Consider the following 56,392-nt stretch of genomic DNA (forward strand, 5'->3'; position numbering starts at 1 on the left):
GTTTTACAACTGTGTTCTCAACCGGTGCTGCGCTTGTTTTCTTCGTGGTCAAAAGCTGTGGATTAAATCGCCGCTTATCCACAGCGGAGTTATCAACAGACCTGGCCTCAGGGTTGTGCATAGCGCTCATGGCTGCTTATCCACAGGGCTTATTCACAGTGTGAGGAAGCCGTTTTGGTCGATAAATGGCTGTTTTGTCATGGTTCCTAACGTGTCCACATGTGGATAACTGGACGCTCGACCGGTACAATGGCGGTTTGTTTTTGCCTCATCCGGCTTTCAAACTCAGGGGATATCCGTGTCAGTGGAACTTTGGCAGCAGTGCGTGGAGCTTCTGCGCGATGAACTGCCTGCCCAGCAATTCAACACCTGGATCCGTCCGCTACAGGTCGAAGCCGAAGGCGACGAGTTGCGCGTCTATGCGCCTAACCGTTTCGTTCTCGATTGGGTCAATGAAAAGTACCTGGGTCGTTTGCTCGAGCTGTTGGGCGAAAACGGCAGCGGCATTGCGCCTGCCCTTTCCTTGTTGATCGGCAGCCGTCGCAGCTCCGCGCCACGTGCCGCACCCAACGCGCCAGTAAGTGCTGCGGTGGCCGCCTCGCTGGCCCAGAGCCAGACACAGAAGGCAGTGCCGGCAGCGGTCGAACCCGTCGCCGTCGCGGCGGCCGAGCCAGTGCTGGTCGATGAACTGGCCGAGCCATCCTCGCGTGACAGCTTCGATGCCATGGCCGAACCGGCTTCTGCGTCGTCTGGCAGTGCCCGGACCGAAAAGCGTACCGTGCAGGTTGAAGGTGCGCTCAAACACACCAGTTACCTGAACCGCACCTTCACCTTCGACACCTTCGTCGAAGGTAAGTCGAACCAGCTGGCGCGCGCGGCTGCCTGGCAGGTGGCAGACAACCCCAAGCATGGTTACAACCCGCTCTTCCTTTATGGTGGTGTGGGCCTGGGTAAAACCCACCTCATGCATGCTGTGGGTAACCACCTGCTGAAGAAGAACCCGAACGCCAAGGTCGTGTACCTGCATTCGGAGCGCTTCGTCGCGGACATGGTCAAGGCGCTGCAGCTCAACGCCATCAACGAATTCAAGCGTTTCTACCGCTCGGTGGATGCGTTGCTGATCGACGATATCCAGTTCTTTGCCCGTAAAGAGCGCTCGCAGGAAGAGTTTTTCCACACCTTCAACGCCCTGCTCGAGGGTGGCCAGCAGGTAATCCTTACCTCTGACCGCTACCCCAAGGAGATCGAAGGCCTGGAAGAGCGTCTGAAGTCGCGCTTTGGTTGGGGCCTGACGGTGGCCGTCGAGCCACCAGAGCTGGAAACCCGCGTGGCGATCCTGATGAAGAAGGCCGACCAGGCCAAGGTCGAACTGCCGCATGACGCGGCCTTCTTCATTGCTCAGCGCATCCGTTCCAACGTCCGTGAACTGGAAGGCGCATTGAAGCGGGTGATCGCTCACTCGCACTTCATGGGCCGCGACATCACCATCGAACTGATTCGTGAGTCGCTCAAGGACCTGCTGGCGCTCCAGGACAAGCTGGTCAGTGTGGATAACATTCAGCGTACCGTCGCCGAGTACTACAAGATCAAGATCTCCGATCTGTTGTCCAAGCGTCGTTCGCGTTCCGTGGCGCGTCCACGCCAGGTGGCCATGGCCCTGTCCAAGGAACTGACCAACCACAGTCTGCCGGAAATCGGCGACATGTTCGGTGGTCGCGACCATACGACCGTGCTGCACGCCTGCCGCAAGATCAACGAACTGAAGGAATCCGACGCGGACATCCGCGAGGACTACAAGAACCTGCTGCGGACGCTGACGACCTGATGGCCGTCTGCGCAGCTAATTGAAGGCAAGGGACTAGACCATGCATTTCACCATTCAACGCGAAGCCCTGTTGAAACCCCTGCAACTGGTCGCCGGTGTCGTCGAGCGCCGCCAGACCTTGCCGGTCCTGTCCAACGTATTGCTGGTCGTGCAAGGCCAGCAACTGTCGTTGACTGGTACCGACCTGGAAGTCGAACTGGTAGGCCGCGTGCAACTGGAAGAGCCGGCCGAGCCTGGCGAAATCACTGTCCCGGCACGCAAGCTGATGGACATTTGCAAAAGCCTGCCGAACGACGTCCTGATCGATATCAAGGTCGACGAGCAGAAACTGTTGGTCAAGGCCGGCCGCAGCCGCTTTACCCTGTCGACCCTGCCAGCCAATGACTTCCCGACCGTGGAAGAAGGCCCGGGCTCGCTGACCTGCAACCTGGAACAGAGCAAGCTGCGCCGCCTGATCGAGCGCACCAGTTTCGCCATGGCCCAGCAGGATGTGCGCTACTACCTCAACGGTATGCTGCTGGAGGTTTCCCGCAACACCCTGCGAGCTGTGTCCACTGACGGTCATCGCCTGGCGCTGTGCTCCATGAGCGCACCGATCGAGCAGGATGATCGCCACCAGGTCATCGTGCCACGCAAAGGTATCCTCGAACTGGCACGCCTGCTGACCGACCCGGAAGGCATGGTCAGCATCGTCCTGGGCCAGCACCACATTCGCGCCACCACCGGTGAATTCACCTTCACTTCCAAGCTGGTGGACGGCAAGTTCCCGGACTACGAGCGCGTACTGCCCAAAGGCGGTGACAAGCTGGTGGTCGGCGACCGTCAGGCGCTGCGTGAAGCCTTCAGCCGTACTGCGATTCTTTCCAACGAAAAGTACCGCGGTATCCGCCTGCAACTGGCTGCTGGCCAACTGAAGATCCAGGCCAACAACCCCGAGCAGGAAGAAGCTGAAGAAGAAATCAGCGTGGACTACGAAGGTAGCTCGCTGGAAATCGGCTTCAACGTCAGCTACCTGCTGGACGTGCTGGGCGTAATGACTACCGAGCAAGTTCGTCTGATCCTGTCCGATTCCAACAGCAGCGCCCTGCTGCAGGAAGCTGGCAATGACGATTCTTCCTACGTTGTCATGCCAATGCGTCTGTAACCCGTAGCAGGCGAAATGTCTCTTCGACGTATCATGGTCACCGCGGTGCGCAACTTGCACCCGGTGACACTCTCACCGTCCCCCCGCATCAACATCCTTTACGGCGCCAACGGCAGCGGCAAAACCAGCGTGCTTGAGGCCGTGCACCTGCTCGGGCTGGCGCGCTCGTTCCGCAGCACCCGCCTGAATCCGGTTATCCAGTACGAGCAGCCTGCCTGTACCGTGTTCGGCGAAGTGCAGTTGGCCGAGGGTGGCAGCAGCAACTTGGGTGTATCCCGGGAGCGGCAAGGGGAGTTCACTATTCGCATCGATGGGCAGAATGCGCGGAGTGCAGCGCAGCTCGCTGAATTGCTACCGCTTCAGCTCATCAATCCGGACAGTTTCCGCTTGTTGGAAGGCGCTCCGAAAATACGCCGCCAGTTCCTGGATTGGGGGGTGTTCCACGTGGAACCTCGTTTTCTGCCAGCCTGGCAACGGCTGCAGAAGGCACTGCGGCAGCGGAACTCATGGTTACGGCATGGTACACTTGACCCAGCTTCGCAAGCCGCCTGGGACCGGGAATTGTGCCTGGCCAGTGCGGAAATAGATGAATACCGTCGCAACTACATCAAGGCCTTGAAGCCCGTCTTCGAGCGAACCCTGAGCGAACTGGTCGAGCTGGACGGGTTGACCCTTAGCTACTACCGAGGCTGGGACAAGGACCGGGAACTGCAAGAAGTACTCGCTTCCTCTCTCCTTCGCGATCAGCAGATGGGCCACACCCAGGCCGGTCCGCAGCGTGCTGATCTGCGTCTTCGTCTGGCTGCCAACAATGCAGCCGACATCCTGTCGCGTGGTCAGCAAAAGCTGGTGGTGTGCGCATTGCGCATTGCCCAAGGCCACCTCGTTAGTCAGGCTCGCCGCGGTCACTGTATTTATCTCGTGGATGACTTGCCGTCCGAACTGGACGACCAGCATCGCCGCGCGCTGTGTCGCTTGCTTGAAGAATTACGCTGCCAGGTGTTCATCACCTGTGTAGATCACGAATTACTGAGGGAAGGCTGGCAGACGGAAACGCCAGTTGCTTTGTTCCACGTGGAACAAGGCCGTATCACCCAGACCCACGACCATCGGGAGTGAATGCATGAGCGAAAATCAAACGTACGACTCCTCCAGCATCAAGGTGCTGAAAGGTTTGGATGCCGTGCGCAAGCGCCCCGGCATGTACATTGGCGACACCGATGATGGTAGCGGCCTGCACCACATGGTCTTCGAGGTGGTCGACAACTCGATCGACGAAGCCCTCGCCGGTCACTGCGATGACATCACCGTCATCATCCACCCGGACGAATCCATCAGTGTGCGCGACAACGGTCGCGGCATTCCGGTCGACGTGCATAAAGAAGAAGGCGTTTCCGCAGCCGAGGTCATCATGACCGTGCTGCACGCTGGCGGTAAGTTCGACGACAACTCCTACAAGGTATCCGGCGGTCTGCACGGCGTAGGTGTTTCTGTAGTGAACGCCCTGTCTGAGAAACTGGTACTGACCGTTCGCCGTAGCGGCAAGATCTGGGAACAGACCTACGTTCACGGTGTTCCACAGGCACCGATGGCGGTTGTCGGTGACAGCGAAACCACCGGTACCCACATCCACTTCAAGCCTTCGGCTGAAACCTTCAAGAACATTCACTTCAGCTGGGACATCCTGGCCAAGCGTATCCGCGAGCTGTCGTTCCTCAACTCGGGCGTTGGCATCCTGCTGAAGGATGAACGTAGCGGTAAGGAAGAGTTCTTCAAGTACGAAGGTGGCCTGCGTGCGTTCGTTGAATATCTGAACACCAACAAGACCCCGGTCAACTCCCAGGTGTTCCACTTCAACGTCCAGCGTGACGATGGCGTGGGTGTTGAAGTCGCCCTGCAGTGGAACGACAGCTTCAACGAAAACCTGTTGTGCTTCACCAACAACATTCCGCAGCGTGATGGCGGTACTCACCTGGTGGGCTTCCGTTCCTCGCTGACCCGTAGCCTGAACAGCTATATCGAACAGGAAGGCCTGGCCAAGAAGAACAAGGTGGCAACCACTGGCGACGACGCCCGTGAAGGCCTGACCGCGATCATCTCGGTGAAGGTGCCGGACCCTAAGTTCAGCTCGCAGACCAAGGACAAGCTGGTCTCTTCGGAGGTGAAAACCGCCGTGGAACAGGAGATGAACAAGTACTTCGCCGACTTCCTGTTGGAAAACCCGAGCGAGGCCAAGGCCGTCGTTGGCAAGATGATCGATGCTGCCCGTGCCCGTGAAGCGGCACGTAAAGCCCGTGAAATGACTCGCCGTAAAGGCGCGCTGGATATTGCCGGCCTGCCAGGCAAACTGGCGGACTGCCAGGAAAAGGACCCTGCCCTTTCCGAACTGTACCTGGTGGAGGGTGACTCCGCGGGTGGCTCGGCCAAGCAAGGCCGCAACCGTCGTACCCAGGCTATCCTGCCGTTGAAGGGTAAAATCCTCAACGTCGAGAAAGCGCGTTTCGACAAGATGATCTCGTCCCAGGAAGTGGGCACGCTGATCACTGCACTGGGCTGCGGTATCGGCCGCGAAGAGTACAACATCGACAAGCTGCGTTATCACAACATCATCATCATGACCGATGCTGACGTTGACGGTTCGCACATCCGTACCCTGCTGCTGACCTTCTTCTTCCGTCAGCTGCCGGAGCTGGTCGAGCGCGGCTACATCTACATTGCCCAGCCACCGCTGTACAAGGTGAAGAAAGGCAAGCAGGAGCAATACATCAAGGATGACGAGGCCATGGAAGAGTACATGACCCAGTCGGCCCTGGAAGATGCCAGCCTGCACCTGGACGAGTCGGCACCAGCGGTTTCCGGTGTGCAGTTGGAAGCACTGGTGAATGAATTCCGTAGTGTCATGAAGACACTCAAGCGTCTGTCGCGCTTGTACCCGGAAGAGCTGACCGAGCACTTCATCTACCTGCCGGAAGTCAGCCTGGAACAGCTGGGTGACCATGCTGTGATGCAAGCCTGGCTGGCCAAGTTCCAGGAACGTCTGAACAACAGCCAGAAGTCCGGCCTGGTTTACAAAGCCAGCCTGCGCGAAGACAAAGAGCGCAACGTATGGTTGCCAGAAGTGGAAGTTACCTCCCACGGCCTGGCCAGCTACGTCACCTTCAACCGGGACTTCTTCGGCAGTAATGACTACCGTACCGTAGTCAACATTGGTGCCAAGCTGTCCAGCTTGTTGGGCGAAGGTGCTTATGTGCAGCGCGGTGAGCGCCGCAAGGCAATTGTCGAGTTCAAGGAAGGCCTGGATTGGCTGATGAACGAAACCACCAAGCGCCACACCATCCAGCGATACAAAGGGCTGGGCGAGATGAACCCTGAGCAGCTGTGGGAAACCACCATGGACCCAACCGTCCGCCGTATGCTCAAGGTCACCATCGAGGATGCGATCGCTGCCGACCAGATCTTCAACACCCTGATGGGTGATGCGGTCGAGCCGCGTCGTGACTTCATCGAAAGCAACGCGCTGTCGGTATCGAACCTGGACTTCTGATTCGGTGTAGGTTCACAGAAAAGCTGCACGCTTTCACAAATAGATGACCGGCCGGGCTTCAACCATGGCCCCTGTCGGTCACCATCAAGCCCGCCTTCGCGGGCTTTTTTTTGCCTGGAATTCCTGCCGGGGCGCCCTACTCCGCTCATTGGAAAATGATGCAGATGGGGGGATTTGAGGAAGTGATTTGATGGGGCGCTGGAAGTGCTGAGAGGGTCGGCGGGCGGATCTGAGCAGCAGAGAGATTGAGAGGACTTTAAAACTAATATTTGAACACCTTAATAGTTAATTAAGCGTACGTGTTAAGTATTAATTTGAACAATTTAGTATGGAAATGGAATTTGGTGGAAGTTGCCATTTTGGATTTTTTGTAGATTTCGAAGGGATGTTGGAATAAGATCTATGACCAACTTTTCCGCTTTGCACTGAAGATTTTCAGCCAAATCAGCTGTTTGAAGCGAGAGCTTCAGACCTGATCCAAATTGCTCCAGCGATCACGAAGTGGCCGTTTAGAAATAAAGAGAGCAAGCCGATTGCTTTAGATTCTGATCAGTCATGAGAGTCATGACCAATGAGAGAAAAGGAGACCTGAAAATGTAGAAAAACGCGATCAATCCCGAGAGGACTGACCGCGCTTAGCGAAGCAGACTTGCGTCCTCAGAACCCGCAATGTCTGCTTTTTCGAAGCGACTGTCAATCCTCTCCCATTTTTTCGACCTTAGCGAGGTTACTCGACGGCACAGTGTTGCCTGTCGAAAGGCCTCACTTCGCCCGCCCTGCGCCTTGATTTTTTGGCGCAGCGTCGGCGCTCGTTTCGAGATTTTCGGAGGTGTTTCATGACAGTACGAAAGGTGGTCACGCGGCGGTCCAACCATTACCGCGGCTACTTCCCATCGCTCAAAAATAAAAAGCCTGTGCCCTGGGAGTCCCAGCTCGAAGGCGCTCTTTTTCGGCTTCTTGAGCTGTCTCCTGCGGTCATCGGCTACGTCCCGCAGCCCAGTGAGGAACGTGTTCCATCGCTCCAGGGCTACTTCAAATATTACCCAGACGTACAGGTTTTCCTCGCGGATGGGCGCGAGTGGTGGTTTGAAGTGAAGCCTCACGACCGACTGAAGATTGCCAGCGTCAGGCAGCGACTGGATGCCGCTGAGCGCTACTTCAACGCCACTGCCCGTAACTTTTCGGTGATCACTGAAAAGTTAATTGAAGCTGAACCCCTGGCTACCAATCTTAGAAGGCTGATGTATCACCGGCGCGGTCCAGAGCTTTCGCATCAGGCGTTGGAGGAGGTAATGGCGACCTTCAACGAATGGCCGCCTATGACCGTTGCAGATCTGCTCTACGTGGTTGGTGAGGGGAAAGCCTGGCGCTTGTTAGGCCTTGGGGTGGTGGGCATTGACCTTGATAGGTCAATTGACACTGACTCCCCGGTCTTCCTGCAAGGGGGGCACCGTCATGCAAACCTTTTCCCTTAGGGTGAAATTGGTCGTCATCGTTCGTGGCGTACTGATGGTGCTTGAGAAGAGGCTTATTGACCGGAAGCTGCTCTTTTTCGATGAGCTTGGTGAGCCCACGAAGCTATCCGAGAAGGAGTTCTATGAGGCCTACGAGAAGCGCGAGATCGAGATCTCCGCTGATCAGCCATACCTTGGGAGGGTTCCGTATGTGCGGAACGTCCCTCCAGATATTTCATGCTTCCCCAAAAAACATGGAGATGAGGCATTGCGTCGACGCAAGTATCTGGACGACCTAACTAAGCGCGGTAAATACAAGCTACCGGGTGACGAAGACATGATCAAGAAGCTTAGAGATATCGCCAAAAAGATTGGGGATGCGTGCGCACCCTCGGTTTCCACTATTCGACGTTGGGCAGCCAAATACATTGGCCAGAACGTAGTAAAGCTTATCCCTCAGCATGCCAAAAAGGGTCGGGCTGCCGCGATACAGGGAGAGCTCGAAGTTATTCTTGAAGGGGTGATTAATAAAACCTACCTGCAGGATACGATTCCAGCGGTCAGCGTGGTCGTTTCAGAATTCGAGGATCAGATAAAAGAGAGGAACAAAAGTCGTTTGCCTTCGGATCAGCTCAAGATCCCAAGCGGAATGACTGTCCGAAGGTACATCGCCAAGCTGGATCCGTACCTTGTGGATAAGGAGAGGCTCGGAAAACACGCAGCAGACAAGAAGCACCGTGTTGCGGCGGGTGTCCTACGTGTCCATGAGATTTTGGAACGTTGGGAAATTGATCACACCTTGTTGGACGTCCAGCTTGTGGATGAAACCTCGGGGCTGTGCATTGGGCGCCCCTATCTGACGATCGTCCTCGACCGCTTCTCTCGAATGGTGATGGGATATTTGCTCCACCTGTCGGCGCCAAATACGGAAACCGTGCTTCGTGTGATCGAACGCTCAATCCGTCCAAAAGCCGAATTGCTGAAGCGCTTTCCGAAAGTGAGAAATGAATGGTGGGCACGTGGGCTGCCGGCTCGAATAGTCCCAGACAACGCAGCGGAATTTCACGCGGGCGATCTCATCATGGGATTCAACGAGTTGGGTATCGAGATCATGTATCCCGCTTCAAGGGCCCCTCAAAGGAAAGGTGCCGTCGAACGCTTTTTCAGCACACAGAACCTGGGGCTTATCCACAACCTCCCGGGTACCACCTTCTCGAATATCCAGCAGCGTGGCGATTACGACTCGGAGAAGAATGCATGTTTCACGCTCCCTCAATTGGAGGCGGTGGTAGTGAAATGGATCGTCGATGGTTACCACCAGACTCCTCATCGGGGGCTGGACAACAGAACACCGGCTCAAGTCTGGGGGACTAGCGAGGCGAACCATGTCATCAGCCTTCCCGTCGACCTGGACTCGTTGGAGTGCATTCTGGCCAAGCGGGCCTCGGTGAAGGTTCACCATTACGGCATCGAGGTTGCCAAAGTGGGCTACCACTCTACGGAACTTGCTGAGCTCCGTATGCGTTTGGCAGACGGAGAAAAGGTAAACGTCCGCTATCGAGACGAAGCCGGGCACGTTTGGGTTCACGACCGCTTCAGAAACTTGTTCTTCAAAGTGCCCGCCAAAGATGAGCGAATGGCCGGTAAGAGCAGGGAGGTGTGGAAGGCTGCCGAGAAAGCGCTGCGAGAAAAATATAATGAGCAGCCTAGCTTCGAGGCTACGCACAGGTGCTACCAGGAAATTATGGAAGATGCAGACGAGGCCCGCCGTTCGCAGACGCTCAGAAAACGACGCGCAGCTGCCATAGCGAAAATCGACAAGGAGGGTCGAGTGACCGAAAGCACGCCTCCACCCAAGGTACTCGCTGAAGTGGAATGGACCGGTGACTCTATTCCTAACATTCCGCCAGCAGCCTTCAAGGTCTCGGTTCGTCGCCCTGCTGGGAGTTCTAAGCCATGAACGCCATCAATCTGTACGAATGCTACGAGCATGGTGAATACAGCTTTACGCTCCGCGATCGTTTTATTCACAGCCCTCAAGTCGAGCGAGCGTTGACGCGACTAGGCGATATCCACGGCGATAGTCGGCGTACCAGAGCAAGTAAAGGGTTGCTGATCCAAGGTCCAAGCGGAGTGGGCAAGAGCACATTGGTCAAGGAGTACATTCGGTCATTGGAGGAATTGGAGAGCCATGACCCACAGAAGCGGACAGTTCTGTTCGTCGAGATGCCTTCGTCTCCAACCAAAAAGAACCTGGCAGCAGCCATTTTGGCAGAGCTGAAGGATCCCTTCGCAGAGGCACGAGGACATTCGGCAGAGGTTAAATTTGCGCGAGTAGTCCTGCTGCTGAAGAACCTTGGCGTGGAGATGTTGGTCCTCGATGAGGCGCAGCACCTGGTCGATTATCGTCGTAATGGTGCGTATGAGGCAGCAGACTGGATCAAGAGTCTGATGAATGAAACCAGTATCGCGTTTGTTCTGATTGGGCTGAAGCGCACCGAAAATCTCCTGCTAGCAAACGAGCAACTGCGACGCAGGTTTTCGGCCACGGTGGCATACGATCGCTTCACCTTCTCCGCTAATACGTCTCTTCATTTCGTGATGTTGTTGCAGGCAATCGAGGGCGAACTGCCTGTTCAAACCATCAGTTTTGTAGAGCCAGCGATGATTAAACGCTTCTACCTGGCTTCCTATGGATTGATCGACTACCTCATCAAGATTGTGGACAGGGCTGTTTGGCTGGTTCAAGTCCAGGACCTTGTCGGGATTGAACTTCCTGTGCTGGCCCAGGCTTTTGAAGACGAGGTTTGGAGCTACGCCACCGAGGATCGAAACCCCTTCAGTGCGAGCTTCAATTTCCAGCCTCTGTTCGGGAAGCGGGAGCCGTTTGAGACGTTCGAAGAGAGCAGTACCTGACGGCCAAGGGCCGGGCTTATCGGCCCGGCTCTACTCCCCTGATTTTTATGTCTTCGATTTCATGGATGTGTAGGAATGTTTGGTCTTTTAATCAACCCACGACCACACCAAGACGAAAGTCTTTTGGGGTACCTGCAGCGCCTGGCGAAAGCCAACGGATTACCCAGAAAGGAACTGCTCACCGCCTTTGCACGAGCCGACGAGACCGATGTTGCGGACTGGCTGCAGATGATGGAAGGACCACTGAGCTGGCCTGCGGTATCTGCTGAGTTTCGTGATCCAAGGCCCAAGGGGGTCAAGTTATGGACGACTCATCACGCTCGTTACTGTCCGATCTGTTTGGGCGAAGCCGGTTATTGGAGAGAAAGCTGGGGCTTGACCCTGGTTACGACGTGTTCTGTCCACGGCACTGAACTCCACGGGCGGTGCCCCAACTGTCTGAAGGAAACCGATCCAAGCGCAATGAGTGCGAATAGTTGCCAAGCGTGTGGCACCTCATTGAGTGGGACCAATTTTGAGATCGCGCCGGCGAGTGATACGGCCGCCTGGCTCACCTCTGGCTTTGAAGATAGGTTTTACGCCGACTCGTTGCCAGCTGACGCGGGATTGGCGGCCCTCACCTACGAACAGTTTCACGAGTTGTCATCGCGTCTCGCTGTCAGAAGTTTGCCTACGGAAAGAACCCAGCCGCTGAAGGTTGCTGATTCGGGTTCGCTAGAGATATCGCGGCTTATGGCAAACGCGGCGGGCGTGGTTCTCATGAACTGGCCTCTCGCATTCAGAGAACTGCTGAGTGGCCTCAAGGCAGTCCATTCCGATAACGAACATTGGACGCTCAGCAGATCGTTCGGCCCGATATACCACGACATCCACCGTGATCTGGATGACTCTTGTTTTGACTTTCTTCGTCGAGAGTTCGAATCATTTCTGCAGCATGCGTGGGAAGCACCGTTAGCGAAGCGAAATCGCAATTTGAGTGAGGAGACGATTGAGAGACATCGTTGGGTGTCGTTCGATTCTGCTGCTGAAGCTTGTGGTCTCGGGGTATCAGTCATAAAACGCCTTCATCAGGAGGGACAAATCGCCTATCGGGAGAAGGTCCATGAAGATCGAGTCTTTACGGTCGTGGACCTGGATCATTTGAAGGCAATCTCGCAGCATCTCCAGGGCGTGGCTGATATGAAAGAAACCTCGACTTTGCTAAGCCTCTGTCGCAATCGGGTTAGGCAGCTGCTAGCTGGTGGTACCCTCCAGTTCTTTGGTGGAGAACCGCGCCCAGGCGAAAGGTGGCTGATTGACTGCCGCTCGATCAACGAATTGATTGATGAGAAGCTGCCTACCAGCTCTGACCAGAGCCTGGTGTCGATCAACTACTTGGCCAAGCATTCTCTGCCCAAGGGGGGTGGGTTGGTCGAGTTGGTTCAGGCAATACGTGCAGGTGAACTTCGCGCTTACGGCCCAGCTGAGAATGGCTCGGTTGCGGTAGGGGCGTGGTTACTCAAGCCGCAAGATTTTGCAGCGTGGCAACAAGCCCGAGCTGAGAACAAGAGTCCGGTCTTTCCCGGCCTGTCGGTAGTCAAGGCTGCTGCGCTGTTAGGCGTCAAAGAACAATGCGCATACGCGTTCGTTCGACTGGGTCTGCTATGGAGCACTGCTGTCGAACGAGGCCGGCGTACGCAATTGATGGTTAAGCCTCAAGCCATCGACAGATTCAGGCGTGGCTATATCTTGGGACCGGAGATTGCGGTGTATTTGGGGAAGTCGACCAGGGAGGCGTTCAAGCACCTTTGGGAGGCCAGGTTTCGCCCCGTTGCGGGGCCATCCATTCCAAACGCGGCTTGCCGGCAGTACGTTTGGGTAAGAAGCAAAAAGCTGATCGATTACCTCGCAAGTGAAGCCGCCCAGATCGACGATCCTGAAGCCATCACGTTTTTATCCACACCGATCGCTCAGCCTCGTGATTGCCGATTCAGGCATGTGGGATCAAGATAGTTAGCACGCTTTCTTTCTTGATTGCTAAAATCATCGAACCCATTTTGGAGAATCTTATGTCCCGTCTCGCTGAATTCCGCCTGCTCGAACAACAGCTCGCAGCCCAACTGGCGGAGCTGGAAGCGCTGAAAAATGACTCTGCCCTGAAGCAGGAAATGGAATTTGAAACGAAGCTGCGCAGTTTGCTCAACGAGTATGGCTACGGCCTGCGCCAAGTGGTGCTGATCCTCGATCCGCAAGCGGTGGCTTCCACTGATATGGCCCCAAAAACCTCTCGGAAACCACGCGAAGTGAAGGTCTACAAGAATCCACACAGCGGAGAGGTTGTTGAGACCAAGGGTGGTAATCAGCGTACGCTTAAGGTGCGGATTCCACGCCATCCGGCCACCCAGTCCACGCTCATCTGGCCAGGCATTCCACGGCCATCTGGCCACCTGTTCCACGGCCATCCGGCCGGGCAGTCGGAGCGCAGCGACGCAGGGGTGGCATTGTTAGTCCGGGTTGGCTGGCGTCGTCAATTTCTGCGTCCGTTTGCGCATTGATTCACCCTTCAGATTGATCCGATAAGCGTTGTGCACCAGGCGGTCGAGGATGGCATCGGCCAGGGTCGGATCGCCGATCAGTTCGTGCCAGTTGTCCACCGGCATCTGGCTGGTGACGATGGTCGAGCGCTGGCCGTAACGGTCGTCCAGTAGCTCCAGCATGTCGCGCCGTTGCTCGCCGGTGAACGGGGCCAGGCCCCAGTCGTCGAGGATCAGCAGGTCGGTCTTGGCGTAGCTGCTCATCAGCTTGGCGAAGCGGCCGTCGCCATGGGCCAGACCCAGTTCTTCCAGCAAACGTGGCAGGCGCAGATAGCGCACGCTGTAGCCCTCTCGGCAGGCCTGGTGGGCCAGGGCACAGGCCAGCCAGGTTTTACCGACACCGGTGGGGCCGCCGATGATCAGGTTGAGGCCGTCGCTCAGCCACTGGCCACTGCTCAGTTGCAAGATCAGCGCCTTATCAAGTCCGCGCGGGCTGCGGTAGTCGATGTCTTCGAGGCAGGCGTTGTGCTTGAGCCGGGCCTGGCGCAGACGGCTGCTCAGGCGCTTGTCGTCGCGTTCAGTCAGCTCGCGGTCGACCAGCAGGCCGAGGCGTTCCTCGAAGCTCAGGCTGTCGATGTCCGGGGTTTTCAGTTGCTCGGCGAGTGCCTTGAGCATGCCGGTCAGGCGCAGGGTCTGGAGCTTGTCCAGGGTCGGATGGGGCAGCATGGTGGGATTCCTTGGGGTCAGTGGTAGTAGCCGGGGCCGCGCAGGTTGGCGTGGTCGTCTGGCAGTAGAGGCAGGTTGGCTTGAGCCAGTGGCAGGTTTTCCAGCCCCTGGCGCAGGATCGATTCGAGGCTCTTGTAGCTGCACGCGCCGAGGCTGAGGGCGCGTCGGCAGGCCAGCTCCAAGCGCACTTCGCCATGGGTCTTGCCCAGGCGCAGGATGCCCAGGCAGGCCCGGTAGCCGTGAGTCGGGTGGATGCGCCGTTCGAGGATGTGGCTGATCACGCCGGCGGTGTTCGGCCCGGTCTGCTCAGCCCAGCGGATCAGCCGTTGTGGCGTCCACTCGGCGTGCTCGCGATGGCTCTTGGGCATGTGCTCGGTCTGCGTGCTGTGCCTGCCCTTGTGCATTGAGCGCAGGTGGCTGGCCACTCGCTGGTTGGCGTGGAAACACTCGACGGTGCGCGCCGTCAGCCGTACTTCCAGTTGCTTCTTCACCAGTTGGTACGGCACCGAGTAGTAATGCCCATCGACCTCGACGTGGTAGTCGATGTGCACCCGCGCCTTCTTCCACTCGGCGTAGACGTAGGGTTGCTCCGGCAGGGGGCGCAGCGCTGGACGATCCAGGGCTTCGAAGGCCGACTGCCGGGAGCCCGGCAGCTTGCGAAACGGTCGTCGGTTGAGCCGCTCCAGCAATAAGGCGATGGCGCTGTTGAGTTCATCCAGGGAGAAGAACTGGCGGTTCCTCAGCGCGGCGAGGATCCAGCGCTCGACCACCTGCACGCCGACCTCGGCCTTAGCCTTGTCGCGCGGCTTACGCGCCCGCGCCGGCACCACCGCCACGCCATAGTGCTCGGCCAGATCGCGGTAGCTCGGGTTGATGTCCGGCTCGTAGCGATGACTCTTACTCACCGCGCTGCGCAGGTTGTCCGGCACCACGATCTCCGGCACGCCGCCGAGGAAGGCGAAGCAGCGGACATGGGAGCCCAGCCAGTCCGGCAACTGCTGCGACCAGGTCGCTTCGGCGAAGGTGTAGCTGGAGGCGCCGAGTACCGCGACGAACACCTGCGCCTGGCGGATCTCGCCGCTATAGCGGTCGATCACCGGCACCGTCTGCCCGGCGTAGTCGACGAACAACTTCTCGCCAACGCGATGTTCCTGGCGCATCACCACGTCCAGCTTGCCCTGCCAGGCTCGGTAGTGCTCACAGAACCAGCTGTACTGAAAGCCCTGCGGCTGGCTCAGACGGTACTCCTGCCAGAGCAGCGCCAGGGTTACGCCGGGGCGGCGCAGTTCGGCATGCACCCATGCCCAATCGGGTAAAGGCCGCTTCTCACTGGCAACCGCCGGGGCCGGCGGGAACAGTTGCTGCTCCAACTCGGCATCGGACAGCGAACAGGGCCAGGTGAGGCCGCTGGCGGCAAAACGATTGAGGTAGTCGCCGACGGTGACACGACCGACCTGCACGCTGACCGCAATCTGGCGAGCCGATAGTCCGACCTCGAACTTGAGACGTAGTACTTCGCGAATCTTACGCATGGATAAACGCTCCACGACGACCTCTCTGCTTCGAAAAAGAGGTCGATGGTAGTGAAGAAATCCTGCGTAGCTGCCTACCCGGTTGGGTGGCCGGATGGCCGTGGAATCAGTGGCCGGATGCGCGTGGAATGGGTGGCCGGATCACCGTGGAATCGGTGGTCAGATGCTCATGGAATGGGTGGCCAGATGACCGTGAAATCCGCACTTAAGGCCTGGAAAAACGAGTATGGCGCTGAGGTAGTCGAGTCTTGGCTCGCCAATTGATTGCACTGCAGGCGGCTTCTGGCACGAGATGAATCGTGGTGCGCCCCGAATGCAAATTCCCATTCTGGGGCGTGACGAAATTTTCTGCGGGTGGTGGATTTAGAGAATTAAAACTGTCGCTAGAGGGTCCCGTCTTTCGCGGCCTGCAGCCATTTGGAGAGGAAACGCAAAACTGTCGCAATCACCCAAAACGCCGGTTCAGACTGATTCGCTAGAGAATTAAAACTGTCGCAGCCTGAAACGACGCGGCTTTCACGTGTATTCAGAGCCATCATTATCGATAGCCTGCTTACAAACATGTAATTCCTGGATCACGTGGATGACAGCTCCCAGTCGGTAAGCTTCACTCATGTCTTCATGGAGTAACAGAAATGAACACCGCTAAAAGCATTGCCGCCCTCATGCTCGTAATCGCCTCCTCATCCGCTTTAGCTGAAGGAGGATCTGATCGCTTACACGGAAAGATGATTCAGGCAAATGAGCAAGCAATGCGTGCCTACGCCGCTGCCAATGGAAAAAAACCACCTGAAGTGATCCATTATCGCTACGGAATGAAACTGGATGTGGCGAGAGTTATCAGTATGACTTCGCTCAAAGGTAGCTGCGACGTGATGCCGACACAGATGAATTACGAGGACTCAACAGGTGAGTTGAAAATCCTCGAATATCGCTCTGCTGGAATTAACTGTAGAGGTCAAAACTGACCGAAGGGACAGGGTAAGTCTTGGAGTAAGCTGACCACGACCAGCGCTGCAGCTGGTCGGCTGGCCGGCAGAAGCCCTTCCCCCGGGGCATCTTGCATTACGTGTCAGGATAACTGGCAACTACTTGATCGTCCCCACTCTTGGTGAGGCCGATGACTTGATAGGCGTGTTTCATGCCATCAACCTCCATACCTGGTGAGCCAGCGGGCATGCCAGGTACCGCGACGCCTGCCAGGTCGTTGCGCTTTATGAGCTCCTGCACCTGGGCTGCGGGGACGTGACCTTCCACAAACTTGCCATCGATAACCGCGGTGTGACACGAAGCCAGCCTCGGAGCTACTCCTAGCTCTTGCTTCACCGCCCTCATGTCCGTTTCAACGTGGTCGACGACCTTGAAGCCGTTTGCCTCCAAGTGCGCTATCCATTTCTTACAGCAACCGCAATTAGCGTCCCGGTGCACATCGATAGTCAGGGGCTCCGCAGCAAAGGCGGCTGAGGCGATTAGAAGTGACGCTGCGGTACTTAAACCGAGGAAGCGGCGCTTACTTGTCATGAGTGTGCTCCTTCCCGTCTTTGTGCACATGGGTTTTGGGAGTAGAACCTGTGTGGTGGTCCGAGTGCGCCTCGCCGGACTCGTGTTCACCGTGGTGCTCCGCTACTGATGAAGACTCCGAATGCGAACTGCCATGATCATGACTTTCCTCAGCCACGCCGTTTGCTGCGGAATCATCATGATTTCCATGACCTGATTTCGCACCACCGTGTTGGCCTTCATGGTTATGCATATCGCTTTCGCCACCGCCATGTTGGTGACCACCACTGGAAGCGACCATCATCTGGTACTGCTCAGCATTGAGTTGCGGTAGCTGGTCCAGGAACGCGACGATTCCCCAGATGTACTGGTCGTCCATGCTCTTACCCCAGGCTGGCATGCCTGTCGCTTTGATACCGTGCTTGATGGTCCAAAACGCAGCAGCAGGGTCACCGCTTACACCTATCTCGGTGAGGTTTGGTGGGGATGGGTATAGGGCTTGGCTGAGTTCAGTTTTCTCCACCCCTGGCGCGAGGTGGCAACCGATACACATGGCGTTGTAGTTGCCTGCCCCTGCTTGGATGAGAGCAGGATCTTTAAGGTTTGGCACCTCAATGTCGCTTGCTCGGACTTCAATCGAGCGATCCCGCGCCATGGCCAAAAACGCATGCACAGCGGGGAAGTGTGGGTCGTCCGCACCAACGTTCACGAGACCGAAGTAAGCAGCACCTAGCACTGCTGCGCTAGTAACAGCACCTGCCGCCACCAGCGTTGTAATTGTTTTTTTCATGTTGAGTTCTCAAAACCACATCCGAATACCGGCCACAAAACGAGCTTCGTCCACGTCCCCGCCTTCATCCCGAATGAAATCGGCGGTTTTGCCGTAGGAACGGCTCCAGGTGACACCTATGTATGGCGCGAACTGGCGAACAATCTCGTACCGTAACCGCAGCCCGACTTCGGTGTTTGCCAGGCCAGAGCCGACGCCGCGTTCCGGGTCGTTCTTGCCATAAAAGTTGGCCTCAGCGGTTGGCTGAAGAATTAAACGATTGGTTAGCAAGATGTCGTACTCGCCCTCCAGACGGGCAGCGGTTTGACCGTTCTCGCCGATAAAGGCGGTGGCTTCAGCTTCGAAGTCATACAGGGCCAGGCCCTGAATACCGAACGCAGCCCAGGTCTGCGGATCCTCCGGTTTGAAATCCTGCCGGACGCCGGCGACAACATCCCACCACGGGCTTACCGAGCGGCCATAGAGGAGCTGCAGCTCAGCATCTTCAGTCACACCATTGGTTCGTTCACCTTCCGAGCGAATCCAGAGCCTATTGATATCGCCGCCCACCCAGCCGGATGCATCCCAAGCAAGCGTGCTACCTTCATCGGCATCTTGGTATTCCAGTTGGTCTAGCAAGAAAAAGCTGTTGAACCCGCTGTCATCCATTTTGTGCCCGTCAAGCGGGGGGAAGGCAGCCTGCCGGTCGGCATCAGTCAGCACCGGGATTGGCGTACGGCTGGTCGGGGTCGGCGAATCAGCGTTCCCGTTTCCCATCGTGGAATGACCCATCGCGCCATGATCCATGCCTTCCATGGACCCGTGATCCATGCCTTTCATGCTTCCATGGTCCATCTTGCTGTGGTCCATCGAGGCGGGTTTCGCTTTGGGCTGGCCATGGCCCATTTTGCTGTGATCAACGGGTGCAGGTTGCGTGGGTTGCTTGCTCGCGCCCATCTGGCTGTGGTCCATGCCCGGCATCGCAGCCTGTGATGAGGCGTGGTCCATCTGCATGGCACCGTGGCCCATTGCCGAGTGGTCCATTCCGGAATGATCCATTTCAGCGGCGAAGCTGGGCGAAACGCCCAGCACACCTAAAGAAACGGCGAATGCCAGCAGCGATGGTCGTGCAACGCTATTGGCCATTTTTCCCTGCCTTAGCTTTGTCGCTGCCATGCGATTCCATCATTTTGCTGTGATCCATTCCTTCCATGGAACCATGATCCATGCCCTCCATAGAGCCATGATCCATGCCTTTCATGGAGCCGTGATCCATGCCTTCATGGTTCATGCCCTGGGCTTGCTTGCTCTTCGAGCCGTTCGATTGCGCCGCGTTGGACGACTTTTGAGAGTGCTGATCATGGTTGTCACTGGACCAGGAAGACGGGGCGTACACCGCGAGCAGGCCAACCATCGCGGCAGAGAGGAAAAAGGCGCTTCGTTTCATTGGTTTGCTCATCTCGTATCTCCAGTTCATTCGTCCACGCGGACTTCTCGGAACATGCCCATCTCCATGTGGTACATGAGGTGACAGTGATAGGCCCAGCGCCCGAGTGCATCTGCGGTTACGCGATAGCTTCGTTTCGAGCCAGGCGGCATATCGATCGTGTGTTTTCGCACCATGAAATTGCCGTCCTCATCCTCCAGGTCACTCCACATGCCGTGCAGATGGATGGGGTGAGTCATCATGGTGTCGTTGACCAAGGTAATACGCAGGCGCTCGCCGTACTTGAGCCGCAGCGGCTCTGCGTCAGAAAACTTGATCCCATCGAAGGACCAAGCGAACTTTTCCATATGCCCGGTAAGGTGCAGTTCGATTGTCCGGCCAGGTTCCCGGCCGTCAGGGTCGATGAAGGTGCTACGCAAATCCGAATACGTGAGAACCCGACGCCCGTTATCGCGAAGCCCGATCCCCGGATCGCTCAGCTTTGGCGTAGGGGTCATGGTCTGCATATCGACCAGAGGGTTGTTTGTTTCGGAGGCGGGATGGTTCTGCATGGCACCGCTGGCGGCCATATTGCTTTGGTCCATACCGGTCATGTTGCCGTGGTCCATGCCAGCCATCTTGCTATGGTCCATACCGGCCATGCTGCCGTGGTCCATGCCAGCCATCTTGCTATGGTCCATACCGGCCATGCTGCCGTGGTCCATGCCAGCCATCTTGCTATGGTCCATACCGGCCATGCTGCCGTGGTCCATGCCAGCCATCTTGCTATGGTCCATACCGGCCATGCTGCCGTGGTCCATGCCAGCCATCTTGCTGTGGTCCATACCGGCCATGCTGCCGTGATCCATGCCACCCATGCTGCCGTGGTCCATCCCCATATCACTCATGGAGATGAGAGGCCTTGGATCTACAGCCGGCACCGGTGCCTGCAGGCCCTCACGGACAGCCAAGGTACCCCTTGAATAGCCGGTGCGATCCATGGATTGAGCAAAGATGGTGTAAGCCTGCTCGTTTTCAGGCTCGACAATGACATCGTAGGTTTCAGCAACGGCAATCCGGAATTCATCGATCGACACTGGCTTAACGTACTGACCGTCGGCTGCGACAACCGTCATTTTCAAGCCGGGGATCCGCACGTCGAAATAGGTCATCGCCGAGCCATTGATAAAGCGAAGCCGGATTTTCTCCCCTGGCTTGAAGATTCCCGTCCAGTTCCCATTTGGCGCCTGGCCGTTCATGAGGTAGGTGTAGGTGTGCCCGCTCACGTCAGCGAGATCGGTTGGGCTCATCTTCATCTCGGCCCACATCTTTCGATCGGCCACAGCAGCAGACCAACCTTTCTCGCTCACGTCGTCGACGAAGTCGCCAACGGTGCGCTTGTGGAAGTTGTAATAGTCCGACTGTTTTTTGAGCTTGGACATAACCCGCGCCGGGTCTTCGTCGGTCCAATCACTCAGCATGACGACATAGTCACGATCGTAGGTGAAAGGCTCTGGATCCTTGGCATCAATCACCAGCGCACCGTAAACACCGACCTGCTCCTGGAAGCCCGAATGGCTGTGGTACCAGTAGGTGCCGTTCTGGTGGACCTTGAACTTGTACTCGTACATGCCGTCGGGAGCGATGCCATGGAAGCTTAGACCCGGCACGCCGTCCATATTCGCCGGCAGGATGATGCCGTGCCAGTGGATGGACGTGTCCTGCTTCAAGCGGTTGCGAACCCGTAGCGTGACCGTGTCGCCTTCGCGCCAACGGAGTATTGGTCCTGGCAGCGAACCGTTGATGGCCATCGCCGTTCGAGCTGCCCCGGTAATGTTCACCGGGAGCTCCCCGATGTACAGGTCAAAATCGGTGCCGGTCAGTACGTTAGGCTGGCCAGGGCTGGTTACGGCCCAGACCGGCGCGCGCCACATGCCCAGCCCACCCAGTAGTCCGGTAGCAGCCAGGCCTTTGACGAATGAACGTCTCGTGGTTTTGCTTTGCATGCCGTTGCGTCCAATCAGGTAGATCGCTGATATCCAGACTGCGGGATCCGCAGCCATCTGGTTTCAATTGAGCTCCCCCAAGCCTCGTAGACTTTCGCCAAAGCACAAGGATTGCGGGAGGCAATACCCCGAAAGCTGACATAGTTCAGATTCCGGGGTGATTACATTTCTGTAAGCTAAGCTCAGCAGCTCTCGTGGCCGGGGTGCTTTTGGCTTTGGGCGGTAACAGGAGCCTCTGCTTTTTTCTCCTGAGCAACCTGGTAAGCCTGCATGGAAGATGCACGTGCAGCTTCCATCCTGGCGAAGGTGCGATCCGCGCCGCCTTCAGCCAGGGCGAGGCTCGCCATGCCGAAGGTGACTACCATCACAATCGCTTTGATCATGTTCATTTGCGTTTCCTCTAAGGGTCAGTTTCGCCTGATTGGCGCCGTTCACAGTGCTCAAGCTAGCTACCCGGCACTGTCAGCAAGCTGAGCCCGACATTACTTTTCCGTCAGCTTCTGGTTGGGTGCCTTTTTTGCTGCACACTGAAGGGCATCCAAGGGGGCGCAGCAGATGAAATTACTCGTAGCCGAAGATGAGCCAAAAATCGGGGCCTACCTGCAGCAAGGGCTGACGGAGGCAGGCTTTACCGTCGATCGTGTGGTCACAGGGACCGACGCGCTGCAATACGCTTTGAGCGAGGCGTATGACCTGCTGATTCTTGATGTAATGATGCCGGGGCTAGACGGCTGGGAGGTGCTGCGGATGGTACGTGCGGCAGGGAAAGAGGTCCCAGTCTTGTTTTTGACGGCCCGTGATGGCGTGGACGATCGCGTGAAAGGGTTAGAACTCGGGGCTGACGATTACCTGGTCAAACCCTTTGCATTCTCGGAACTGCTAGCGCGTGTGCGCACTTTGCTGCGAAGAGGCAGCAGTGGCTATGCTCAGACCACTATGAAGATGGCTGACCTGGAGGTAGACCTGCTTAAGCGCCGGGCCACCCGAAATGGCAAGCGGATCGACCTCACAGCCAAGGAGTTCTCCTTACTGGAACTACTCATGCGCCGACGCGGCGAGGTACTGCCGAAGTCCCTGATCGCATCGCAGGTGTGGGATATGAACTTCGACAGCGACACTAACGTGATCGAGGTTGCTGTTCGTAGGTTGCGGGCCAAGATTGATGACGATTTCGCCCCCAAGCTCATACATACAGTTCGTGGCATGGGCTATCTGATGGATGTTCCCGAGTAATGCGCGCCCAATCGTCGCTCGTTAAACGCCTTACCCTCATGTTCATGTTCGCGGTCATCGCCGTATTGGTCGTTGCCGGCGTGAGCTTCTACATGCTCAGTCAGCACCATTTCCAGATGCTGGATGAGCAAGCCCTGGCCGAGAAACTCGAATCCACCCGGCACATCCTTTCACTTTCAGCAGCACGTGATGAACTTGAGGATCAGGAGCCTCAACTGCGTGCTTTGTTGGGGGCTCATCAGGACCTTTCTGCGGAGATTCTTGATGCTGACGGTACTGTCCTGTTCTCGGACTCCAAGGCATCCCGCATCCCTGAGCGCTTTAAGCAGGCCTCTTCTGGCGCCGTTTGGGACTGGCAAATCGACTCGCGGAACTTCCGGGGGATTACCTCTCAACTGGCTATAGCGCAGGCGCAGGCGCCGGTAACAGTCATGTTGATGCTGGATGTCACCAGCCATGCCCACTTTTTCAAGACGCTGCAATGGTGGTTCGGCATTGGCTTGGTCATCAGCGCTCTGGTTAGTGCAGGATTGGGGTGGATCGTGGCCAAGAGCGGTCTTCGGCCGGTTGGGCAGATCACCAAGGTGGCGACATCCATGTCTGCCCGGTCCCTTCGCGAGCGAATTCCATTGGAGCCCGTGCCGCTTGAATTGCAGGAGCTGATCCTCTCCTTCAACGGAATGCTTGCACGCCTGGAAGACGCGTTCGTCCGGCTATCAAACTTCTCAGCCGACATCGCACATGAGCTGCGGACTCCGGTAAGTAATCTTCTGACGCATACCGAAGTCGTTCTGACCAAAAAACGCGACCTCGATGCCTACGAAGACAACCTCTACTCCAATCTTGAAGACCTCAAGCGCATGTCGCGCATGATCGATGACATGCTGTTCCTGGCAAAAGCTGATAACGGCTTGATCATCCCCGAGCAGGTTGATATCGATCTGGTCGGGCTAGTGTCCAGACTGATTGAGTACTACCAGCTTGCAGCCGAAGACCGAAGCATTCGGCTTGCCCTTCAAGGCGAAGGTACGATCCGTGGTGACCGGCTAATGATTGACCGGGCGGTTTCCAACATTCTATCCAACGCTTTGCGCTATACCCCCGAAGGCCACGATATCGCCGTCCGGATTGTCGAGGCGGCTGATCAAGTGAACCTGTCCGTCCAGAACAATGGGGCCACGATTGATCCGGAACATATCAACAAAATCTTCGACCGGTTCTATCGCGCTGACCCTGCAAGGCGGGAAGGAAGCCCAAGCAACGCCGGCTTGGGTCTGGCCATAACGCGTTCGATCATCGAGGCTCATGGTGGGCGAATTTGGTGTACCTCCGCTGACGGCGTGACGAGTTTTCACATCGCTCTGCCGCACGCCAAACAATCCACTTCCAAGCCTCAAACGGCTTAATGCTCATTTCATGCGTGTAACCTATACTCGGCCATCATGAACCGGCTCCTACGACTGTTCACCATCCTGCTTCTAATCGCATCGCTTCCTCTCAACGGCATGGCGGGAGTCGACTCAGCCATTGAACCATGCCCCATGCAAACCATGGGGATGGAGATGATGGCGGGGATGGATCACGATTGTTGCCAGGATACTGATCCAGGATCAGCTGCCGACCACTCCAAAGCCTGCAAAGTGGGCCAGGAGTGTAGAACCGCGAGCACAGTTCAGGTCGAAATAATTAACCCCACGCTCACCTATTCTGCGCCTAGGCCAGTAGATACCTATGCGGTGAGCCTCGTAAACAGGGCGCCTCCTGACCCTTGGCGGCCACCCCGCGCCTGATTACCTCTTAAATTCACCCCATCGTCCTGTTTTGCAGCCGGATGATGGCATGCGCTTGCGCGCTGATTTTTTGAGGAATCATTTCCATGACTCCCCCACGTTACCGATTAGGGATGGCATGTCTGGCCGCTCTGATCAGCCTGTTGTCGACGTTACCGGCTCAGGCTACACCGTTGTCTCTGGAGGAAGCGCTTCAACTTGCCGAACGCAATGCCCCCATCCTCCAGGCCAGGCAAGAGCAAATGACGGCCGCTCGACACGCTGTGATCCCAGCAGGCGAGCTGCCTGATCCACGTCTCAACCTAGGAGTGCAGAACCTTCCTGTTGACGGCAGTGATCGTTGGAGCATGAACCGCGATTTCATGACGATGCAGGTTGTCGGCCTCTCCCAGGAAGTACCAAACCGGGACAAGCGGGAGGCACGAGTTGAGACGGCACGAGCGAGCGTTGAGCGAGCCGATGCAGAGGCGGTGTTCGAGCGCTTAAAAGTGCGTGCTGCCACAGCCCAAGCTTGGGTCGCGGCGTACACCGTTCAACGGAAACTGCAGCAGTTTGAGGACTTCTACAAAGAAAACCGTCTGTTGGCCGCAGCAATCCGCGCACGCCTGGCCGGCGGTACCGGCGCGACGGCCGACGCACTTGCTCCTGACCAGGAAGCTGCGCAACTCGATGAGCAAAAAGATGTTCTGCTCACACAGGCCGCTCAGGCACGGGCTGCACTCAAGCGATGGATTGGAGAGGATGCTGATCCGCAAGCTCAAGCATTTCCGCGCTGGCCAGTGAGCGCGCCGGACTATCTACACGCTATACATGCACATCCAGAATTGGCGACCTACAACGCCCTTACGCGGGAAGCACAAGCTCAAGTGCACCAAGCCTTGGCAGAAAAGAAGTCGGACTGGGGGTGGCAGGTGGATTACCAGCGGCGCGGGCCTGAATTCAGCAATATGGTGAGCCTGCAGGTAAGTTTCCAACTGCCCTTGTTCGCTGGCTCACGGCAGGACCCGATGATCGCGGCACGTCGCGCACAAGTCCGGCAACTGGAGGACGAACAGGAAGCGGCATTGCGTGAGCATAAAGCGCAGCTGGAGACAGATCTTGCGGATTACCAGCGATTGCAGCGAGCAGTGCAGCGCAGCCGTGAAACATTGTTACCGCTAGCGGAGGATCGAGTCCGCCTCGCCCTTGCTGACTATCGAGCCGGTAAATCACCCTTAAGTGAGGTTCTCACCGCTCGACGTCAGCGGGTTGAAACACGACTGCAAGACATCGATCTGCAAGGACAGTTGGCCGCGACAGCTGCACGGCTGCACTTCGCGTATGGAGAGGTGCGCGCATGAGAAATTCAACTATCAGCCTTGTGGTATTGGCCGCGTTGGCTATCGGCGGTGGCGTTGGCTATCAGCTAGCAAAGCGTGGGCAGGTGTCCACTGCCTCCCCTGAAACGCTACAGAAGGTGCTGTATTGGTATGACCCGATGTACCCCCAGCAGCACTTTCCAGCACCGGGCAAGTCGCCCTTCATGGACATGCCACTGGTGCCGAAGTACCAGGAAAGCACCGCTGCTGAGGTGAGCCCCGCAGTTCAAGTTTCACAGGGGCTCCAACAAAACCTGGGGGTCCGTCTGGCTACCGTAGCGAAAGGGCAGCTTGCTCGAACCCTCCAGGTGAGCGGCGTGCTTACCTTCGATGAGCGGGATTTTAGCGTTCTGCAGGCTCGTACCGGTGGCTACGTCGAACGCACCTATGGCCGCGCTACAGGCGACGTGGTTGCCAAGGGCGCCCCATTGGCAGATGTGTTGACGCCTGAATGGGCGGGCTTGCAGGAAGAGTACCTGGCGCTTCAGCGATCTGGGGACAATGAATTGCGCGCTGCAGCTCGGCAACGACTACTGCTGGCGGGTATGCCTGCCGATCTTATCAACCGGATTGACCGTACGGGAAGGGTCCAGAATTCGGTAACGCTCTTGGCCCCAACAGCAGGCGTCCTTCAGGCTCTGGAATTGCGGCCAGGCATGACAATGACACCGGGTGCAACGTTGGCGAAGATCAATGGTATCGCGAACGTCTGGCTTGAGGCCGCAGTACCTGAAGCGCAAGCCCAAGGCCTACAGGAAGGACAGGCAGTGCAGGCGAATCTGGCAGCGTTCCCAGGCGAACCTGTTCCCGGCAAGCTGACCGCATTGCTGGCTGATGCGGATCTGCAAAGCCGCACCTTGCGGCTTCGTATAGAACTGCCCAACCCCGGCGGCCGGTTGCGCCCAGGCATGACCGCGCAGGTTTCCCTCCATCCGTCCGGGCAACAGGATGACAGCCTACTGGTGCCAGCCGAGGCGATCATTCGGACGGGGAAACGCGATCTCGTAATGGCGTCAGAAGACGGAGGTCGATTCCGGCCGGTGGAAGTAGTGCTCGGCCAGGAAAGTGCTGGCCAGGTGGTCGTGCTGCGAGGCCTTCAGGCGGGCCAGCGCGTTGTGGCGTCCGGGCAGTTTCTGCTGGACTCCGAAGCGAGCTTGAAAGGTATCGAGGCCGTTACTGCTGGCGATGCTCCACTTGCGCAACCTGTACAGCCGGCTCTACATCAGGCCAATGGGCGCATCGTTCAAATAGAAGGTAATCAGCTGACCATCGCTCATGGACCGTTCGTGACGCTGGGCATGCCTGGTATGACGATGACTTTCCCTGTGGCAGATCCCCGCTTGATTGCCGGACTCAAGGTTGGCGAACGCATCCGGTTTGGAGTGCGCGAGCGCGATGAAGGCATGGTCATCGAGCAAATAACCCAGCAGGAGAACCAGCCATGATCGCGAACCTGATTCGTTGGTCGGTTGGCAACCGCGTCCTGGTCCTGCTGGCAACACTGTTTGCCGTAGCTTGGGGCGTTTTCTCTCTGCGCAGTTTGCCGATCGACGCGTTGCCTGACCTGTCAGATGTGCAGGTGATTATCCGCACCTCCTACCCAGGGCAGGCACCGCAGATCGTGGAAAATCAGGTGACATATCCCCTGACCACCACAATGCTTTCCGTACCCGGAGCCAAGACAGTGCGGGGCTTTTCAGCATTTGGAGACAGCTTCGTATATGTGTTGTTTGAGGACGGCACAGATCTCTATTGGGCGCGGTCCAGGGTGCTCGAATACCTAAGCCAGGTTCAGTCTCGATTACCGGCGTCCGCTAAGCCAGTGCTCGGACCCGATGCCACTGGTGTAGGCTGGATCTACCAGTATGCGCTGGTGGACCGCAGTGGTACCCATGACCTGGCACAGCTGCGCAGCCTTCAGGACTGGTTCCTGCGCTTCGAGTTGAAAACTCTTCCGGACGTTGCCGAAGTGGCGACGATAGGCGGGATGGTCAAGCAGTACCAGGTAGTGCTCGATCCGCTGCGCATGGCCAGCTTGGGAATCACTCAAGTTGAGGTTTCGGACGCCATCGCCAAGGCCAATCAGGAAACCGGTGGCGGCGTGCTCGAACAAGGCGAAGCTGAGTTCATGGTAAGGGCTTCCGGCTATCTGAAGTCACTCGATGATTTCCGAGCCATTCCCCTGCGCCTGGCTGCGAAGGGTATACCCGTAACACTGGGCGATGTAGCCACTGTACAGCTGGGCCCTGAGGCACGTCGCGGCATCGGCGAGCTTGATGGACAGGGCGAAGCGGTGGGCGGCGTAGTAATTCTGCGCAGTGGCAAGAATGCGAAAGATGCCATCGCTCACGTCAAATCCAAGCTTGAATCGCTGGAAAAAAGCCTGCCTGCCGGGGTCGAGCTGGTCACTACCTACGACCGTAGCCAGTTGATCGATCGTGCTGTGGAAAATCTGAGCCAGAAGCTGATTGAAGAGTTCATCGTGGTCGCACTGGTGTGCGCTGCATTTCTTTGGCATCTGCGCTCATCGTTGGTCGCCATCGTCTCGCTTCCGGTTGGTGTCCTCATTGCCCTGATCGTCATGCGCCACCAGGGCATCAACGCCAACATCATGTCGCTTGGGGGCATAGCCATTGCAATCGGTGCGATGGTGGACGCCGCTGTGGTGATGATTGAGAACGCGCACAAACGGGTTGAGGCTTGGCATACGTGGCACCCTGGAAAGTCGTTGCGTGGCGAAGATCATTGGAAAGTGATGACTGAGGCAGCAGTCGAGGTCGGGCCTGCGCTGTTCTTCAGCCTCATGATCATTACGCTGTCCTTCATACCGGTATTCACCTTGCAGGCTCAGGAGGGAAGGCTGTTTGCGCCCCTCGCATTCACCAAGACTTATGCAATGGCAGCAGCAGCGGGCCTTTCGGTTACCCTGGTACCCGTGCTGATGGGGTACTGGATTCGGGGTCGTTTACCGGCAGAAGAGCGCAACCCACTCAATCGAACCCTGATACGGCTCTATCGCCCAGCATTGGAGATCGTTCTACGCCGGCCAAAGCTCACGTTGGCGGGTGCACTGTTGATTTTGCTCAGCAGTGTCTGGCCCCTGAGCCAGCTCGGCGGCGAATTCTTGCCGCCACTGGATGAAGGCGATTTGCTGTACATGCCGACTGCCCTGCCAGGTCTTTCGGCGCAGAAAGCCTCTGAGCTTTTGCAACGTACGGACCGGCTGATCCGAACGGTACCGGAGGTCGCCAGTGTCTTCGGTAAAGCGGGCCGGGCTGAATCAGCGACCGACCCGGCCCCGCTGGAGATGTTCGAGACGACTGTCCGACTTAAACCGAAGGATCAGTGGCGAGCAGGGATGACCACTGAGAAGCTGATCGAAGAGCTGGACCGTACCGTGCAGGTACCTGGGCTAACCAATATCTGGATCCCACCGATTCGAAACCGTATCGACATGCTCGCAACCGGTATCAAAAGCCCGATCGGCGTAAAGGTTGCCGGCAGCAATTTGAATGAGATCGACCGGGTGACTCTGGCTATCGAGAAGGTGGCCAAAACGGTTCCAGGGGTGACTTCCGCCCTCGCCGAGCGATTAACCGGTGGACGCTACATCGATCTGGATATCGACCGCCAATTCGCAGCGCGTTACGGCCTGAACATTGCTGATGTCCAAGCGATTGTTGCCGGCGCCGTTGGGGGCGAAAACATCGGCGAAACCGTAGAAGGCCTGGCGCGATATCCCATCAGTGTTCGGTACCCACGGGAGTGGCGTGACTCTGTTGATGCCCTGCGGCAGCTACCGATTTACACCAGCCAAGGGGGGCGAATCACACTGGGAACCGTGGCACGGGTGCGTATTGCGGACGGTCCACCCATGCTCAAGAGTGAAAACGCGCGCCCCTCGGGCTGGGTGTATATCGACGTGCGGAGACGGGACCTGTCCTCCGTCGTTGCCGACCTGCGCCGGCTAGTCGATCAGCAGGTGAAGCTCGATCCTGGCATAAGCTTGAGCTATTCCGGGCAGTTCGAATACCTGGAGCGCGCCAATGCGCGCTTAGCATGGGTAGTACCGGCGACGCTGGCCATTATTTTCGTCCTTCTCTACCTCACGTTTGGCCGCCTCGGTGAAGCGCTGCTGATCATGGCTACCTTGCCATTTGCGCTAACCGGCGGCGTATGGCTGCTGTACATGATGGGCTACAACCTGTCGGTGGCCACGGGTGTCGGTTTTATCGCCTTGGCTGGGGTCGCAGCAGAGTTTGGAGTCATCATGCTGATCTACCTCAACAATGCCTGGACTGAACGAAACGGCAACGGTACGCAGGGGCAACCTGCGCTTCTGGATGCTATCCGCGAAGGGGCCGTGCAGCGCATCCGCCCCAAAGCCATGACCGTAGCAGTGATCGTCGCAGGCTTGATGCCAATCCTCTGGAGTAGCGGTACCGGCAGCGAAGTCATGAGCCGGATCGCTGTACCCATGGTCGGCGGCATGCTCACCGCGCCTTTGCTCTCACTATTTGTAATCCCTGCGGCTTACTGGCTCGTCAGGCGCCGCGGACTCGCTGTACACGATAACCCCCAAACAGGAGTAACCCGATGAAGAAGCTACTGATCAGCGCTGGCCTGGTGTTCGCCGTTGCGGCGGCGGTGCAGGCCCAAGACATGTATGGCACGGATATGAAGAATATGCCCATGGAAGGCAACGAGACCCAAGGCAGCCAGGCGGCTCCGACTGCATCGGCTGAGGGAACCATCAAAGCTTTGGAACCAGGTAAAGTTACCTTGGCGCATGGACCAGTATCAGCCCTGAAATGGCCGGCAATGACCATGGGCTTCAGCGCTACCGAGCAGCAACTCAAGGGACTCAAGGTAGGCGACAAGGTCAGCTTCGATTTCCGAATGAATGGGGGCACAGCGACGATCGTAGGCATTCGCAAGCAGTGACGGATTGACTTCTAACCCTGCCTATTAGAGCTGATAGGCAGGGTCATTTAGCCAAACTTTGGAAAAAGTGCTGCCGCAATTCCTGACCGCGCCGCCTTCAGCTCTGTGCCTCGGGACGCTAGTTGGTCTTTGCGCTCTGTAGCCGGGATGCATTCAGATCAGAGTAGTAGCTGACGTTTGAGCAGAGATCTTCGTGCATCACGATCTATATGGGTCGAAAGCGGACAGGGCATCGCAAAGTCATCCAACTGCCTGAGTTATCCGAACGCCAACAAGGATTCCACCGAGCTTGTCGACAAGAAAACCCGCGACAACTCAGAGTGTTATCCGAGCAAACAGACTTTGGATACCCTATTCCCGCTAGAAACACTGCCGCTGAAACCCTCCTGGCATGTAGCTCCTTCGTCCTACGCTTCAGCCTCTATGACCCCCACCCAACCTTTCGCGCAGGTGCGGAACGAACCTAGGCGTAACGCGGGTATAAGCTTCGTAGGCAGCGCCAAACTGCTTGTGCATTTCCCGCTCTTCGGAAACCGCCAAACGCCCGTACATCACCAGCAACACCGGGAACATTGCCAGCGTCAGCAGCGTCGGCCACTGAAGGAGAAAGCCCAGAAGAATCAGCACAAATGCCACGTACTGCGGATGTCTGATCCAGCCATAGGGCCCGACCGTTGCAAGTGAACGGCGGCGTTGCGCGTGATATAGCACGTTCCAGGCGGCAGAAAGCAAATAGAAGCCGAAACCCAGGAATAGGTAACTGGCAATGTGCAAAACACTGAAGTGTGGGTTGCCCTGGTCACCGAGCAACGTCGACCACAGATGGCCGGATTCGTGGGAAAGCAGATCGAGGTTGGGGAACCTGGCCTGCAACCAGCCTGACAACAGATAGATCGTCAGGGGGAAGCCATACATTTCCACAAACAGGGCAACGATGAAGGCCGAGAATGCACCGAAGCTCCTCCAGTCTCTCGCCGTTGCCGGCTTGAAGAAACTGAAGGCAAACATGATGAAGATCGCGGAGTTGATGAAAACCAGCGACCAGAGGCCATACGCGCTTTCACCATGATTCATGATGGATCTCCCGGCTTATGGATATCAGCCTTATCGGAGGGGGCCGGTTTGCTCTGGCCCTGGTGATGGTGTCCCCCATGTCCTCGATGCATGAAGACATGCATCAGCGGACAGGCGAGCAACAACAGATAAGGCAGGGCTCCAACGACATGGGCAAGGTGCTCGGTGAGCAGGAAGTAGACGGCGATCCCACCGATTACCACCAGGCCGATTGCATAGCGTGAACGCCAGAAACTGTGTGGTGAGCCGTTTTCATCGAAGTGAGGGTTCATAGCGACTCCTGGGAAAGGAGATGGGTTACTTCGATGCAGCAGATGGCATGCGGTCCATCATCATCTGCATCATCGACTCCATCATGTCCATGCGCTTTTCCATCATCTGGTGGCGGGCGGCCATATCCCCGCCCATGCCGCCATGCATGCCCCCCATTTCAGGCATGCCACCCTCCATGGACTTCATCATGGCCATGCCATTTTTCATCAGCGCCATATGCTCGGCCATCAACGCCTGACGGGCTTCCGGCGTTTTGGCTGCAGCCATCTTTTCGTGCATGGCTTGCATGGCCTTCATTTGCTGGTCCATCGCCGCCATTTGCCCTTTGTCCATTGGCTGAGAAGGCGTCTTCTCGGTAGCCGCCGCGCTTGGCGCATCGGCCGGGTGATGTGTCGAGTGTTCATCGGTGTTTTGCGCCATGGCGCCCACGGACGCTGCGGCCAAACAAAGTCCGATCAGTAAATTTCGAACGTTGTTCATCATCATCTCCTTAGCACTGTTTTAAAGCCGGATGCCTTGGTCTGGGCGCTAGGCCTCACCTGGCACGACAAGCAAATTACTGCGCCGGCGTGAATGCTCATTTTTCGCGTCGTGCTCGGGTTGTACACCGACGGGCTATTATTGGGCACTCGGCGGCTCGAAGCTGATCCCGTTTGGCCCGGCGCCAACCTTATGGGTAGCAACGACCTTTCGGCTGCTCGTATCGATGACAGATACGGTGCCCGCTTCAATATTGCTGACAAACACATAAGCGCCGTCGCTGCTGATGGCCACACCATGGGCACCCTTGCCGGTGGTCACGGTGCCCAGGCTGCTACGCGTCTGGAGATCTACGATGGAGACTCGGTCGTCCGGATTCTGGCCACTGCCCTGATTCGCGACATAGACCTGGCGACCGTCAACGGTGGCCATCATCTGGATTGGCGTGCGGCCGACATCAACCTTGCTGATCACCTTGCGTCTGGCCGTGTCGATGATGCCAAGCTGATTTGTCGCACTGAGCGAGACGAATGCCAGGCGACCGTCAGGGGCAAAGCCGACCTGGACAGGGCCTTTGCCCACGGGAATCTGCGCGGTTTCTTTGAGTGTGACGACATCGATAAGCGATACGCTGTCGCTCTTCATGTTCGCGATATAGAGTGTCCGGCCATCAGGGCTCAAGCGCAGCCCATGGGGATAACGCCCAGTTGGAATACCGGGCAACTCGATTCGCTGCTCAAGGTCAAATACTCGCACCTGGTTGGCAGCGGAATCGGTCACAAAAGCTCGCAGCCCGGTGACGTCGGTGACCACATGAGCCGGGTGATCGCCTGCCGGGAAGCTGAACGGTGGCCTGTCCAGCGCGCTGGTACTGAACACCAGCAACTGCCCACCGGGCTTTTCACCGCTCGAATGCCCCGCATGTCCAGCCACTCCAACAACCAGAAGCAAGCTGCCGTCGGGCGAAACCTGTAGGTTGTGGGGTGCGATCGGCAAGGCGACCGTGCTCACATCACCTGTCGCAAGATTTACCTGGCTAATGGAAGCGGACCGTTCATTGGCCGTGTAGACGTTACCCGTAGGGTTTGCCATGACCAGCCCCAGAGGGATGAGCAGGGATATCCCCAAGGCCATAGAACTAAACCGCTTGGCAGTCATCATTGTGAATGAGCTCCAACGAGGGGCCGGGGTATGTGAGCCAGGCTGGCCTATACATTTACTCAAGATAAACACCAATCGCGAAGCATTTTCTTGATCAGCGTCAACGTCCACAGCTTGACTCGGCACTGGGTGATCGAAGGCCGTCCATTTCTTGGGGAGTATTGCTGGCTATCCCGACCCGGAGTCAGTCGACATCAGGCTGTATATGAAGAAACCGCGCCATGAAACATGGCACGGCGGCTTGCCATCTGAGCGGTAACGAGACTTAGCGACTGACTTTGGTTGGGTAACCAAGCGCCTGGACCAGTGCACCGACGCGTTCCGCCTCGATGTTGCTTTGGACACTCACTGTACCGGCAGCACGATCAACGATCACCTTCGCGTCGCCATCGGCAGCCTGGATGGCCTTGGTGATCTTGTTGACACAACTGCCACATCCCATACCGGAAACTTCCAAAACGAACATAGCGGGCCTCTCATGCTGGTACGGCTTTTCTCGCCGCATTTACAGCTTCAACCTTGACACGATGACAAGGTCAAGGCCCGGTCAAAGGATTTATCTTCGCCCTGAAATCTTGTCCAACTCCTCTGGCGGCGGCCCCTGCTGCATCACAATTGTCCCTTACGATCTTGGCAGAAGATGGCGGACGTCGCAGTTGCCCGATGTCCTCCATCAGGACCAGATTGGCGCCGAACTCGCGGACATACCCGCTAAGGCCAAAGCCCTAGACAGTCAGTCATATGGATCAGGCGTTGAAACGCTGATGGCGGAACTTCCTCTCATAGGTTGCGGTGTGCCCATTTCAGTCTGTGACTACGCGCTTCAGCCGCAGTGCGTTGAATACCACGGAAGCCGAACTTACGCTCATGGCCAATGCCGCAATCATCGGTGACAATAGATGGCCGGTAAGCGGGTAGAACAAACCTGCCGCCAGCGGTATGCCCATAGCGTTGTAGAAGAATGCGAAGCCCAAGTTTTGACGCATGTTCTTCACCGTGGCCACGGATAGTGTTCTGGCCCGCAGGATGCCCATCAGGTCGCCCTTGACCAGCGTCAACTGGGAGCTGTTCATGGCAACATCGGTGCCAGTTCCCATGGCGATCCCGACATCAGCCCGGGCCAGCGCAGGGGCATCGTTGATCCCATCTCCTGCCATGGCAACCCGGCGCTTATCGCCCTGCAGGAGCGCCACCAGTTGCTCCTTGTCCTCGGGTTTCACTTCTCCGTGGACTTCCTCGATGCCGAGTTGTTTCGCGACCGCACGTGCCGTAGTCAGGCCGTCGCCGGTGGCCATGATGACCTTCACATCTTCTGCCTGTAGCCGGGTTACCGCCTCCTTGGAGGTGGGTTTGACCGGATCGGACACCGCTAGCAGGCCAGCGAGCACGCCATCGACGGCCAAGTACATGATACTCATGCCTTCCAGACGCAGCTGCTCGGCGCGGTCTCGCAACGGACTGGTGTCGAGGCCAGCCTCTTCCATCAAGGTCGTGTTGCCAAGCTGCAGCCGTTTGCCGTTCACCTGGCCACGTACACCGATCCCAGAGCCCGACTCAAACGCCTCTGGCTTGGACAAGCTGTGTCCATGCGCTCGCGCATGATCGACAATCGCATGTGCCAGCGGATGCTCGCTGCCTTGGTCCAGGCTGGCGGCAAGGCGCAAGACTTCGGGTGGCATGAACTGCCCGGTACCGACCACGCTATGAAACACTGGCCGGCCCTCGGTGAGGGTCCCGGTCTTGTCGACGATCAGCGTGTCGATCTTGCAGAGGTTCTCGATAGCACTGGCGTCTCGGAAGAGCACGCCACTGCTGGCAGCCTTCCCGGTAGCGACCATGATCGACATGGGAGTGGCTAGGCCGAGCGCGCAGGGGCAGGCAATGATCAGGACCGCGACCGCATTGATCAGGCCGAAGACCCAGCCAGGCTCCGGTCCGAAAAGCCCCCAGCCGAAGAGCGTGACCAGCGCGACCAGAATCACCCCCATGACGAAATAGCCGGCCACGGTGTCCGCCATCCGCTGCATCGGGGCTTTCGAGCGCTGAGCCCGCGCGACCATCTGCACGATTTGCGAGAGCACTGTCTCGGCGCCGACCTTCTGCGCCGCCATCACAAGGCTGCCGTGGGTATTCAGCGTGGCACCGATGAGTGCATCCCCAGCTTTCTTCATCACTGGCACGGGCTCGCCTGTCAGCATGGATTCATCGATAGCACTTTCGCCTTCCAGGACCACCCCGTCGACCGGCACCTTCTCGCCAGGGCGAACGCGCAGGTGGTCGCCCGTATGCACGTGGGTGAGCGGAATATCTTCCTCCTGACCATCGGCCCCGATGCGACGGGCCGTCTTGGGGGCAAGACCCAGGAGCGACTTGATGGCGGCGGAGGTTTGTGAGCGCGCCTTGAGCTCGAGCATTTGGCCGAGCAACGTTAATGAGATGATGACTGCAGCCGCTTCGAAGTAGACACCGATGCGGCCATCCTGCATGAAAGTCGTCGGGAAAACCTGCGGGAACACTGTGGCCGCAACGCTGTATAGGTACGCCGCAGCCGTTCCCAAACCTATCAGGGTCCACATATTCGGGCTGCGATTACGAATCGATGCGACCCCACGCACGAAAAACGGCCAGCCAGCCCATAGTGTCACGGGAGTGGCCAGAATCAACTCCACCCAATTCTGTGTGGCACCATGCAGCAATTGGAGTTGGTGGGCAGTCATGGCCAACACGGTCACGATGACCGTCAGGGGCAAGGTCCACCAGAAGCGGCGGGAGAAGTCCTTGAGTTCCGGGTTCTCGTCTTCCTCAAGCTCCGGTATTACCGGCTCTAGGGCCATGCCACAGATTGGGCAACTGCCCGGCCCACGCTGGCGGATTTGGGGATGCATCGGGCAAGTGTATTCGGCGTCCGCCGCGTTGCTTGGCTGCGGGGCAGCCGAGTGGAGATGGCCCGCGTGTTCTTGGTCCTGGGGAGGGCTAAGATAATGCACAGGCGCTGCGCGGAATTTCGTCAGGCACTTTTCACTGCAGAAGCGGTATGTCCTTCCCTCGTATAGCTCGAAGTAGCGACTATCCGGTGGCACCGTCATACCGCATACCAAATCGCGCTGACTACCATCCGGTTGCTCATGCGGGTGCGAGTGGTCATGGTCATGGTCATGGTCATGGTCATGCTGGCACGATTCGGTGTGCATGAAGTAGTTCCCTTTGTTGTCCGGTTTGGACGAGTTTTCACCCTTCTGGTGAGAATACCCGCCATGGTTGTGCCCGAAGAGTTGCGTCAGCGGACAGAGCAACAAAATTAAATAACTGTAGTGCCTGTGACAGGTGGCCATAGTGCACGAGCCACATAAAACAGGCCAAATATGGCCAGCATGATCAGTGCAATACCGCCTTTAGTCCGCCAAAAAGGTATTGCCAGATCTGTACCACGGCGATGGGCTCCGTCATGATCAACTCCCAAGCTGGGTGGGAAATATCGGCCGCTGCCGTATTGTCCAGCCTAGACAACATCTCCTTGAACAGCTGTGACGCCAATCAATGCTCCTGTAAGCGTGTCGATTATTGTTGTGGTGTAGCGTCATGGCATAGATCATTTCTGGAGGTTGCTGATCCTGCTGCTGCACCAGTGGTTGCCCTTCGACAATGCGCTGGCTGCCTTGTACCCCGGCGAGGGAGTGCCCAAGCCGCTGGAGGAGTACGACGCCGGCTCCCGGTGGGGAACGCCGTCCATGCTTTCCTGCCTGGACGGCCTATACTTGCTCGACCCCTTCTACCAGGCCTGTCAGGAAGGCCTGCCCAGTGGGCTGTAACGCCTGGAGGAGATCGCTTCTGACCAGTTCCGTCAAAGCGAGTACTTCCTCAGTTACTTCCACGCCAACGCATTGGAAGACGAGGTGCAGTTCGTTCTCCAGTTGCCGGCCAAGGTAGCCTTATGCGATCTAACAGCTCAAGCCCCAGACCTGATACATGCGGTGCGGTACAGCGCTGATCGGGTCACTCTTCGCTGTTCCCCTTCCAGCTTTGCCTTTGCCCACAGCAGACGTCGGAGATGAAACTGCTCGGCGGACTCACAAACCTGCTCCAGTGCTCTCGCACAAGGCTTTGATCTGGCCATCTTTGCTTGAATGGCTGACCCGTGGCAGGGCGTTGGCCGTGTTTTCTTCGTGCGTGTTGAGCCCAAGGCGAGCGCGATCCACCATCCACAGGCCGCTACTGCCGCGCGCCAATTCTATGCCGGCACTACTCGTCAAAAAATAGGTGAGTGCTTACCCGGCAGGCAATGGGCTACTATCGAGCCCTATATCTATCCGAAAGGGTTAGCTCCGTTGCCAGGGAATTGCATGCAGGCCATCGATATTGAAAACGCGATCGTTCTTCCTTGGGGGCTTGGCTCAAGATCGCCCCATGACCTGTTTTCTGTGTGCGCAGAAATCATTAACTGCCCTGGTGACATCGTTTTAGACGCTAGCAACCTCTCGTATATCGATCCGTTAGGGATGGCCACGCTGCGAGCGTTGTTTGAAAACCAGTTGGTCCAGAAGCGAGTTTCGATGCAGTTTTTGAGCAGAGACCTGACCTCCTACCTGGCCAGGATGGATTTTTTCAAGGACATTGATGTAGAGGGTGTAGATCTATCGGGGGTAGGACGTCGAAACGACCGAAGCACCTCGTTGGTGGAAATCACCAAAATCAGCGAACACCATCAAGCAGAGGCTGCAGCCTCTCGCCTCGCTAGAGCTATTACGGGAAGGTTGACTCAATCGGACCCGGATGCCCCAGTCGACGAGCACACGGGACGGAATGAGTTTGACTCCTACCGGGGCCCTCTGGAGTATTCGCTCAAGGAGCTATTGGAAAACTCGCTTACTCACGCCCGCAGAGAGGGACGTGGTGACGCCGCCGTTTGGCTGACCTGTCAGTTTTATCCAAAATTGAACCTTGTACGCATGGCCATCGTCGATAATGGGTGTGGGTTTCTCGCGACACTGAGGAATCACCCTGAGCTTCATGACCGCACGCATTTGCACGCGATCGAGGCGGCACTCAAACCGCGAGTGAGCTGCAACCGGGGTGCGATGGCCCAGATCCTGGGTAGCGAGAACCAAGGTATCGGGTTAACAACTACCGCAAAAATTGCAGACGCGGCGGGCGGTGGTTTGATCATCGTGAGCGGCAATGGCATACATGACACAAAGCGTCGGCAGTCTCAGGAGCTGCATGATGCGCTGTGGAATGGTGTATCGATCGCGTTTAGCTGTACCCGTGAGCTGCTGCCCACCATTTCGATCAGTGACTTGCTGCCGAAGGACGATGCAGGACAGGTTGACGACGATCTCGACCTAGATCTGAATTTCCGCTAGCTCTGGCTTTTTGATAGCTCGAGGGCTAGAGTCGATCATGCAAGGAGCGGTAAATGGGAGATTCAGCGTCAACTGAAACTCTCGGGCTGCAAAAAAGGATTATGCAATACAAGGGGTTACGACATGCAAACTCAAATTCGATTAAGTAGGGATAGTTCTATCCGAACGTACGGAATGCGAGCTTCAGCGATCCCCTACCGTACCGAAATCGAACGCTCGCTCAGCAGTGGTGAGAGCGTTGTCATAGATTTCGCTGGGAACGATGTCACTCAGTCCTTCGTCGACGAGTTGATCGGGGCGCTGATTCTGAAGGAGGGTCGCCAGGTGGTATCGCGCCTTGCCTTTGAAAACTGCACCAACGATGTCAAAGGAATCATTAAATTTGTGGTCCATGATCGAGTTCGACAGCTGCAAAAAATGCCCGCGTGACGGATCCGCATTGAATTTAAGGCCCTCAATATTGAGGGCCTTTTCATTGGTGCCAGGCAAAAGATAGCCGTCTTGAGTGGCCCCCATAGCTCGCCCTGAAAAGCGAATGTCAGGGGACACACCGCAGAAAAGCGTTCTGTAGCGGAGGAATACGTGGAAAACGGAGCTTAGGTTTCCTCATTGAGATGTGTAGAAATCCATCGCGACTCACCTATGCAAAGGCTGCGAAAAGCCTGAATCTACTGGGGTATCGTGGCGTGAGATATGTGCAAAAAAATGTGCACAGCATCTGCGGATTGGAGAGCTGGCTTGGCTCCTTAAGTAAAACCATCAAGCTGCAACGGACCTGCAACTCCTGCGGCTTGAAGCAAAGCGGGTAATACCACCCCTGCAGGCCCAACGAGCATTATCTCTTCCGCCCCGTCCATCCCCACGTCGTCAAGGTTCACATGGATCACGGTTGCCCCGGCCGCCAGAGCCATATCTGGAATACCGGCTGCCGGCATGACTACGCCAGATGTACCCACCGAAATCAGCAAGTCACAGGCTTCCACAAGCCTTACTGCTGAACGCCACGCATCCTCTGGAAGATTCTCTCTGAACCAGACCACCCCAGGGCGCAACCTCCCGTTGCATCGAGTGCACCGCGGAGGCTCGATCATCTGTCCCGCCGGGGGAACCGCCAGTTGATCTGGTGATAACTCTGCTGGCCGGTGGCATCCGAAGCATTTCACGTCCATCAAGCGGCCATGAAGGTGTATCACCGAACTGGAGCCGGCTCGTTCATGCAGATCATCAATATTCTGGGTAACGACAGATACGTTCCAGCCAGCATCAGCTATCCGTGGAATAGATAGATGAGCCAAGTTAGGTTTGGCCTGGCCAACCTGCTGCCGGCGCCAAAGATACCAGCTCCAGACGAGAGCTGGATTTTTGCGAAAGGCGTCCGCTGTTTCGAGACGCTGAGGGTCATGCTTCGCCCAGAGGCCTGTCAGCTTGTCGCGGAAGGTCGGAATTCCGCTGTCAGCAGAGATGCCAGCACCCGTGAAAAAAACGACCCTCTTGGACCTGCGCAAAGCCTCAGCAGCTCTTTGCAAATTGCTCATTGGACACACCTCAGCCCCGCAGCGGGGACTCCCTTGCAGTAAACACGGTAACGGCCGCACATCCCAGCTAAAGCACTCGCGTTTGATCGGAAAACCAAGCGTAGAGCGCAGGGTGCCGCATACTGCTGCTACCGCTCTAGTAAACCTCCAATGGATTTCAGCTACCCGACCTACAGCTATCTCTAGCCCCATCGCGGGAGGTGCATATGACCACTCCCTTTGCTCACATCCAGACCCGACATGAGCCTTCAACCGCCCTGAATAAAAGCAAGGTCGCTTTGGTTGCTACCCTGTCGATTGAAGCCAATTCAGACCGGACGATCGATGCTTACCTTGGTGGCCTGCAGATGTACAACGATCTATTCGAGTGGCGGCTGGATGAATACCCCCAGGAAGCGCTAGATCTCATCATCGACTGCTTTCTCCCCGCAGAGTCGGTGCCTCAATCCATCCTGAAGAGTGGCGTTTCAGCCGGGCTCATCCGCTCCAGGGTCTTCCAAAGCGGAGACTGGATATCAGGCAAGCAATGGCTTCAGCTCGCATCTACCTCCACCCCAGGGGGTGGAGTTGACCCCGACCAGCTACTGGCTGATGGTCAGATCTTCTCGCTTCGACCTGGGAAGGTCGACTTCTTCCCCGCTTATGCTTTGGACGGTAGCAACGGCTATCAACCGATCAGCAGCCTTTGCGACGTATTGTCCGTTCTCTCGACTCGCATGGACGAGTGGTCTATGGCGGCTTGGTTCCAATCAGAAAATTCGTCTCTGGGCGGTATCGCCCCCAAAGCCTTGCTGTCATCCGCCCCAGAATGGGTGCTAGCTGCGGCAAAGAAAAAGCCAAGAGGAAGACGTGTGATTAGATGAACGGCTTCAGATTGCATACCGTGACGCGCCCGATGGATAGTGTCTCAGGGGATCAAAGATGAGCAGTCAACCAGCTCCCCGCAACGATCGTAACTGGCGACCCGTCTTCCATGATTGCTATTCGACGGTGATCAAGGCGGTTGATGCTCGATATGACGTTCGCGGTTATTTGTTATCAGAGTTGGTGAAGCTGTGCCTGAAAAATCGGGCCACAGTTCCGCTAGCCCGGCGAGCCTACTACGAGGGATGCGTTCAGAAGGAAGCCATAGCTTTTCTGGAGCGTTATACCTCCCACTTGCTATTCGGCCCAGGCGGCCGACTCTCGCCGCAGGAATACCGATACGGCGCATATTGATGCTCTCCAAGGCCCAACTCTGGCGTAATCATTTGTCCCAACGTTGGCAGAGGCTTCATGATGAAAATCACTGGTCGTGTAGAAACAGAAGCGGTGGTCGACGTGAGCTGCGACGTATGCGGCTCCTCCACACGTTTGGAAAACGGCAGCCTGCAGTATGGGGTGCTCCAGGCGCACTGGGGCTTTGGTGCACTGCATGACGGAGAGCGCTATGAGGTACACCTATGTGAACCTTGCTTCTTCCAAACCATCGCTTACCTCAAGCAAGAGCGGCGCACAGCCAACATGTTTGAAGGTGATCCGCAGCAGCCCGAGGATGACTTCGGCCTCGCTTCCAGGGATGACTTCTTCCGTGATGGTCATTGATTTGAAAGCCAAACCAGCCATGCTACTTCGGCTTTTTAGGTGAGGACGGGGACTGTGAGTCCACGTATCGATGGAAGGCTAGTGCTAGGTCTTCGTCGGTCGCCTTTGGAAGCGGTTTACGACGAGGCGCTTTGACCGGAGCGTTCTCATCCGGTTGGGTGATCTGCCTCAGTAGGGTGCGCTCAGTCTCGGTAGCCGACGAATCGAAGACCCTTGTCTGTACACGCTGATCACGATCCTGGAGAAAGAGACCCAACTGGTCCTTTCCGAGAACGCGTTGAGAGGCATGCTGCAGCGTTACAAGGGAGAGCGTGGCTACCTCTATACCGGCGCGACGCTTCGCAATGTGCCATGGATCTTTGCTTACATGTCGGACGCCACCCGCCTGTTTGGCCAGAAGGTCAGTGGAAATGCTGAGCTGGTGAAAGCTATTGCCGCTGAGGTGCCGGGGGCGGAAATCAGCAGCACTGGTCGGCTGGAATCGAAGAAGGTGCCTGGTTCGAAGGCGGCATATTTTGATCTCAAAATGAGTTTCATCCGCCATCGAATCGTCAAAGACAGTGAAGCGTCTGGCTTGGTTGAAAGCATGGAGTTTGTAGTGTCACAGCCTCGCGGAGGTGAGCTTGAGCACATTCACAAGGAAGTCATCAAATTCGATTCGGCTTGGTTCGAATCTCTTATCCGGATGCCGGTTGATCATCCTTATCGCAGAATGGATAGAGTGAAGATGGCCCGGGAGGAACTGGGCGATCTGCTGGAGCTGACTCAGGCCTGAGGAGGCCTGCTGTAAACCACTTTTTTTCACTGTAAACCACAGTGGTTTACAGTGAAAAAAGTGGTTTACAACGTAGCTATGACACGCGCCCTGGCCACTCCCCAGGCCAGCGCGCTCCTCATTGGTTCGTTCAGCCGGACGTCGAACACCTGTGCTGCTCGGGGCCTTGCCACGCCGCGGTGTCCTATAATTCATCTTCAGCTGAATGGAGCAAAATGTTGTGAAGCGCACATTCATTGGAATGGTCGAGGCTGGTGAGCCACTGATGAGGCAAGCGCTTGAAGCTATCCGACAGGCCCACGAAGCGGAGGCTGCTGGATTGCCAGACCTTGAGGTACAGCGTCTTCACCTATTGGCAGATTCGCTCTATCAGGCGGTCATTGATTTTCAGCTCCTCAAAGCAGGTAAACCACCGTCGACTATCCAGTGAGGACCTGCCGCTACATGACGAAAAAGATACCAGCTCTTCTCCCCGACCACCCCATGTATACCGACGCAGTGGATGCGATGAAGCAATACCACGAGGCGCAGGCTTCTGGCTCATCTGCCGAAGAGGTTGAGCGCCTGCGTCAAATCGCAGAATCACAATTTCGGGCTGTCAGCGAGTATCAGCTCAACGCTCTGGGATATCAGTCTCGTCGTCCGCACTGAAGGGATAACCGATCCGGAGGTAGCTTCAGAATCCATCAAGCCAAGCGGAAGACTCACGACGCGGTCCGATTGATCAGCGAGACGGTCGGGAGGGTTTGCACACAGCCCCAAAAAAAAAGCAGCTCCCGAGAGCTGCTTTTTTCTTACTCCCCCTTTTTGTGCTTGTGGGGTTTCAGGTCCGGATGGTCCTTCTGCTTTTCAGGGGTGACTCGCTGCCTTTTGTCCGGAGTGCCATCTTCATTGGTGCGCTTTGGGCCTGGCTTGATGCTCATGCAAAACTTCCTTTTCCGCTTGGGTTGTTGAATGCAGCTATGTAATTAGTCCAGCTTCTCTCAGCTGTCAAAGCAGGCTGGTGCAGAACCGCCTGGCCGATGATCCGGTCCACATCGAACATTCAGAGGCCAGAATAAGAGCCTCCGACAAAGGGCTTACAAGGGGCAGTGAAATCCAGCGCTGAGCGATACGAAGACGTCTGGACGTTCATCATGCCGAGCACGGTGTGGAACAGGTTGTCGTGGCTCAGCGGTGACGTGGTTTGAGCTTTCAAACAACCCACGTTGACCTTTTCGCTCTTCGCGAGCGAGTCAGACATCCAAAGTACCAACGGCACCTTTGTTTGCTCGTCAGGAGCCATCGCGTAAGGCAGCCCGTGTAGATAGAGCCCACCCTCCCCCAGCGATTCGCCGTGGTCCGAAACGTACATCAGCGCAGTGTCGAACTTGGTGTTGGCCGCCAGGATATCGATGAGATTTGCAGTCACATAATCGGTGTAGAGGATTGAGTTGTCGTAGGCATTGACCACCTCCTCCTGCTTACATTTGTCGAGCTCGTTGGTCTCGCACACCGGTGCGAATTTCTTGAATTGCGAGGGGTAGCGCTTGTAGTAGGCCGGGCCGTGACTGCCTTTGTAGTGGAGCACCAGGACAGCATCGCCTTCCTGGCGCTTGATGAAGTCTTGCATCTCCGTGAGCAGCACCCCGTCCTTACACTCCTCGCTGGTGCACAGTTGGGAATCCGCGTGAGAGGCAGCCTTGTGGTTGGGAACCCTGTCGCAGACCCCTTTGCACCCCGAGTTGTTGTCAGTCCACATGACACTGATGCCAGCGCGTTGAAGCACGTCGAGCAGCCCTTCTCGGCTCTTGGCCAAGCCATCTTTGTACTGGGCCTTACCCACGTCCAGGAACATGCATGGCAGCGAGACCGCGGTAGCGGTACCGCAGGAGCTCACGTTCGTGAAGCTAATGACATTTCGCTTTTCTAGTTCCGGATTCGTTTCACGGGAGTAGCCGTTGAGGGAGAAGTTGGCGGAGCGAGCGGTCTCTCCTACTGCCAGTACCAGCAGCCTGGGTTTACGAGCCGCACCCTGTCGATTAACTACCGCATCAGTACCAATGGCCGTCAGCGTTTTAGGTGAGGCCAGCTGACGCTTCAGGTACCCATGGCCAGCCGCAAACAAGTTGGTAGGTACCAGAATCAGCCGGATCTCCCGATTGTTGCGCAGCAAGGAGGCATACGACTGGTACTGACTCAACGCGATGCCAGATAAGGTCAACAGAGCGAGCGACAGAGCAATGAACCTGCTGACCAAAGCTTTGGCCCAAGGCTTGCGCCGGAGGGGAACCCGGGCAATCAGGTAGACGGGCAACACCCCAACCATTGCGACCCAAAGACCGAGCTTCCAATTCAGCAGCTCGGTTGCCTCAGCGACGTCGGTCTCCACAACGTTGGTGAACATTGTGTAATCGATCACGATGCCGTAGGCATTCATGAAGTAACTCGCAAAAGACGCGCTGATCAGTACCAGGCACAGTATGGGTTTGGCCAGCCGCCCCCATGACAGCAAGCTCAGAACGGTAAACACCCATGCGAATACTATGACTGGGAGGCTAGCCGCTAGCTGCCAGTTCACTTCATCGGTTTTGAATACCAGCTTCCAGAGCACGTTCCAGAGCTCAGCGTTCGCGAATAGCAGTAACCAAAAAGTCACCAGGCCGATTAGCAAATTAGTACTGATGCCTTTCTGCCGCGCATTGCGAATAGCAAAGATCCATTTGCTTAACAGGGTGTGAACAATGGATTTGGAAGGTGTCATTATCAAACTCTGGAAGCTGCTTATCCATGGCGGTAGCTATGGAGTTAGCGGGAGCTACAAGGCAAACCGTCGACAGATGCTGAGCGATTGCGCAATGTGCGGAGCGTCAGAGGCCTTAGGCCCCTAGGCGTTGGGGACGCTTAGTATGTGTGAGGCATAGGGATAAAAAGAGAAATGAATCTCGCTGAGCGCATTATTTCCGGGACCTGATAACGACACGATGACCTCGGGATTACAATGCTGACAGAAATCCAATTACTGCTGTTTTGATTGTCATTGATCACGCTATGATCAAAATTAGGGGGATACTACCCACCAAAAGCAATGCTCCGCTCAGCTAGATAAATTTAATTTCACAAACAAAACGGTTTCGTTTTGTCGTAGGCTAATTTTGAACTTTCAATTCAACTTACAAGTCTTTCTCGCGAGCAGAATATTATTTTCAACTTTTGCTCGTTAATATGTCACCCATCAATGAGGGGCGAATACCATGAGCTTTTTCAAAAACATCCTGGGCGGGCACCATGGCCGTGGAAACCACGGTGGAGGCAAGCACCACAGCGGGGGACATGGGGCCGAGCAATATGATCGCCATGGCCGGCAGCAGGGCTGCGACGGCGGTAATCAGGTGTATGACGGCGGGCGCCCTCCCACTCCTGCCCCCATCAAAGATCTGCAGGGCTGCAGGCAGTGCCGGACGGCCAACGATCCGTCAGCACGCTTTTGTCTAAACTGCGGAACACCGCTATCGAGTGGTTGCACCGCCTGCGGCTCGCTGCTGAGTGCAGGAGCAAGATTTTGCAGTCACTGTGGCCAAGCGACGCTCTAAGGCTAGGTAGACAGGAAGGCCAACGAGACCACAACCCTGCGCAAGGAGAAATACGTGGGTTCAAATCATGACCATGGCAGCGCTGCAGTACGCGAGGGGCATCAGAAGAAGCTAATCATGGCGCTCGGCTTGACTGGCAGCTTCATGATTGCAGAAGTGATCGGTGCGTGGATTACCGGCAGCCTGGCGCTGCTGTCGGACGCATCTCACATGTTCACAGATACTGCCGCCTTGGCGATCTCACTGATTGCACTTCAGATAGCCAAGCGGCCGGCGGATCAGAAAAGAACCTTCGGCTATGCGCGCCTGGAAATTCTGGCTTCGACGTTCAACGCCGTGCTGCTCTTCCTGGTGGCGATGTACATCTTGTATGAGGCCTACCAGCGCTTCTTCATGCCGGCGGAGATCGCTACCGGAGCGATGATGTGGATCGCAATCGCCGGCCTGATCATCAACCTAATTTCGATGCGCCTTCTGGCATCTGCGAGCAACGAAAGCCTCAACGTCAAAGGAGCCTACCTCGAAGTTTGGAGCGACATGCTCGGCTCGCTTGGCGTAATCATCGCGGCACTTATCATCCGCTTCACCGGCTGGACCTGGGTCGACACGATTGTCGCTGTGGCGATCGGCCTTTGGGTTCTGCCGCGGACGTGGCAGTTGCTTCGCGAAAGCCTGGGGATCCTCATGGAGGGTGTCCCGAGGGGGCTCGACGTTACGGCAATCGAGGCCACCATCCTCGGAGTAGATGGCGTGACGGACGTTCATGACTTGCACGTGTGGGCTGTCAGCAGTGGCAGTAACGTGATGACGTCGCACGTAGTGGTTCGGGATTCTGCAGATGGGGATGCTGTGTTGGCGGCCGTCGTGGATGCTGTCAGCGATGCATTCGAAATCCATCACTGCACCATCCAGATCGAGCGGGCAGCTTTCCACGAGAGCGTTCCCTCACCCTCGCACTGACCGATCGGTAAACACCATGCAAACACATCACCCTCCTGGCTGAGGGTGATGTTGCAAAAAAAATGCGGTGAGGGATGCCGTAAACGGCAGGAGCGCTTCAAGGGGGTTGGTGAATGGCTTCGCCTGCCCTCGTCAACAACCTCCAGAAGGCTCAGCGATGGCCTGGATCATCACGAAGTACCTACTCACTGCCGGTATAGTGATTCTCGTGTCAGAGCTGGCGAAACGCAGCGACAAGCTGGGCGGCTTGGTCGCCGCCCTACCCTTGGTCACGGTCGTGACGTTGGTCTGGCTCTATTTAGAGAACCAGAGCATGGAGAAGATCTCCAACCATGCTTGGTACACGTTCTGGTACGTGCTTCCGACCCTACCGATGTTTATTGCTTTTCCATTGCTGCTACCTAAGCTCGGCTTTTGGCCGACACTGATCAGCAGCATCCTCATCACAATGGCCAGCTTCGGAGGCTTCGCCATACTGCTGCGCCGGTTCGGCATTGAGCTTCTATGATCCGGTGGCCGCAGGGATCATCTTGATGAGTCTTAACGGCTATTAACACACTCGCCCTTCACCAGGTAGCGAACCATGTGCAGTTCGCCTTTCGAGTCTTCGTAGGTCATCATGCTTCTTACATTACCGCAGTACCGCACACTGGGTGATACATACACCAACTTACCAACGTCCAGGTCCATGCCATAGGCGTAGTCTTCTAGTTGAGGCATGGGCTTTTTTACGCGTTGAGCATAATCCGCTGTAGCCTCTCTAGCAGTACGCTCGATGCGTTTATTGATCTCCATACCGCTTTGGGCATTGGCTGTTAGTGATGTAAAGAGCAAAAACACGGCGATCGCTGATACAGTAGTGTTCATAAGAAGTCCCTTAATAAAAAAGCGCCCGTAGGGGGGCGCTAAAATTCACCTACCAAAGGAGCGTATGGTTTACAGGTGAATGCACTGGCGCGAACAACTGCTCGGTGCTCTTGCCAAGCTGCTTTGAAATGAGACAATTTCCAAAGCAGCGATGCCTCTTCCGCTGCCCTTAAACTAGCAAAGGAGGCTAACACCAAGATGATCGGGCAATTACAATTTGGACATGTAATAGATTGTAAGATAATTATTCGAGAGAATATCGAGCCGCCACGTGAACTAATTTGCAGAAAGGCGCTGCGGTTTGCGGCCGTGCATGGGGTCTGCCTGCGTGGCGCCCTCGATCCAAGGCCAGTACCAGTCCTTGCAAGCTAACGACCGAAATGCTGCCTGTCCTGGCCGATTCCACCTGCCAGGCGAATCTGTCATACACCGCCGCAGGCCCCAGAATCCGCTATGCTTAGGGGTGGAGCCTGCATGACTGTCAGAAATCTTGCGGCTACATTACAAATTTGTAGGATTTCGCCGCGGCCAGCTTCTTCGCGTTAAGATTCAAGCGTCCTCAGGTGACCCGGCGTATGGACAGAGGTAGCGACTACCACATGCCATACCCTCAGCCAAACTTTCGAACAGCCTGCAACCATAATCTTGGCGGATTAGGCCAACTCCTTCCTCACACCTTGAGATAAGTTATGCGCGTTCTAGTTGTGGAAGACGAAATTAAAACTGCCGAATATCTTCAGCAGGGCCTATCCGAAAGCGGGTATGTCGTAGATATCGTGCACAACGGTGTAGATGCTCTGCACTTGTTCAACACTAATGTCTATTCGTTGGTCCTCCTGGACGTGAACCTCCCGGGTATCGACGGCTGGGACCTGCTGGAAACCATCCGTAAGACCAGCCGGGTCCGCATCATCATGCTGACCGCCCGCGGACGCATCAATGACAAGCTCAAGGGCTTGGACGGCGGCGCGGATGACTACCTTGTGAAGCCATTCGAATTCCCTGAGCTGCTTGCTCGCATCCGTTCGCTGCAACGCCGTGGTGATGAGTTAGTCGAGAAGAGCTCGCTGAAAATTGCCGATCTGGAACTCGACTCCGTCCGCCATCGCGTCTTCCGCGGTGGCACACGCATCGATCTCACCACCAAGGAATTTGCGCTTCTGCACCTGCTCATGAGCCGAACGGGCGAAGCGCTGACTCGCTCTCAGATCATCTCGTTGGTCTGGGATATGAATTTCGATTGCGACACCAATGTCATCGATGTAGCCATCCGGCGCTTGCGCTCGAAGATCGATGACCCGTTTGAAACCAAGCTCATTCACACGCTTCGTGGCGTTGGGTACGTTTTTGAGGAACGCGCATGAGGCCATTCAGCCTGGCTGCAAAGCTGGGGTTAAAAGTTGGGTTGATGAGCGCAGCGTTGCTGCTTCTGTTCGCCACCTTTGGCTATCTGATGGTAGGCAAGGCTCTGGAAAGAAATGCCAGAGCAGACCTGGAAGTAAAGATGGCGGGGATGGCTCACAACCTGTCCACCATCCCGGACATCTCCGGCGTCAACGCGGATGCGCATCAGCTTGTCGATTTGGTCATGGGCCACAACAACCTGTATGTGAGCATATTCGATACCTCACAGAATCAGACTCCCCTGCTCTCGATTGGCTCGAAACAGGTCAATCTGGAGGTGCACAAGTTTCAGCCGGCGGCCCAGCCCAAAGAGCACGAATGGCGTGATACGCAGGACCGTCCTCTGCTGAGTGCTTCTCGAATCATGCGTTTGGGCGATGGAACAGAGGTCAGCGTCTATATGACCATGGACCAGTCATCCAGTGAGGCGCTGCTCGATGCGTTGCTGACCTGGGCCTTGATGATGTCCCCCGTCATCCTCGCACTGATCTTGGCCATTGGCTGGTGGACTGTGCGCAGAGGCCTGCTACCACTGACCAAGTTCCTCAAGATCGCCTCGAAAATCTCAACCGAGAGCCTCGACCATCGCCTTCCAACTGATGGGATGCCGGCAGAACTCAAAATGCTCGCCGACGGCATCAACATCATGCTGGCTCGCCTGGATGATGGGGTTCAGCAGCTCTCGCAGTTTTCTGACGACCTTGCTCACGAACTTCGAGCACCGCTTTCCAACCTGATGGGCAAGGCCCAGGTTGCCTTGACCAGAGAACGATCGCTTTCCGAGTACCGGGAGGTTCTGGAGTCGTGCACAGAAGAGCTGGACCGCATGAGCCGCATGGTTTCCGACATGCTGTTCTTGGCCCAGGTCAGTCATCCAGCATCAATGGTGGAGTTCGAATCCGTCTCCTTGGTCGACGAGGTTCAGCGAGTGTGCGAGCTCTTCAGCATTTCAGCAGAAGAAGGCGAGATTCAGCTGCAGATCTCCGGCAGTGATGACGTGGTGCGCGGGAATCGCCTGATGGTTCAACGTGCCGTCTCGAATCTGGTCTCGAACGCGATCCGTTACTGCCCTCGCGGCCGCACGGTCTACGTTAAGGTGCAGCATAGTGCGAGCGGTACGACGTTGAGTGTCGGCAACCCCGGCCGTGGTATTGCCAAGGAACACCACGCGCACTTGTTTGAGCGGTTCTACCGTGTGGACAAGAGCCGAGCACGGAGCGAAGGCGGTACCGGTCTTGGCTTGGCCATTGTGCAGTCGATCATGAGTCTGCACCAGGGATCGGCGAGCGTGGAGGTGACCGAAGAAAACTTCACCTGGTTCCACCTTCACTTTCCGGAAGCCCAGCAAATGCAGCCGGCAATGACCGCCGCTTAAATTGCGCAGACACGATTAGGCCCGTCAATCGACGGGCCTTTTGTTTGCCTCAATGCATCAGTGCCGAAGGACCACAGGGTCCATGGGCGACCGCAGAATCACCGACTTAATAATCTTCTGTTCGTCAGGATTGGCGTTTTTCCACAGGTGTGAGAAGTACTGAGCATTCACTTTCTCTTGAGCACTTACGCTGCCGGCGGCATCGATCAGGCGCATGGTCGAGTAGACACAGATCAGCGCCAGAATGAAGAACGCCGTGGCGACCACCATCACATAACGCTTGGCCAGCACCGGTGCCCGCTTGAGCTCCTGGATAGAGGCGTCCGCCGCCTTTGTCGCTGCTGTAAGCTCCGAGATCAGTGGCTGGATGGCGGTGTCGACTCCGCGGCATGCAGCTGAATACGCTGATGCAGCGGCGCGCAAGGCAACCTCCTCCGCGTTCGACCAAGCCTTCTCCGCCTTTCGCACCTCCTCCTGAATCTGCCGGCCGACAGCGTCCACCTGCTCCACCAGTTCGTTCGACCTCTCCAGAACAGCGCTGGAGGTGCGCGTCTGCGAGGTCAGCTCATCGAGCTGGACAGTGAGTTTTTCAGTGCAGCGGCGAAAGTCACCGATAGCAACTGCCCAGGGCTCTATGTCATTCATGGCTATCTCCTAGGGCGGCCAACAACGCCGCGCTGAATTAACGCGCTAGATATCAAAATTGTAATTTAAGAGAAAATTCGAAGTCGCCCTCGACAGTGCCGAGATAGACATGATCCTTCCAGATTTGAAGATTTAACGCATCCTATCTGCAGCCAAAATTACGGAATTGTAATTATTGACTCACCTTGTCGTTAGCTTCGCGTTCCTAAACTACAAACCAACAAAGGCCGCTAATCAGGTTGGCCTAGTATGAACCGAGGTTCACAATGAAATTTGTCAAATCTATCGCTATTGGCAGCCTGCTGCTGGGTCTCATGGGTACCGCTTACGCTGAAGGCGGCTTCGAGCGAACGAAACAGTTCAACGAGAACTTCCGAACCGAACAGGCTCGCCTATGGAGCGATGACTCTTCGGACCAGAACAAACAACAAGTCGCTCAAGAGCAAAAGAAAGAAAGCAAGGATGGTAAGGAACAAGCCGACAATTAATCGGCGGTTAAATAGGACTTCAAATGACGAAAGAAATCGACAAAAAAGCCAGGGTAAAACCTGGCTTTTTTGTGCTTGGAATTTAGCCTTCGTTCTTGCGAGGCGTTTCCGCATTGCTTTCTCCGGCCAGACCCTCGGCACCTTGTGCGGGGCGTTTCCAATGGCACAGCAGGAGCTGGCTGGCGTTCGCTTCGGTGATCGATGTGCAAGCTAGATCAGCGGGCAGACCATCCTTGCTGTCTCGCAAGCGCCTGGACAGATAGAACGAGCCATCCCGCGGCCACTTGGCAGGATCCTTGATGTTCTCGGACTTCCCGCTGCTGTAAAACTCCGACGAGTATGAGCGGCGGCCAGGATAGATCAGGGGAGCGGAATGAGCAGACTGCACATTGAGCCAGGCTTGAACCACATCCCGCTGATTCTGAGGGCGCTCCTCTAGTACCCCGGCGTAGATGATGCCCGCACCGATGATTGGCAACACCAATGCGCTCGCAGCGGCAGCCCAGGTGGTCTTCGGGCCAACTTCGCTGACCCGTGCAGACAGCAGCAATGCCCACGCTGGCAGCGCGGGTAGCAGGTAGGTCCACAGAATGTTGCCTGCAAATGTGAAGAAGACCGGTGTCGCCAAGGCCCACAGCCAGAGGTAGGCTTTGAAGCGCTGCATCGATCCACGCTTGCGGATCAACAGTGGTAGAAACAAGGCCCATGGCAGTAGCGACAATCCGAGCTGGATCCAGATGCTGCCGTACGGCTTGGCATGAGCACTACCATAGAGGTCCCCTGCCCAGTTACTGACGACGTAGCGGCTCCAGTGCTCACCAACGAAGAAGTACTCCATGAAGCCGGGCGTTTTCATCTCGGCCGCGACATACCATGGCACGGATATACCGAACATGAGTACAAGGCCGCTAATCCAGGGAAGCCTCAGTACCCGTCCCCATTCCTTGTAGATAACGAACCAGGCGAATGCCGGCGCCCCCATAAGCACCAGGGTCAGCGGCCCTTTGGCAAGCAAGCCCAGCCCGAGACCTGCGAACATCAGGTAGGCATCCGCCTTGCTGGCGCACTTCATCCAACGCCAGAAACCGTAGCTGGCCAGCAGAATCGAGAACGACAAAACAGGGTCAGTCAGCACAACACCGCTGGAGACCAGGCCAAGTGTGGTGCTGGAAAAAATAATGGCAGCCCAGATGCCGGCGTTACGAGAAATCTGCTGCGTGCCGAGTTTGATGATGATGAAACAGCTTGCCAGGTGGAGTAGCCACGCTGGGAAGCGCGCAGCGAACTCGTTAACGCCGAAGACCGTCATGCTCGCGGCCTGGGTCCAGAAGGACAACGGAGGCTTGCCCCAGAACGGTACCCCGTAGTCGAACATGGGCGTGATCCAGTCATTCAACTCGACCATCTTGCGAGCCATTTCAGCGTAACGGGCCTCAGATGTGTCCATCAGCGGGTAGATGCCCAGCCCCACCAAACGCAATAGCAAAATCGAACCCAGGACCCACCACAGCGTCCTCTCGTTCTTCAGGTTCAGCATTTCTTACCCTCGATCGAAGCCATCGAAGGGTGGAGTGACACGGGATCTGCCTTGTTGCTGTGCTTCAGGAAATAGAGAGGCCGGCGCTTCACTTCCGCGAGTGTCACGCCCAGGTACTCCCCCACCATGGCGACACCGACGCACATGAATGAAGCCATTCCGACGATCAGGTGATGGATGTCGAAACTGCCTGCCACAAGCGACGCAAGCATGTAGCAGATGCTGGAGACGAAAAGACCGAAACTGATGAGGCTGAAAATGCGCAGTGGTTTGCGAGAGAAGCTGACGATGCTCTCGATGGCCAGATTGAACAGGCCAGCTGCATTCCATTTGGTGCTCCCGGCATGGCGAACAGTGCGATTGTAGGGCAGTTCGATGGTACGAAAGCCTACCCAGCCGATCATGCCTTTGAGAATCCTGGAGCGTTCATCCAGGGCCCGCAGGGCTGCCAGCGGCGCAGGCCCAATCAATCGGAAATCGCTGACATCGGCCGGCATGTCCACCTTCTCCACCAGGCGCTGCATGACCCAGTAGTAAGCCCGGGCACTCATGCGCTTGAACCACGAATCACCGATTCTCAGGTTGCGCTGCATGTTCACCACGTCGTAGCCGCGTTGCCAGTAGTCCACCATGGCCGCGATGAGCTCTGGTGGATCCTGCAGGTCGACATCAATGAAGATCAGCGCACTGCCACGGGCATGGTCTATCCCGGCGCTCAGTGCAGCCTCTTTGCCGAAGTTGCGACTCAGGGACAGGCAACGTACAGATGACCCATCCTGATAGTGGCGAAGAATGTCGGCCGTCCGGTCATTACTGCCGTCGTCGACATAGAGGATTTCGCAGGAGACGGGTAAGCGCTTCACCACGCGGGTGATTCGCTGGTGGAACTCGGGGATGGTTTCCTCTTCCTGGAAGCAAGGGACCACGATGGTTAACAAGGGATCAGGGCGCTCGGGAAAGCGATGTAATGTCTGCATGATTGAATGTCCAAAAACGATGTGCAATGAATCCAAGTGCAGTGAGGCTTAAGGTCACTACGACTTGGGAGATGAGCGGTGACAGATTCGACTTGATGAGGAACCACATACCCACGCCATTGCCGAAGTTTGTGGTTAACGCGACCAGTGCAAACCTGACAGGCTGAAACTTACGAGAGCCATCTGCCACAAAACAGAGCGCCCTATTTCCAATGAAGCTCGCGATTGCGCCAACCATGCCGCCACAGATACTGGCCAGTAACGGAGTAACGAATTCTGTCGTAACCAGCAATAGGAACACCGCATAATGGACTCCCGTTGCTATGAAGCCGATCCCCAGATAACGAATCAGTAAGGTAGTAAGAGGTGGGGTTTGATTTTCCATGCCCAAAGCCTATGGAGGCAAAGGTGAAAAAATAGTGAACTAAATGTAAATGCGTAATTAGCCGAATCTATATATGGTAAGTAACAAGTCGGCGCACTAGGCTAGCACGCTACAATATCAGAGGGATTGCCTGAAAATTACGCTTTCGAAATAAAAGCCTTCCGATAACGCATGCATGACCCGTGGATTACAATGTTGACAAGATAAGGAAACACCGGGTGGCATTGAGATAGATTCCCCGAATTAAGGGGGACCTAATGGTTACACAAAATGAAACATATACAAGCAGCGTTGTTCCTTACAGCCCTGACATATTGGATGATTTGCCAATTGATGATCAGCTGGCCGTAGAGTTTTTCGCAACAGCACGTTGTGCCAGTTTCAAACAGGCTGCCCGAGGGCTCAATGTGCCAGTGGTAGGCCTGCGGAAACGCTTGGAGAAACTGGAAGAGCACATTGGTGCTCCCGTGTTTGTCTACAAACACAACAAGCTTGCCCTGACCCGCACAGGCGAGAGGGTCAGCCATTACCTGTGCCAGCTCTTCGGCCCAGACGGCCTTGGCAAGTCCGGTGAAAAGGAAGTCCCCAGGCTTACCATCGCGATCACAGAGCCAGTGCTGAACGACATCGTAAACCGCGATCTAGTCGCCTACGTGCGTGATCATGCCGAAATGCAGCTGGAAATCCATTCAGAATGCACAACGCAGATGCTTTCTGAGTGTGAAGTCGATGTGGGTATCGCTTTGGTGAGCCCAGATGATAAAGGCGCGCTTGATCGCCATCCTACGTATAGGTTTGAAAGGCTTGGCCGGATTGGGCACGCCCTGTTCATTTCCAGCCGCTATTCAAGAAGCGTCACCCTTCCAGTGGAGAGCTTGGATTTGCACAACTTCATGCTCGTTGTCCCTTGGGATGAAGAGATCTTGGCGGGCTCACGAAAGTGGGCATCGATAATGGCTGAGCATCAGGGCGGTACCACTCGGGTCAAGAGCTACAACCTATCACGAGGCCTTGTCGTTGGCGGTGCGTGTATTGGAGTGCTGCCCGACTACAGCCGAAAACTGGAGAGAAATATCCTACCCGTGCCGGGTTTCCTGGACGACCTGGAGGAGAAAGATGTCTATCTTGTTATCAAAACGAAGCTTGTCCGCAATCCGCAGGTTTTGGAAATTCGAAGATTGATCAAGAAGAGCTTCTTTGATAAGAAGGACTGGCTTGTTCGGTAACAGTTTTGTTAGGTTTCAAACTCCTCCGTTAACA

General features: G+C 56.4%; 51 protein-coding genes and 3 pseudogenes. 32 read left to right on the plus strand and 22 right to left on the minus strand.

Going from position 1 to position 56,392, the window contains the following annotated elements:
- Window positions 1-298 precede the first annotated feature (298 nt).
- From dnaA to GEV38_RS00045, 9 genes and pseudogenes are all read left to right on the plus strand, one after another.
- On the plus strand, window positions 299-1,825 hold the full coding sequence (gene dnaA / locus GEV38_RS00005; RefSeq protein WP_054572211.1) for a chromosomal replication initiator protein DnaA: 1,527 nt from the start codon (window positions 299-301) through the stop codon (window positions 1,823-1,825).
- Window positions 1,826-1,865: 40 nt separating this feature from the next.
- The gene (gene dnaN / locus GEV38_RS00010) at window positions 1,866-2,969 is read left to right on the plus strand and encodes a DNA polymerase III subunit beta (RefSeq protein WP_015268408.1); all 1,104 of its coding nucleotides are present in this window, start codon (window positions 1,866-1,868) and stop codon (window positions 2,967-2,969) included.
- 15 nt (window positions 2,970-2,984) lie between these two features.
- Window positions 2,985-4,088 carry a DNA replication/repair protein RecF gene (gene recF, locus GEV38_RS00015; protein WP_003260018.1) on the plus strand — a complete coding sequence of 368 codons (1,104 nt, stop codon included), beginning with the start codon at window positions 2,985-2,987 and terminating at the stop codon, window positions 4,086-4,088.
- A 4-nt stretch (window positions 4,089-4,092) separates the two neighbouring features.
- A complete protein-coding gene (gene gyrB, locus GEV38_RS00020; RefSeq protein WP_054572212.1) occupies window positions 4,093-6,513 on the plus strand; it encodes a DNA topoisomerase (ATP-hydrolyzing) subunit B in 2,421 nt (806 codons plus the stop codon).
- Window positions 6,514-7,349: 836 nt separating this feature from the next.
- Window positions 7,350-7,988, plus strand: a complete 639-nt coding sequence (locus GEV38_RS00025; RefSeq protein WP_011953077.1) for a TnsA endonuclease N-terminal domain-containing protein — start codon at window positions 7,350-7,352, stop codon at window positions 7,986-7,988.
- Window positions 7,969-9,927 (plus strand): DDE-type integrase/transposase/recombinase, encoded by a 1,959-nt coding sequence (locus GEV38_RS00030; RefSeq protein ID WP_011953078.1) that lies wholly within the window; start codon window positions 7,969-7,971, stop codon window positions 9,925-9,927. Before GEV38_RS00025 ends, GEV38_RS00030 begins: the two co-directional genes overlap by 20 nt.
- Window positions 9,924-10,883 carry a TniB family NTP-binding protein gene (locus GEV38_RS00035; RefSeq protein ID WP_010951429.1) on the plus strand — a complete coding sequence of 320 codons (960 nt, stop codon included), beginning with the start codon at window positions 9,924-9,926 and terminating at the stop codon, window positions 10,881-10,883. Before GEV38_RS00030 ends, GEV38_RS00035 begins: the two co-directional genes overlap by 4 nt.
- 75 nt (window positions 10,884-10,958) lie before the next feature.
- Entirely contained in the window at window positions 10,959-12,875 is a 1,917-nt protein-coding gene (locus tag GEV38_RS00040) for a TniQ family protein (protein ID WP_010951430.1), read from the plus strand.
- Window positions 12,876-12,931: 56 nt separating this feature from the next.
- A pseudogene (locus GEV38_RS00045) lies at window positions 12,932-13,237 on the plus strand (histone-like nucleoid-structuring protein, MvaT/MvaU family); the annotation flags it as partial.
- Between the two features lie 129 nt (window positions 13,238-13,366).
- Here the strand turns inward: GEV38_RS00045 and istB are convergent.
- Window positions 13,367-14,122 carry an IS21-like element ISPpu7 family helper ATPase IstB gene (istB, locus tag GEV38_RS00050; protein ID WP_074198791.1) on the minus strand — a complete coding sequence of 252 codons (756 nt, stop codon included), beginning with the start codon at window positions 14,120-14,122 and terminating at the stop codon, window positions 13,367-13,369.
- 17 nt (window positions 14,123-14,139) lie between these two features.
- Window positions 14,140-15,654, minus strand: coding sequence for an IS21 family transposase (gene istA / locus GEV38_RS00055; RefSeq protein ID WP_074198792.1), 1,515 nt, complete (start codon window positions 15,652-15,654; stop codon window positions 14,140-14,142).
- Between the two features lie 186 nt (window positions 15,655-15,840).
- Between istA and GEV38_RS27950 the strand changes: the two genes are divergently transcribed.
- On the plus strand, window positions 15,841-15,918 hold the full coding sequence (locus GEV38_RS27950; protein ID WP_371929313.1) for a hypothetical protein: 78 nt from the start codon (window positions 15,841-15,843) through the stop codon (window positions 15,916-15,918).
- Between the two features lie 371 nt (window positions 15,919-16,289).
- On the plus strand, window positions 16,290-16,622 hold the full coding sequence (locus GEV38_RS00060) for a DUF2790 domain-containing protein (protein WP_011953079.1): 333 nt from the start codon (window positions 16,290-16,292) through the stop codon (window positions 16,620-16,622).
- Between the two features lie 97 nt (window positions 16,623-16,719).
- On the opposite strand, the gene GEV38_RS00065 is transcribed toward GEV38_RS00060, so the two are convergent.
- The 6 genes from GEV38_RS00065 to GEV38_RS00090 form a co-directional block, all read right to left on the minus strand.
- A complete protein-coding gene (locus tag GEV38_RS00065) occupies window positions 16,720-17,175 on the minus strand; it encodes a DUF411 domain-containing protein (RefSeq protein ID WP_011953080.1) in 456 nt (151 codons plus the stop codon).
- Window positions 17,165-17,944, minus strand: coding sequence for a cytochrome c (locus tag GEV38_RS00070; protein ID WP_011953081.1), 780 nt, complete (start codon window positions 17,942-17,944; stop codon window positions 17,165-17,167). The genes GEV38_RS00065 and GEV38_RS00070 overlap by 11 nt, the downstream gene beginning before the upstream one ends.
- Window positions 17,945-17,953: 9 nt before the next feature.
- Entirely contained in the window at window positions 17,954-19,069 is a 1,116-nt protein-coding gene (locus GEV38_RS00075) for a copper resistance protein B (protein WP_011953082.1), read from the minus strand.
- Window positions 19,059-19,382 carry a hypothetical protein gene (locus tag GEV38_RS00080; protein ID WP_012269845.1) on the minus strand — a complete coding sequence of 108 codons (324 nt, stop codon included), beginning with the start codon at window positions 19,380-19,382 and terminating at the stop codon, window positions 19,059-19,061. Before GEV38_RS00080 ends, GEV38_RS00075 begins: the two co-directional genes overlap by 11 nt.
- Window positions 19,383-19,396: 14 nt before the next feature.
- Window positions 19,397-21,355 carry a copper resistance system multicopper oxidase gene (locus tag GEV38_RS00085; RefSeq protein WP_012269846.1) on the minus strand — a complete coding sequence of 653 codons (1,959 nt, stop codon included), beginning with the start codon at window positions 21,353-21,355 and terminating at the stop codon, window positions 19,397-19,399.
- A gap of 182 nt (window positions 21,356-21,537) precedes the next feature.
- Window positions 21,538-21,744 (minus strand): co-regulatory protein PtrA N-terminal domain-containing protein, encoded by a 207-nt coding sequence (locus GEV38_RS00090; protein ID WP_011953085.1) that lies wholly within the window; start codon window positions 21,742-21,744, stop codon window positions 21,538-21,540.
- Window positions 21,745-21,910: 166 nt separating this feature from the next.
- Here GEV38_RS00090 and GEV38_RS00095 point away from each other — a divergent pair, with 166 nt between their 5' ends.
- The 6 genes from GEV38_RS00095 to GEV38_RS00120 all read left to right on the plus strand — a co-directional run bounded on the left by GEV38_RS00095 (window position 21,911) and on the right by GEV38_RS00120 (window position 30,680).
- Entirely contained in the window at window positions 21,911-22,588 is a 678-nt protein-coding gene (locus tag GEV38_RS00095; RefSeq protein WP_011953086.1) for a heavy metal response regulator transcription factor, read from the plus strand.
- Window positions 22,588-23,994 carry a heavy metal sensor histidine kinase gene (locus GEV38_RS00100; RefSeq protein ID WP_011953087.1) on the plus strand — a complete coding sequence of 469 codons (1,407 nt, stop codon included), beginning with the start codon at window positions 22,588-22,590 and terminating at the stop codon, window positions 23,992-23,994. The genes GEV38_RS00095 and GEV38_RS00100 overlap by 1 nt, the downstream gene beginning before the upstream one ends.
- Before the next feature lie 470 nt (window positions 23,995-24,464).
- A complete protein-coding gene (locus GEV38_RS00105; RefSeq protein WP_011953089.1) occupies window positions 24,465-25,718 on the plus strand; it encodes a TolC family protein in 1,254 nt (417 codons plus the stop codon).
- Window positions 25,715-27,181, plus strand: a complete 1,467-nt coding sequence (locus tag GEV38_RS00110; RefSeq protein WP_054572530.1) for an efflux RND transporter periplasmic adaptor subunit — start codon at window positions 25,715-25,717, stop codon at window positions 27,179-27,181. The genes GEV38_RS00105 and GEV38_RS00110 overlap by 4 nt, the downstream gene beginning before the upstream one ends.
- The gene (locus GEV38_RS00115; RefSeq protein ID WP_011953091.1) at window positions 27,178-30,336 is read left to right on the plus strand and encodes an efflux RND transporter permease subunit; all 3,159 of its coding nucleotides are present in this window, start codon (window positions 27,178-27,180) and stop codon (window positions 30,334-30,336) included. The genes GEV38_RS00110 and GEV38_RS00115 overlap by 4 nt, the downstream gene beginning before the upstream one ends.
- Window positions 30,333-30,680: a copper-binding protein gene (locus tag GEV38_RS00120; RefSeq protein ID WP_011953092.1), complete on the plus strand. Its 348-nt coding sequence runs from the start codon at window positions 30,333-30,335 to the stop codon at window positions 30,678-30,680. The genes GEV38_RS00115 and GEV38_RS00120 overlap by 4 nt, the downstream gene beginning before the upstream one ends.
- A gap of 414 nt (window positions 30,681-31,094) precedes the next feature.
- Here the strand turns inward: GEV38_RS00120 and GEV38_RS00125 are convergent, their stop codons facing one another.
- From GEV38_RS00125 to GEV38_RS00150, 6 genes are all read right to left on the minus strand, one after another.
- The gene (locus tag GEV38_RS00125; RefSeq protein ID WP_011953093.1) at window positions 31,095-31,754 is read right to left on the minus strand and encodes an isoprenylcysteine carboxylmethyltransferase family protein; all 660 of its coding nucleotides are present in this window, start codon (window positions 31,752-31,754) and stop codon (window positions 31,095-31,097) included.
- Entirely contained in the window at window positions 31,751-32,026 is a 276-nt protein-coding gene (locus tag GEV38_RS00130; protein ID WP_011953094.1) for a DUF2933 domain-containing protein, read from the minus strand. Before GEV38_RS00130 ends, GEV38_RS00125 begins: the two co-directional genes overlap by 4 nt.
- Window positions 32,027-32,051: 25 nt before the next feature.
- Entirely contained in the window at window positions 32,052-32,507 is a 456-nt protein-coding gene (locus GEV38_RS00135) for a hypothetical protein (RefSeq protein ID WP_011953095.1), read from the minus strand.
- 138 nt (window positions 32,508-32,645) lie between these two features.
- Entirely contained in the window at window positions 32,646-33,668 is a 1,023-nt protein-coding gene (locus GEV38_RS00140) for a cytochrome D1 domain-containing protein (RefSeq protein ID WP_011953096.1), read from the minus strand.
- A gap of 265 nt (window positions 33,669-33,933) precedes the next feature.
- Window positions 33,934-34,134, minus strand: a complete 201-nt coding sequence (locus GEV38_RS00145) for a heavy-metal-associated domain-containing protein (protein WP_004575963.1) — start codon at window positions 34,132-34,134, stop codon at window positions 33,934-33,936.
- A gap of 337 nt (window positions 34,135-34,471) precedes the next feature.
- Window positions 34,472-37,000 carry a heavy metal translocating P-type ATPase gene (locus tag GEV38_RS00150; protein WP_135192439.1) on the minus strand — a complete coding sequence of 843 codons (2,529 nt, stop codon included), beginning with the start codon at window positions 36,998-37,000 and terminating at the stop codon, window positions 34,472-34,474.
- A 249-nt stretch (window positions 37,001-37,249) separates the two neighbouring features.
- Between GEV38_RS00150 and GEV38_RS00155 the strand changes: the two are divergent.
- The 3 genes and pseudogenes from GEV38_RS00155 to GEV38_RS27955 all read left to right on the plus strand — a co-directional run.
- Window positions 37,250-37,585: pseudogene (locus GEV38_RS00155) on the plus strand (helix-turn-helix transcriptional regulator); the annotation flags it as partial.
- Between the two features lie 423 nt (window positions 37,586-38,008).
- A complete protein-coding gene (locus GEV38_RS27435) occupies window positions 38,009-39,028 on the plus strand; it encodes an ATP-binding protein (protein WP_015268415.1) in 1,020 nt (339 codons plus the stop codon).
- 174 nt (window positions 39,029-39,202) lie between these two features.
- A complete protein-coding gene (locus GEV38_RS27955) occupies window positions 39,203-39,457 on the plus strand; it encodes an STAS-like domain-containing protein (RefSeq protein ID WP_128337688.1) in 255 nt (84 codons plus the stop codon).
- A 317-nt stretch (window positions 39,458-39,774) separates the two neighbouring features.
- On the opposite strand, the gene GEV38_RS00170 is transcribed toward GEV38_RS27955, so the two are convergent.
- Entirely contained in the window at window positions 39,775-40,563 is a 789-nt protein-coding gene (locus GEV38_RS00170; RefSeq protein WP_012312013.1) for an NAD-dependent deacylase, read from the minus strand.
- Window positions 40,564-40,769: 206 nt separating this feature from the next.
- Between GEV38_RS00170 and GEV38_RS00175 the strand changes: the two genes are divergently transcribed.
- The 5 genes and pseudogenes from GEV38_RS00175 to GEV38_RS00195 all read left to right on the plus strand — a co-directional run bounded on the left by GEV38_RS00175 (window position 40,770) and on the right by GEV38_RS00195 (window position 43,573).
- Complete coding sequence (locus tag GEV38_RS00175) at window positions 40,770-41,426, plus strand: hypothetical protein (protein ID WP_012312014.1); 657 nt, start codon at window positions 40,770-40,772, stop codon at window positions 41,424-41,426.
- Between the two features lie 412 nt (window positions 41,427-41,838).
- The gene (locus GEV38_RS00180; protein WP_012312015.1) at window positions 41,839-42,147 is read left to right on the plus strand and encodes a hypothetical protein; all 309 of its coding nucleotides are present in this window, start codon (window positions 41,839-41,841) and stop codon (window positions 42,145-42,147) included.
- A 226-nt stretch (window positions 42,148-42,373) separates the two neighbouring features.
- A pseudogene (locus tag GEV38_RS00185) lies at window positions 42,374-42,922 on the plus strand (hypothetical protein); the annotation flags it as partial.
- A gap of 205 nt (window positions 42,923-43,127) precedes the next feature.
- A complete protein-coding gene (locus GEV38_RS00190) occupies window positions 43,128-43,352 on the plus strand; it encodes a hypothetical protein (RefSeq protein WP_011953103.1) in 225 nt (74 codons plus the stop codon).
- Between the two features lie 14 nt (window positions 43,353-43,366).
- Window positions 43,367-43,573: a hypothetical protein gene (locus tag GEV38_RS00195; protein WP_011953104.1), complete on the plus strand. Its 207-nt coding sequence runs from the start codon at window positions 43,367-43,369 to the stop codon at window positions 43,571-43,573.
- A gap of 143 nt (window positions 43,574-43,716) precedes the next feature.
- On the opposite strand, the gene GEV38_RS27515 is transcribed toward GEV38_RS00195, so the two are convergent.
- Together GEV38_RS27515 and GEV38_RS00200 are read right to left on the minus strand one after the other, a co-directional pair.
- Window positions 43,717-43,845 carry a hypothetical protein gene (locus tag GEV38_RS27515; protein ID WP_003253468.1) on the minus strand — a complete coding sequence of 43 codons (129 nt, stop codon included), beginning with the start codon at window positions 43,843-43,845 and terminating at the stop codon, window positions 43,717-43,719.
- 122 nt (window positions 43,846-43,967) lie between these two features.
- Window positions 43,968-45,665: a phosphoethanolamine transferase gene (locus tag GEV38_RS00200; RefSeq protein WP_003298414.1), complete on the minus strand. Its 1,698-nt coding sequence runs from the start codon at window positions 45,663-45,665 to the stop codon at window positions 43,968-43,970.
- A 490-nt stretch (window positions 45,666-46,155) separates the two neighbouring features.
- Between GEV38_RS00200 and GEV38_RS00205 the strand changes: the two genes are divergently transcribed.
- The 3 genes from GEV38_RS00205 (at window position 46,156) to GEV38_RS00215 (ending at window position 47,962) form a co-directional block, all read left to right on the plus strand.
- Window positions 46,156-46,494: a zinc ribbon domain-containing protein gene (locus GEV38_RS00205; protein ID WP_071890582.1), complete on the plus strand. Its 339-nt coding sequence runs from the start codon at window positions 46,156-46,158 to the stop codon at window positions 46,492-46,494.
- A gap of 54 nt (window positions 46,495-46,548) precedes the next feature.
- Window positions 46,549-47,454 (plus strand): cation diffusion facilitator family transporter, encoded by a 906-nt coding sequence (locus tag GEV38_RS00210; protein WP_010951438.1) that lies wholly within the window; start codon window positions 46,549-46,551, stop codon window positions 47,452-47,454.
- A 157-nt stretch (window positions 47,455-47,611) separates the two neighbouring features.
- On the plus strand, window positions 47,612-47,962 hold the full coding sequence (locus tag GEV38_RS00215) for a DUF3147 family protein (protein WP_011953105.1): 351 nt from the start codon (window positions 47,612-47,614) through the stop codon (window positions 47,960-47,962).
- Window positions 47,963-47,994: 32 nt separating this feature from the next.
- Here the strand turns inward: GEV38_RS00215 and GEV38_RS00220 are convergent, their stop codons facing one another.
- Window positions 47,995-48,321 (minus strand): DUF2790 domain-containing protein, encoded by a 327-nt coding sequence (locus tag GEV38_RS00220; RefSeq protein ID WP_011953106.1) that lies wholly within the window; start codon window positions 48,319-48,321, stop codon window positions 47,995-47,997.
- Window positions 48,322-49,010: 689 nt separating this feature from the next.
- On the opposite strand from GEV38_RS00220, the gene GEV38_RS00225 reads away from it, so the two are divergent.
- Both GEV38_RS00225 and GEV38_RS00230 read left to right on the plus strand, forming a co-directional pair.
- Window positions 49,011-49,685: a heavy metal response regulator transcription factor gene (locus tag GEV38_RS00225; protein WP_003253457.1), complete on the plus strand. Its 675-nt coding sequence runs from the start codon at window positions 49,011-49,013 to the stop codon at window positions 49,683-49,685.
- The gene (locus GEV38_RS00230; protein ID WP_011953107.1) at window positions 49,682-51,100 is read left to right on the plus strand and encodes a heavy metal sensor histidine kinase; all 1,419 of its coding nucleotides are present in this window, start codon (window positions 49,682-49,684) and stop codon (window positions 51,098-51,100) included. The genes GEV38_RS00225 and GEV38_RS00230 overlap by 4 nt, the downstream gene beginning before the upstream one ends.
- Before the next feature lie 57 nt (window positions 51,101-51,157).
- On the opposite strand, the gene GEV38_RS00235 is transcribed toward GEV38_RS00230, so the two are convergent.
- Window positions 51,158-51,745, minus strand: a complete 588-nt coding sequence (locus GEV38_RS00235; RefSeq protein ID WP_010951442.1) for a hypothetical protein — start codon at window positions 51,743-51,745, stop codon at window positions 51,158-51,160.
- A 266-nt stretch (window positions 51,746-52,011) separates the two neighbouring features.
- On the opposite strand from GEV38_RS00235, the gene GEV38_RS00240 reads away from it, so the two are divergent.
- Complete coding sequence (locus GEV38_RS00240) at window positions 52,012-52,233, plus strand: hypothetical protein (RefSeq protein ID WP_010951443.1); 222 nt, start codon at window positions 52,012-52,014, stop codon at window positions 52,231-52,233.
- A gap of 82 nt (window positions 52,234-52,315) precedes the next feature.
- On the opposite strand, the gene GEV38_RS00245 is transcribed toward GEV38_RS00240, so the two are convergent.
- From GEV38_RS00245 to GEV38_RS00255, 3 genes are read right to left on the minus strand one after another with little or no spacing between them, the layout of a single operon-like run.
- Window positions 52,316-53,770: a phospholipid carrier-dependent glycosyltransferase gene (locus GEV38_RS00245; protein ID WP_010951444.1), complete on the minus strand. Its 1,455-nt coding sequence runs from the start codon at window positions 53,768-53,770 to the stop codon at window positions 52,316-52,318.
- The gene (locus tag GEV38_RS00250; RefSeq protein WP_010951445.1) at window positions 53,764-54,747 is read right to left on the minus strand and encodes a glycosyltransferase family 2 protein; all 984 of its coding nucleotides are present in this window, start codon (window positions 54,745-54,747) and stop codon (window positions 53,764-53,766) included. The genes GEV38_RS00245 and GEV38_RS00250 overlap by 7 nt, the downstream gene beginning before the upstream one ends.
- Entirely contained in the window at window positions 54,713-55,132 is a 420-nt protein-coding gene (locus GEV38_RS00255) for a GtrA family protein (RefSeq protein WP_010951446.1), read from the minus strand. The genes GEV38_RS00250 and GEV38_RS00255 overlap by 35 nt, the downstream gene beginning before the upstream one ends.
- A 257-nt stretch (window positions 55,133-55,389) precedes the next feature.
- Here GEV38_RS00255 and GEV38_RS00260 point away from each other — a divergent pair, with 257 nt between their 5' ends.
- Window positions 55,390-56,358 (plus strand): LysR family transcriptional regulator, encoded by a 969-nt coding sequence (locus tag GEV38_RS00260; protein WP_011953108.1) that lies wholly within the window; start codon window positions 55,390-55,392, stop codon window positions 56,356-56,358.
- Window positions 56,359-56,392 lie beyond the last annotated feature (34 nt).

It is taken from the genome of Pseudomonas sp. 13159349, assembly GCF_013305685.1.
GTDB lineage: Bacteria > Pseudomonadota > Gammaproteobacteria > Pseudomonadales > Pseudomonadaceae > Aquipseudomonas > Aquipseudomonas asiatica.

Excerpts from the sequence above, each read along its gene's own strand:
- dnaN (WP_015268408.1), top strand. The coding sequence starts at position 1,866 with ATGCATTTCACCATTCAACGCGAAGCCCTGTTGAAACCCCTGCAACTG.
- recF (WP_003260018.1), top strand. The coding sequence starts at position 2,985 with ATGTCTCTTCGACGTATCATGGTCACCGCGGTGCGCAACTTGCACCCG.
- gyrB (WP_054572212.1), top strand. The coding sequence starts at position 4,093 with ATGAGCGAAAATCAAACGTACGACTCCTCCAGCATCAAGGTGCTGAAA.
- GEV38_RS00025 (WP_011953077.1), top strand. The coding sequence starts at position 7,350 with ATGACAGTACGAAAGGTGGTCACGCGGCGGTCCAACCATTACCGCGGC.
- GEV38_RS00030 (WP_011953078.1), top strand. The coding sequence starts at position 7,969 with ATGCAAACCTTTTCCCTTAGGGTGAAATTGGTCGTCATCGTTCGTGGC.
- GEV38_RS00035 (WP_010951429.1), top strand. The coding sequence starts at position 9,924 with ATGAACGCCATCAATCTGTACGAATGCTACGAGCATGGTGAATACAGC.
- GEV38_RS00040 (WP_010951430.1), top strand. The coding sequence starts at position 10,959 with ATGTTTGGTCTTTTAATCAACCCACGACCACACCAAGACGAAAGTCTT.
- istB (WP_074198791.1), bottom strand. The coding sequence starts at position 14,122 with ATGCTGCCCCATCCGACCCTGGACAAGCTCCAGACCCTGCGCCTGACC.
- istA (WP_074198792.1), bottom strand. The coding sequence starts at position 15,654 with ATGCGTAAGATTCGCGAAGTACTACGTCTCAAGTTCGAGGTCGGACTA.
- GEV38_RS27950 (WP_371929313.1), top strand. The coding sequence starts at position 15,841 with ATGACCGTGAAATCCGCACTTAAGGCCTGGAAAAACGAGTATGGCGCT.
- GEV38_RS00060 (WP_011953079.1), top strand. The coding sequence starts at position 16,290 with ATGAACACCGCTAAAAGCATTGCCGCCCTCATGCTCGTAATCGCCTCC.
- GEV38_RS00065 (WP_011953080.1), bottom strand. The coding sequence starts at position 17,175 with ATGACAAGTAAGCGCCGCTTCCTCGGTTTAAGTACCGCAGCGTCACTT.
- GEV38_RS00070 (WP_011953081.1), bottom strand. The coding sequence starts at position 17,944 with ATGAAAAAAACAATTACAACGCTGGTGGCGGCAGGTGCTGTTACTAGC.
- GEV38_RS00075 (WP_011953082.1), bottom strand. The coding sequence starts at position 19,069 with ATGGCCAATAGCGTTGCACGACCATCGCTGCTGGCATTCGCCGTTTCT.
- GEV38_RS00080 (WP_012269845.1), bottom strand. The coding sequence starts at position 19,382 with ATGAGCAAACCAATGAAACGAAGCGCCTTTTTCCTCTCTGCCGCGATG.
- GEV38_RS00085 (WP_012269846.1), bottom strand. The coding sequence starts at position 21,355 with ATGCAAAGCAAAACCACGAGACGTTCATTCGTCAAAGGCCTGGCTGCT.
- GEV38_RS00090 (WP_011953085.1), bottom strand. The coding sequence starts at position 21,744 with ATGAACATGATCAAAGCGATTGTGATGGTAGTCACCTTCGGCATGGCG.
- GEV38_RS00095 (WP_011953086.1), top strand. The coding sequence starts at position 21,911 with ATGAAATTACTCGTAGCCGAAGATGAGCCAAAAATCGGGGCCTACCTG.
- GEV38_RS00100 (WP_011953087.1), top strand. The coding sequence starts at position 22,588 with ATGCGCGCCCAATCGTCGCTCGTTAAACGCCTTACCCTCATGTTCATG.
- GEV38_RS00105 (WP_011953089.1), top strand. The coding sequence starts at position 24,465 with ATGACTCCCCCACGTTACCGATTAGGGATGGCATGTCTGGCCGCTCTG.
- GEV38_RS00110 (WP_054572530.1), top strand. The coding sequence starts at position 25,715 with ATGAGAAATTCAACTATCAGCCTTGTGGTATTGGCCGCGTTGGCTATC.
- GEV38_RS00115 (WP_011953091.1), top strand. The coding sequence starts at position 27,178 with ATGATCGCGAACCTGATTCGTTGGTCGGTTGGCAACCGCGTCCTGGTC.
- GEV38_RS00120 (WP_011953092.1), top strand. The coding sequence starts at position 30,333 with ATGAAGAAGCTACTGATCAGCGCTGGCCTGGTGTTCGCCGTTGCGGCG.
- GEV38_RS00125 (WP_011953093.1), bottom strand. The coding sequence starts at position 31,754 with ATGAATCATGGTGAAAGCGCGTATGGCCTCTGGTCGCTGGTTTTCATC.
- GEV38_RS00130 (WP_011953094.1), bottom strand. The coding sequence starts at position 32,026 with ATGAACCCTCACTTCGATGAAAACGGCTCACCACACAGTTTCTGGCGT.
- GEV38_RS00135 (WP_011953095.1), bottom strand. The coding sequence starts at position 32,507 with ATGAACAACGTTCGAAATTTACTGATCGGACTTTGTTTGGCCGCAGCG.
- GEV38_RS00140 (WP_011953096.1), bottom strand. The coding sequence starts at position 33,668 with ATGATGACTGCCAAGCGGTTTAGTTCTATGGCCTTGGGGATATCCCTG.
- GEV38_RS00145 (WP_004575963.1), bottom strand. The coding sequence starts at position 34,134 with ATGTTCGTTTTGGAAGTTTCCGGTATGGGATGTGGCAGTTGTGTCAAC.
- GEV38_RS00150 (WP_135192439.1), bottom strand. The coding sequence starts at position 37,000 with ATGGCCACCTGTCACAGGCACTACAGTTATTTAATTTTGTTGCTCTGT.
- GEV38_RS27435 (WP_015268415.1), top strand. The coding sequence starts at position 38,009 with ATGCAGGCCATCGATATTGAAAACGCGATCGTTCTTCCTTGGGGGCTT.
- GEV38_RS27955 (WP_128337688.1), top strand. The coding sequence starts at position 39,203 with ATGCGAGCTTCAGCGATCCCCTACCGTACCGAAATCGAACGCTCGCTC.
- GEV38_RS00170 (WP_012312013.1), bottom strand. The coding sequence starts at position 40,563 with ATGAGCAATTTGCAAAGAGCTGCTGAGGCTTTGCGCAGGTCCAAGAGG.
- GEV38_RS00175 (WP_012312014.1), top strand. The coding sequence starts at position 40,770 with ATGACCACTCCCTTTGCTCACATCCAGACCCGACATGAGCCTTCAACC.
- GEV38_RS00180 (WP_012312015.1), top strand. The coding sequence starts at position 41,839 with ATGATGAAAATCACTGGTCGTGTAGAAACAGAAGCGGTGGTCGACGTG.
- GEV38_RS00190 (WP_011953103.1), top strand. The coding sequence starts at position 43,128 with ATGGAGCAAAATGTTGTGAAGCGCACATTCATTGGAATGGTCGAGGCT.
- GEV38_RS00195 (WP_011953104.1), top strand. The coding sequence starts at position 43,367 with ATGACGAAAAAGATACCAGCTCTTCTCCCCGACCACCCCATGTATACC.
- GEV38_RS27515 (WP_003253468.1), bottom strand. The coding sequence starts at position 43,845 with ATGAGCATCAAGCCAGGCCCAAAGCGCACCAATGAAGATGGCACTCCG.
- GEV38_RS00200 (WP_003298414.1), bottom strand. The coding sequence starts at position 45,665 with ATGACACCTTCCAAATCCATTGTTCACACCCTGTTAAGCAAATGGATC.
- GEV38_RS00205 (WP_071890582.1), top strand. The coding sequence starts at position 46,156 with ATGAGCTTTTTCAAAAACATCCTGGGCGGGCACCATGGCCGTGGAAAC.
- GEV38_RS00215 (WP_011953105.1), top strand. The coding sequence starts at position 47,612 with ATGGCCTGGATCATCACGAAGTACCTACTCACTGCCGGTATAGTGATT.
- GEV38_RS00220 (WP_011953106.1), bottom strand. The coding sequence starts at position 48,321 with ATGAACACTACTGTATCAGCGATCGCCGTGTTTTTGCTCTTTACATCA.
- GEV38_RS00225 (WP_003253457.1), top strand. The coding sequence starts at position 49,011 with ATGCGCGTTCTAGTTGTGGAAGACGAAATTAAAACTGCCGAATATCTT.
- GEV38_RS00230 (WP_011953107.1), top strand. The coding sequence starts at position 49,682 with ATGAGGCCATTCAGCCTGGCTGCAAAGCTGGGGTTAAAAGTTGGGTTG.
- GEV38_RS00235 (WP_010951442.1), bottom strand. The coding sequence starts at position 51,745 with ATGAATGACATAGAGCCCTGGGCAGTTGCTATCGGTGACTTTCGCCGC.
- GEV38_RS00240 (WP_010951443.1), top strand. The coding sequence starts at position 52,012 with ATGAAATTTGTCAAATCTATCGCTATTGGCAGCCTGCTGCTGGGTCTC.
- GEV38_RS00245 (WP_010951444.1), bottom strand. The coding sequence starts at position 53,770 with ATGCTGAACCTGAAGAACGAGAGGACGCTGTGGTGGGTCCTGGGTTCG.
- GEV38_RS00250 (WP_010951445.1), bottom strand. The coding sequence starts at position 54,747 with ATGCAGACATTACATCGCTTTCCCGAGCGCCCTGATCCCTTGTTAACC.
- GEV38_RS00255 (WP_010951446.1), bottom strand. The coding sequence starts at position 55,132 with ATGGAAAATCAAACCCCACCTCTTACTACCTTACTGATTCGTTATCTG.
- GEV38_RS00260 (WP_011953108.1), top strand. The coding sequence starts at position 55,390 with ATGGTTACACAAAATGAAACATATACAAGCAGCGTTGTTCCTTACAGC.